Raw genomic sequence first — 57,671 nt, 5'->3', positions numbered from 1 at the left:
ATTGATGTGAACTGGCCTAAGATCCATACCTTTCAGCAGGGGATTGAGGTCGGGCTGATTGATGCTTCGACGGAGTCGCTGATTTATCGTCCTCTGGATATTCAATTGAGTGCGCTGGATAGCATAGTGGCCACTGAGCTGTTTGAGCATGAATTATGGTATGTGAAAAGTAGCAACGAGTTATACAGACGCAATCTACACAATGGCGAAACGCGCTCCTGGCGATTCGGGGACAAAGTTACTCTGACTGAACTGGCGATCGACAACGAAAATAATCGCGAAATTTGGAGTTATAATGGGCACGAGCACGAAATATATCGTTTCTCACCCGAGACAGAGCTGCTATTGCGCTATCCCCTGTCGGACAATATGACGATTCAGGGGCTTTCTTTTACTGAAGAGCAGCTCTGGCTGCTGGCGGCAGAGCAGGGGCAGGCCGTGGTATTCCAGTTTGAGGTCGCGCAAGAGCAGCTCAACCCCGCAAATGCCTGGAGGGTGAGCGGCTTTGGTCAAACCGAGTTTACCGATCTGACACTGATGCCGGATGGTCGGGTCGCAGTGGCAAGCAATGCACAGGAAAACAATCTGTTTTTGCTGGCCGACAGAGACAAGCTGTTAGGGGATGGCCCCATCGCAGACAGTGGTAATCTGGCGGTGCAGCGCCGTTTTACGCTCCCCGAGGGGATTAAACAGCCTTCGGGTTTATGGCAGTGGCAAAGCGGCGGCTGGGAAATTGTCACCGATCAGGCCGAAGTCTACTCATTAAATGAAAACCTGGAGATCCAGAGCCGCAGTAAATTGGTATTTTCCTCGATAAATTGTAGTCAGGGCTGTACAGAAGCCGTTACCGGCACGGCTGATGGGTTATTTGTCCTGGCAGACAACGGACTGGTTGGACACTTTATACAAACAGAGCAAGGTTATGAGCTGGCTGGGGAGTTTGGTCTCACATTACAGGGAGACGACGCGCAGCCCCTGGAGTTTGCGGGTATTGCGTATGATGAGCAAAGCCACCTTTTTTTCCTGGTGTCTGATAGTGATGATGAATCACAACAGGACTGGCTGTTTACGCTGGACCACCAGTTCAACCTGATGTCACGCCAGCCGCTCAGTTATGCGGGTGAAATTGATGGCAGTATTAACGAATATACCGCGCAGGGACTATATTTTGCTGATGGCGCACTATGGCTGCTCTCGGAGCAATTCACCAAAGTGGTCAAACTGAACTTGAGCGCAGAGGTGGTGGCAGTCTACGACTTGTTACCGGAGGACATGGCCATCCCCAGCGACCTGGTTGTCAAAGAAGACAAGGTTTACCTGATTGGAGATCACGAAAATGATGAGCCAGTGCCACCACTGACTGAGTTTACCATTGAATAGTGGATTGGGGGCAGGCACAAGCTGGCCCCCAAACCGATTGCCGGGATCAGAAGCGCCAGTTCACATTGGCCCATAGCGTGCGGCCAGCTTCATTGACTTTATCAATTTGCGCATAGCCACTGACCATAGCGCCGGCGCGGCTTAAGTGTTCGGCATAGGCTTTATCCAGCACATTATCGACCCCAAGGCTAAATAGCAGTTCATCTGAATGGCTATAGGACACGTTCAATGCCAGTGTACCAAAGCCGTGGCTGGGTCCAACGTCCTGACCGGCAATGTTACCCTGGCCAATGGCAACGCGATTCTGACTTTTTACGAGACGCCATAAACCGCCCACCTGCCACTTGTCCAACGTGTAATCCATGGCGAACCGGGCCTGCAACGGAGGTTGCTGAGCCAGCACTGTATGATCCGTTTTATTACTGCCGCGCACATAGTTGATACTGGTCGTGAAATTCAGCCGTTTACTGAGCGCCAATCGGGTTTCCATTTCGAGGCCCATGGTTTGAGCATCTATGTTGCGGGTAACCGCCAGTGTTTTGTCCATCACTTCATAACGATTGTCGGTCAGCAGATAGTCGTCAATACGGTTGTAGAACAAAGAGACGGACGTTGTCATGCCGGACTTTTGTAACATCCAGCCGATATCCAGTTGATTGGTTTTCTCCGTTTCTAACAAAAAGGCACTCATGCTATCTATACTCCGGCGTCCGCCACCCATTAACTCCCAGTAATCGGGGAAACGTTCACTGCGCCCGGCACCGATGTAATAGCTCATATCTTTATGCTGGACCTGATAGCGTGTAAATCCGCTCCAGAGGGTGTCATCACGCGTCTGGTCGGCCGTTGGGTTAGGCATTGGCATCATCATGGAGCCAAGTTGCTGACGCTTATCAGTTGCTGACCAGTCATCAATACGCAGCCCGCTGACCCACTGGCTGCGCTTTGGGCCCTCTGTGTTGAGTGCGTATTCAAACTCGCCAAATAGCCCGGTTTGTTTAAACTCGGCATTATCACGGCGAGGCAGCGTTTCCACCGGCATCATTGGCTGGTTCATGCTGACGCGAATGCGGTGGCGGTTTTGCTGATGATCGACCCCGTAACGCAATGTGTGCTCTGTATTGATGGCAGAAGTGAGCATGATCTTGCCTCCCCAGGTACGGCGGTCCGGGTTGGATGAAGTGGGGGTTTTCATCATCATATTGGGGGTAAATGGTCGCAGGCTGTGGTTGTCCATGATGTGATCTATGTTGTTGTAATACACATTGGCTTCCAACGCAGTAACAAACCCTGTTAGTTCGCTCAACTCAACGTTCAGCGCAACATGATTTCTATCGAACTTGCTGCCATCCATCATGCGGTCGGCATAGGCGACCTCGCCATCACTGCGGCCAAGGCTCAGGCTATACAGGCTGTCGTCATCCGGAGTGTAGGCAAACTCGGAGTCGAGGTTCCATTTATCATACGCGGAGTGAATGGAATTACCTTCGCCATCTTCATAATCATCGGCATCGCTTTTACTGGCGGCCATTCGGGCATAGAAGTCTTGTGTACCGCCTTTGATATCGGCATTCACCATACGCTTACCAAAACTGCCTAAGGTTGCGTTGGCAAAGCCTTGCCAGCCTGTCTCACTCAGGCGCTCCGATTCACGCTCAAAAATCACTGTGGCAGCACTATTTCCGGGCCCATAAAGCACCGTCTGCGGTCCTTTGATCACAGTCAGAGTATCGTAAGTTTGTGGCGTGATATAGGCCGTGGGTGGGTCCATACGGCCACCGCAGCCACCGAGTGTCAGGCCTCCATCGGTAATAATATTGAGGCGCGACCCGGCCATTCCGCGAAACACCGGGTCGCTGCTGGCGCCCCCTTTTTTAACCAAAGAGAAACCGGCGATGCTGGACAGCAGATCGGCACCGTCCTGTGCGGGTAAAGGCTGTCTGGGCGCCTTAGGGTCGGTTTTGATATCCAGCGGGCTATGCATAGGCGCGATAACCACGATGCGTTCAAGGCTATCTGTGTGTGTGTCGTGTTGTGCATCCTGGCTATGTGCAGAAAAGGCGGTCGTTACCGCAAGCCAAATAAGGTTTCTGGTCATGATTCATCCCAAAGTGTTTTCACGTTTTTGTTGAGAGGAATTTTACTTGTCAGACAAAAGCTTGGGATGTGACAAATTGTCGCACTTGAACCGAATTAAGCGGAGAAAACAAAAAACATTGACCTGAAACAAAAACAGCCACCGAAAAGGGGGCTGTTTGGTAAACCAGTAAACAACTGACAGTGCTATATTGACATCACTTCCATTTGTTGGTCGCACCACTGCAGCGCTTCATGGTAATAATCTGGCAGCAGGTCCGGGTCCAGGCTCAACTGCTGCGCCAGTTCATTCGCACCTTGCCAGTCTGCCTGTTCATACAACGTAATAAGCGTCAGGTAGCTGGCCAGTAAGCCTTCTTGTTTTAACAAGGCATCTTTGATCTCAATGGCCAGTGGCAGCTTATTCATGACGCTGTCCATGCTTTCATCCAAGATGGCGTCCATCAGCGACATCATGCCCGCCAGGAAGGCCATACCCGTGTCCTTGAGCTTTTTGTGCTTAACCGCCAATAGTTCAGCAAAGCGTGCGCGAGTGAGCGACAGACGCACCAGTTCCAGCGGCTTTTCTGAGGAAACCTGCGACGCAAATAGCAAAGACAAAAACTTTTTAAGCTCCTGATTACCCAACACGACCAGAGCCTGCTTAATGGTAGAAATCTCGGCGCGACGCTTAAACGCGGCTGAGTTAGAGTAACGCAGTAATTTATAGCTGAGGTTAACATCGCGCTCGAATACCTGAGTAATTCGCTTTAGGTCAACGTCGACACTTGATGTTTCGTATAACAGTTCCGCCAGTGCCATTTCAGACGGGGGTAAGGTCTTACTCTGAACCACTTCGGGTTTGGCAAAAAAGAATCCCTGGAAGTAACTGAAACCAAGCTCAAGTGCTTGCTGGTATTGCTCATGTGTTTCGACTTTTTCAGCAACTAGTTCAATATTCTTGAACGGCGCGATGGCGTCTTTAATCTCTTTAATGGTTTCAATATCTGTGGTCAGCACGTCGATTTTGATTTGATCGATAAACGGATAGAAGTGTCGCCACACTTTTTGGTGCTGATAATCGTCCAGCACTATGGTGTAGCCTTTACTCTTGAGATCTTGCACGGCGGCAAGCAAGCGCTTGCCCGGTTGCACTGTTTCAAGAATTTCGACAACCAGCTGCTCACGTCCCATCATAGTGGGATAGCCTTTGAGTAAGGTTTCCAGCGTGAAGTTAATATAGGCGGGTTTATTGTCGGTTAAATCTTCCAGGCCAAAGTTAAACTGACTGCCTTCAATCAACCTGGAGGTCGCCTCGGAACCATCAATTTCCGGGAAGACATTATCTAACCCGTCGCGAAATAACAGCTCGTAACCCACGAGTTCTTTGTTTTTATTTAGGATTGGCTGCCTGGCGGCATAAAAATACATGAAAGATACACCTGACTGAATACTTCTACTGCACACCAATATAAGGCAATCTCAGCCTTATTTCATTAATTAATTCAGCTTGTTTCAGCTTTTGGTATTAAGGTATGAGTGTGTTTGCGCGCAATTCATGTTCAGTTCACCCCGTGTAACTTGGGTGGTGATCTTTGCCATGTTATAGTGGGCCTTTCGCAATGGCTTTTGTCCCAATCTCAGCTAAGAAAATAACAGCATCTGATATTGTGGAGAGAAGCCCGGACTAAAGGAGGTAATTTTGGAAACTGGCACTATGATCTCACTTGCCATGTATTTCATCGCCATGCTGGGTATCGGACTGTATGCGTATCGTAAGTCAACCAGCGACGTATCGGGTTATATGTTAGGTGGCAGAAGTCTTTCACCTAGTGTCGCGGCCTTATCTGCGGGTGCCTCGGATATGAGTGGCTGGATCCTTATGGGTCTGCCAGGCGCCATGTTTGTCAGTGGTTTCAGTAGCACCTGGATAGCTATAGGCCTGGTGATAGGTGCGTTTTTAAACTATTTACTGGTGGCACCGCGACTGCGGGTATACACCGAACTGGCCAATGATGCGATCACCATTCCAGACTATTTTGCTAATCGCTTTGAAGACAAAGGCAATGCGCTGCGTATTGTTTCGGCGCTGGTGATCATTATTTTCTTTACCCTGTATACATCGGCAGGAGTGGTATCGGGCGGCAAACTGTTCGAAAACTCCTTTGGTATGAGCTACGAATCAGGCCTGTATATCACGACCGGTGTGGTGGTCTTGTACACCTTGTTCGGCGGGTTCCTGGCGGTCAGTCTGACCGACTTTGTGCAAGGGTGTATTATGTTCCTGGCGTTAATTCTGGTACCCGCTGTGACTTATTCACTGCTGGATAACCCGCTCAGCGTCACACTCAACGACATTAATCCTCAGCTGCTTACCTGGATTGGTGCCGGTGGCGCAATTGGCATCATCTCTGCGATGTCCTGGGGATTGGGATATTTTGGCCAGCCTCATATCATTGTACGCTTTATGTCGGTGCGCAGCGTGAAAGACATGCCTACGGCACGACGCATTGGCATGAGCTGGATGCTGGTGGCGACAATTGGCGCTATCACAACAGGTTTGTTTGGCGCGGCTTATGCTCACGAGAATGGGATTGTGGTTGAAGATCCGGAGACGATTTTCCTGATCTTATCAGAACTGCTGTTCCATCCGCTGATAGCAGGCTTTTTACTTGCGGCGATTCTGGCTGCCATTATGAGTACCATTTCTTCGCAGTTGCTGGTGAGCTCCAGCTCGTTGACGGAAGATTTCTATAAGATATTCCTGCGCAAAGATGCCTCAGACAAAGAGCTGGTGCTGGTTGGTCGGATTAGCGTTGCGCTGGTGTCACTGTGTGCCATTTACCTAGCCTACGACAGAGACAGCACGATTCTGAGTCTGGTTAGTAATGCCTGGGCTGGATTTGGTGCCGCATTTGGCCCGCTGGTACTACTGAGTTTGTTCTGGAAACGGATGAACTTTGCAGGCGCTCTGTCGGGCATGATAGTGGGGGCTGCAACGGTATTGTTCTGGATTTATGGCCCTGTGACTGTTAACGGTCAGCCACTTAGCGCGTTTATCTATGAAATTGTACCTGGATTTATCGCCTCATCAATTGCGATTTTAGCGGTAAGCCTGGCAACCTCTGAGCCGAGTACTGAAATCACAGACAAGTTCGAGGAAATGCAAACAGCACTATAAGTGTTGCACCCACATCAATAGCCGCGGTTTGTTGACCGCGGCTTTTTTGTCCTTTAAAAGCACGCTATGATGGCGTTTAGGGCCGAATTAAACCTGAGATTGGGTCAGTTATGAGTGCTGAAAATCGACGGGGAAATGGCCGGTTTGTCGTTTTGTTGTTCCAATTTTTCTAATTTTCCTTATCATGAACAGTATCGTGATCCGGTCAGTATTAAGCTTTTTGGCCAATGTCATGATGTACGAGATCATCCGCAATTCAGTGAATTTAAGGCAATTAGTGCTTGTTACTATATGGCAATAAGGTTAACATGTGCGTAACCTTAGTGGGTGGTCCTTTCAATTCATTAGAAGGACGGAAAATATGAAGTTTTTTATAAAGAGCTTAAAGAAAAAATCAAAAATGACCCAACCGAAAAGAACAACAGCCCTGAGTGCTGAAAGTGTTCAGTTGGTATTTGGAGGAACTGGTGGTGACGGTGCACAACCTCGCGCACAAAGTTTTTCTCCCGAAGCCACACAAACTTTTGGTGGGTAAACAGCAGGATTTTAAACGAGCATGAATGAGTTTTATCAAGTTACTGGGTGGATTATTAGAACATTAGAACTGTTTATTGTTCTGTTTCTGCTTTACAGCTTTAAGCAACATCGCTTTGAACTGTTTTTTGGTGGTAAAAGTACCTTGAAAAAGCAGAGCGACCATGAACTTCATTCATGCTTTCTATCATCTTTAGCTATCATAGTGTTCTATACAATCAGCGGAAGTCTAGCTAGCTATATTATAGATCTTCCCCTAGAAGTAATGCAGGGCAGGCAAGTTTTTTATTTTGCAATGGTCTGCAATGGTGTTTCTTTTATCCTCGTTTTGTATTTACTACATGCAATTAGGGGGTGCACGTTTTCTGCCACTGCTAGGGTTGTAACCTATTTGGCATTTTTGACAGTGCTTATGAATTTTGCTCAGCTAGTTCTGAGAGGTTACCTTAACAGTGAAATTCTGTTCTATGTTTATGGACCTGTAGTAATGCTATGTAATGTAAGTACATTTGTTGTTTTAGCCAAATACCCGCTATACAAGCTAATGGAATCAAGACTTGCCAAGGGAGAGATATAATAATGGAATTAATCTATATCGGCGGTTTATTAATTGTAGTGGCACTCATTTTTATGCTGGCCATGATCGTTAAGGGAGCAAGGCTTAGGCCATTTGAGCAGCGTTTTAAAACACTGATTATCGTTGCTAAAGACGATGATGATGAGGTGGAAGATAAATATGCTGAAGCCTATGAAATCGTTATGGAATTTGGTGACTTACTTGCCGCGGAAAAAAACCTGGAGCAATACTACGGCGTTAAAGATATATATGACCGTGTTGAAGAGTTCCGGGCAGAAAACCACCAGATGACCAAACAAGAAAAAGTCACACTTAAGCTTGTTAAGTGATTCTGTCCTTTGCCTCTGAGCGGTTGTTTGATGATAACCGCTTTGGGTAATTATCTACCAAACCCCTCCCTCAATGGCGATATCATGGCGCGGCGTCGGGTAAAATCAAGTTTTGTATCCACGCAATAAACTTTTTGGTCTTGTTGTCCTGAAATCGGTTTTTCCCGGGAATGTAATAGCATAATTCTGAGGCTATGCTTGTATTGCTTATGGGCCTTAGCTGACCCAGTGCGCACAGCCGACGAGTGAGCGTTTCTGAGCAAAATACCCATGCTTTCTCTGCAATCGCTTGTTGTACGCAGAATAGTTCCTGATCAAATTCCCTGATATCAAAGTCCGCTTTATTTAAGCCGTTTTCTGCCAGCCAAGCCTCGAGAGGAGGTTTACACAGTGCCAGATTTTTCCAGCGGGTGGTGTAGATAACAGGACGGGTGCCAGAGGCGCTGAGCGTCGCCAGGTGCTGATAACCAAACAGATTGTAATGCTCCACATTCAGCCTGTCCTGCGCCTGGACCGCTTTGATATTACCGAGCCTTATCGGGACTGTATGTGGCTGGCAGTCCATTAGCTCACCGCTGGCTATCTGCACCACAATGTCTGGATGGTGTTGATTAAATGCAAATTGCTCCGGGAGCAGCACCAGTGCCGCAAATGAGGAAGTGGTGGTAACCCGGACAACCTCATTAAGTTGCCTGATGCTCGCCAGTGCCGTTTCTATCTGCGTAAACCCCTCGGTTGTGGCTGTTGCTAGCAGTCGGCCCGCATCGGTCAGGACTATCTTCCTGGTCTGGCGAATAAATAAACTGACATTGAGGCGGTCTTCAAGCTTGCTAACATGATGAGAAATCGCGGTGGGTGTTAATGCCAGCTCTTCTGCCGCGTGTTTAAAGCTGCCATGACGTGCAGCAGCCTCGAATGCTCTGAGCGCCTGTAAGGAGACATGTAAAGCCAAAATCAGCATCCCGAATAGAAAGATATAGATGATTTTAACTCATTCATAGGTGCAATAGTATCATTTGTTCAATAGTGCGCTGTGTCGCACACTATATTGCGTTCAATAGTCAAAAAGGTCATTCTTATGAGCACAATATTACATGTAGATTCAAGTGTCAGAGCCATTAGTAATACAAATCCATCGCATAATTCATTGTCCAAGAGCATTGCACACAGGTTCATCGAAACCTGGCAAAGCAAAGGTGTGATAGATGAGTATATTTATCGCGATGTTGGTATTCATCCTCCACAGTTTATTACTCAGGACTGGATTGGTGCGGTGTTCACCCCTGAGCGTGAAAGAACAGAAAATCACAAGCAGCAGCTGGCGCTCTCCGATACGCTCATCGACGAATTAGCACGTGCAGACATCGTTGTGATTTCTACACCCATGTACAACTACGGTATGCCAGCACAGCTAAAAGCCTGGTTTGACCAAATTATCCGGATAAACAAAACATTTGACTTTGATCTGAAGCGGGGAGATTTTCCGTTACACCCTCTGATGTCTGGAAAAACGCTGGTTGTCATTGCCTCGTGTGGAGAGTTTGGCTTTGGCAAGTCAGAAATTCGGGAAAGCAGCAATCACCTGATGCCACATTTACGCACCCTGAGCCGTTATCTGGGGGCAGACGCTGTTTATGAGATAGTAAGTGAATATCAGGAATTTAACGATGAAAGGCATCAAAAGTCGCTGGCGAGTGCTTATGAACGTGCAGAAAGTTTGGCGTTGTCATTAGCGTGTGCCAAAAATTTGCTGTTAGTAGATTAAACACAGACTGTCAGTCTGCGCGGTCACTTGAATAAAAGTGGTCGCTTTGGGTTACTTTTGGTTTTTTCAATAACGACGATTTAAAACGGCTTGTCTAAACCGAATAACACTAGGCTCGTCTTTTTTCACTCTGCGCGGCATTGTCTTGTAAAAGTAAAGGTTTCAGGTCGCGCAGGATAATATGTCCATAGTCCTGATAACCCGCTTGTGTACCAGGTGTAAACCACTTCATATGCGCAATAAACTCAAGTGAACTGGCAATACTGTTGATCAGGCTCTGTTCCATGTCAGTCTGGAATACCAAAGGTGGCTGCGCCGTGGCTTGCGGTGCTGAGTGCTGGATCTGTTGCTCACCGGTTAATAACCACAGGGCACTGTCTTTAGTCGCAGGGTGTAAAAAGAACTTACTGACGACAGACAGGGTGGGTTCTCTAACATCTTTTTCATACTTTCGGTACGAAGCAGTAGGAATATCCAGTATTTCTGAAAAGCCAACCTGAGAATACCCCAAGTTGATACGTAACTGTTTTAATCTTGTAGCAAAAGTATTTGACATATGACCCAATCCGGTTAATTATTTATCCACCTGACCCGTTCAGACTACATGACTCTTAGTCAAATGTCTAACGGGGACGAAAAAATAAGCACTTGAACGACAACAAAAACAGCTAAGTGTGAAACTCAAGACCTGTGTTTAGGGGCTTACTCGCCAAAGGCTGGAACTCTATGTCTGGGTGTGTAATACACTGTGATTGATAATAAGCGGATATGTTATGACTACTGTTAGAAGAAACGAATCTGTGCGTAAAGCACACACAATAGCAGCCAGGAAGCAAATTCAAACTGCGATCCGTCGCCTGCGCAGAGAAATGAACTTAACTCAGGCAGAGTTAGGTAAGAAGCTTGTCACACCTGTTGATCAAGCAACCATCTCTAACTGGGAGTGCGGTAAGTCAGACTTATCAGCCTGTCAACTACTGGACATTATGATGATTTTTGGCCAGCCAAACTTTATGAGTTTGCTGGAGCAGGGGGCACAAAGCGATTTAGTCGATGAAAAGCAGTCGGCCTGACGTTTAAAACCTCTGATAGCATACCTATCAGCCTGGTCCCCCCAGCTAACATATCGTGTTGTCGGGGCACGCTCGTGCCCTGTTTTTATTTTTTATTCGTCTAATCTCCATTCCTGTACTAGCTTTGCTGTGGGAGCAAGAATCCTTTAGCCGTCGTTGGTTGTTTTCGATTGCCTGTTATTCCCTGTTGTTTTGGACAAACTGAAAGGCTTCCTGCTTGCAGTCCCATCCTGTTATGTGCCTGTCACTATTGGGTTGTTAGCGACTTGGGCGCAGCAATCAAGCAAGTACAAGGAGCTTTTTATGTCGTCACCTAAATCACAGTTGGGATTTGATCAGAACCAACGTAAAATTATTATCGGAGAGCAACAAGACTCAGAGCTGGGTCCGCTATGCCACCTACCCGGCAGTTGGCAAAATATCGGTAACCTGCAGGGGCACGGCTGGAATATGATCGCCTTGCCTTTTGCTGCGGGTGATCTGGATTATCGTTTGCTGATGAACCAATATGATGAAACACTGACTTTCAATCTGGTTGATAAAGGCGTGCCAAACAGGGGAATACCCGACGATCAATCCGTTGCCACACTCGATTACACTCAAATTATTAACCAGATTGCGGCGGATGATTTTCCGCACTCGGGCCTGGCTGGCAAGCCTGGGCTGGCTATCCATCATGAGCCCGGATTATGGCTACATATGCGCGATCAATTGACCGATGAGCTGGATATTGCTCGCTTGTCGAGTATTCCTCATGGCGATGCGGTGATCGCATTGGGTAAAAGTGCACAGTCTCATTCTGGGTTCGAAATTCCGGCACTGAATGGCTTACCTATCGGAGTCGCCGGGGATATTGATACAAGCCCTTATCTGGCACCTTATAAACATTTCAGGGACAATCCGTTTGAAGGGGTATTTGACCCAACTCAGGCAAATGCACTGTTACAAAAGGCGATTGCGCCTTTACTCAGAGATGGCAAGGTACGCAATACGACCAAGCTGGAAGTACGTACAACCGCGGCGTCGGGGTCTGTAAACAATATTCCATTCGTTACTCGTCAGGCGAACGCAGCAGAGATGCACTCTACATTCTGGATATACGAGCTGACAGAAACCGACTCAAATGGTAATCCCAGGCTCTGGCTGCAGTATTCCCAAACGGTGATCCTGGATTTCTTTAATCGCAAAGACAGGCCCGGTGAATTGATCCGCTGGCCTCATATCAGCATCAATACACTGGAAAAGGTACCCACTTAATCTAGTTTTTTAGCTTCATACTGGTAAAACACCTTTTTGCCCCAGTGCCATTTTCTCATCCAGTTTATGACAAAATGGCACTCTATATAGTGCCTTGCATTTTCGCCAATAAGGGAACACACTATGTGATAATAATTAACAATAAAGCCACACGCTAATGACCCACAACGGGGAATTGCTTTGATGTGGATAAATCAAGATGTTTACACTGGTTATATTATCTTTGGGTTGCCTGCACGGTTTGTATCTCAGTTATGAGCTCATCCGCAAAAATACAGCGAATGATGCTAACAGAATGCTCGCCTTGTGTATCCAGTGCTTTGTTGCGCTGCTGTTCTTTATTTTGCTCGATGAAAGTGGCGCGTTTTATTACGTTCCTCATTTGATTGGCTTTCAGGAGCCCGTTACTTTTTTATTGGCGCCTTGCTTCTACTACTATGTACGCAGATTAACTTCGCCAGCTTACCTTCCTTTTGTTCGCACGCACCTGTTGCCATTTTTCATCGCCGTGCTGTGTGCCACGCCTTTTTATTTACTCGATGCTCAGAGTAAATGGCAGTTTTTGTATGGTGATATGTATGCGCCGGATTTACCCGTTTGGTATCTGTCCTGGTACGAAAATGTGTTTATTTTTGGGGCCATGATCCAGGTCGCAATTTATCTGTTTTTATCGTGGCGTCGACTTAACACCTATCAGATAGTCTCAGAAAATAACTTTTCGTCACTTGAGCTGATAAATCTGAACTGGCTGAAGCGATTATTGCTTATGCTTGGCTCGCTGTATGGTTTGTGGTTTCTCGACGAGGCCATCGAGGTGAATGCCATGGCCTGTATTGATCATGGTACCGGTATAGGGTGTCACTACGACTGGCTAATCGGAGAGCGGGTATTCTTCTTCTCCGAGTTGGGCGTTGTGATTGTGTTCTATTTGATGAGTTATTATGGTTTGCGTCAACCAGAAATATTTATCCAAAGTAATCAATACCTTGTTCTAGATAAATCCGAAACAGACAAGTACGTTAATTCGGCCCTTTCTGAAACGCTGGCTGCTGAGCTTTGCAGGCTGATTGAACACCAGGTTCAGGATGAAAAGCTCTTTTTAAACCCGGATCTGACATTACATGATTTGGCCTGTGCAAGTGGACATTCACGGCACCATGTTTCTCAGGCAATCAACCAAAGTAAAAAGGTCAGTTTTTTCGATTTCATTAATCAGCTGAGAGTGACACATGCTCAGGCGCAGTTGCTTGCGCACCCGAACAGGAGTGTTCTTGATGTGTCGTTGGACAGCGGCTTTAATTCACGATCTGCGTTTTACGGGGCGTTTAAACGATATACCGGAGTAACGCCAGGGGAGTACCGAAAACAGCACAAACAGCTCTCAGAAAAGTTGTCCTGATCTGTCGAGCAGGACGACTGCAGTGAACTGACGCACCAGGATGTCATTGTTATTTCGATGGAGAAAACAACAATGACAAGACAAGTTCCCAGTCAGCAATGGCAGTTGTCCCATTTGCGATATCAGCACCTGACATTCGCTCAGTACGCACCCTCCTATGTTCACTACCGCCAGCACAGCTCTTTCATCAGATATGTTTATCATGCATCTCAGGTAGAGGTGCATGTCCAGTCAATGCGTCACGGGGGGTTAGTATGACTTTACACAACCTCCCTTTTGCAACTGCCGTCTATGTTTCGCTGAACACCGCAGTGGTCTGCGCCAGCTCACCGGAAACGGACCTGGAGCGTATTACGGTTAGCGGCAGTCAGTATACGCTTGCCGCTGAGCAAAAAACGCACTTCCTGTCCAAAGAACACATAGAAGCCATGCCCCACATTGCCGACGATATTTTTCGTCTCATGCCAAGTTTGCCGGGCGTAGCAGCAGGAGATTATTCTGCTAACTTCTTTGTCCGTGGTGGTCACTCGGATGAGGTACTTGTCTTACTGGATGGGCAACAGCTGTACCGGCCATTCCATATGAAGAGCTTCAACAGTGCCTTCAGCATAGTAGACACTGAGAACGTGGGATCATTGGAATTCTCAAGTGGTGGATTTACGGCACGCTACGGCAACAAAATGAGCGGCGTCATGGCCATCGACAGTATCTATGATATCTCTGAACAAAAAAGCAGCTTGGGGGTTAGCTTTATCAATGCAAGAGCAGGTTCACAAGGCACATTTGCAAATGAGCAGGGCACCTGGATGGTGTCGGCTCGACGCGGCTACCTGGACTTGGTGCTTGAGGCGGTTGAAGATGAGTCTAATAAGTTCGAGCCCATCTATGGCGATCTGTTTGTAAAAGTGCGCTATAACCTGTCGGATACGCATGCTTTGTCGGGCCATTTCCTGTATGCCTGGGACGATGAAATACTCGATGATACTTTTGTGGAATGGGATGGCGCCAGAGAGTATCAGGTCAAGGAAAAGGTGAACGGTAAGTACAGTAGCGCTTATGTCTGGGCGGTACTGAATTCTGATTGGCATACTGATCTGAGTAGTCAGACCTTGTTGTCGGTTGCCAAAGTAGAGGAAGACCGACGTGGTGGTCAGTATGACCCCGCGGAAATCTGGCTTACTCTGGATGATAATAAATTTTTTTACGCCTACTCTCTGAAGCAGGATTGGCAGTGGCATCTGAGCGAAGATCATTACATAGAGTCGGGCTTTGACGCTAAATACCTGGACGCGGAATATGACTACTGGATGGAAGCCTGGTATCGGTTAAATTATGATGGTGAAGACTACCGCTATCGTAAGACCCGGTTAACGGCATCCGGCAATGTACTTGGTGCCTATGTTAGCGACCGTTGGCGGCTCTCTGACGCCTGGGTGGCTGAGCTGGGCCTGCGTTGGGATCAACAAGATTACTATGGATTCACCCGGTCGCAATGGAGCCCCAGAGTTGCGCTTTTGCATCAACTTTCAGAAGGTCATCGTGTCTCTTTGAGTGCCGGTGATTACTATCAGCCTGAGGATATACTTGGCCTGCAGGTTGCTGATGGAGCCACACGGTTTCATGGTGTTGAAAAAGCCCGGCATATGATTTTGTCCTATCAGGGGGGACTCAGCCCGAGTTTCCAGTGGCGCGTCGAGGCGTATCTGAAAAAACTCTCTGACCTTCGCCCATGGTATGAAAATGCCTTTGATATTTATGAGTTTTTACCCGAAGGGCAGGCAGACAGGTATCAGGTTGCGCCTGAGTCTGCCAGAGTGAAAGGCGTTGAGCTGAGTTTTCAGCACAGTATTTCGCCGCAATGGCAGTGGCAGGCAAGTTATAGCTGGTCTAACGCACAGGACAGTATAAACGGGCACTGGTACCCGCGCAGCTGGGACCAGAGGCACTCTGTGAAGCTGGCAAGTAACTATGAGTTCGATAATGGCTGGCAGCTTAGTGGATTGATGTATTTTCACTCGGGGTGGCCGCTCACCGGAGAGTCAGGCTCTTTGCAGAAATCTGCAGGGGGGCAGGTTGAGATTAAGCGCAGTCTGAATGCGCGAAACCAGCTTAAACTGGGAAACTATAAACGAGTCGATTTCCGGATCCACAAAATCTATCCTTTATCAAACAGCGAGTTAACAGTATTTTTTGAAGTGTCCAATGTCCTGAACTTTGACAATGAATGTTGTATTGATCGAACCAGTTACTCAGTAGATGGACAAGGAAAGTTACTCAAAAAGGAAGAGCGGGGGCACTGGCTATCGATTATTCCGTCGTTCGGGGTTAAGTGGGCATTTTAACTTTGGGGGAGATAAAGCCCGGTTTATGCACCGGGCTGAAATCAGACAGTGGATCAGTCCTGAACTGAGCGAAGCAGGGCGTTGATTCCTACTTTTTCGCGAGTTTGCTGGTCCACTTTCTTAACGATTATCGCCGCATACAGGCTGTGAGTACCGTCTTTGCTTGGTAATGAACCTGGCACGACAACGGCACCGGCTGGTACCCGGCCATAATGGATCTCACCAGTTTCGCGGTCATAGATGCGGGTACTCTGTGAAATATACACACCCATAGAAATCACAGCCCCTTCTTCCACAATCACACCCTCAACAATCTCGGAGCGGGCGCCAATGAAACAGTTGTCTTCAATGATGGTTGGATTAGCCTGTAATGGCTCCAGTACACCGCCAATGCCCACACCACCTGACAGATGCACGTTTTTACCAATCTGTGCGCATGACCCCACGGTTGCCCAGGTATCAACCATGGTCCCTTCGTCTACATACGCGCCAATATTGACATAAGACGGCATCAGAACCACGTTTTTGCCGACAAAGCTGCCCTGACGTGCGACGGCGTTAGGTACGACACGCATACCACCTTGCTGAAATTGCTCTGGTGTATAGTCGCTGAACTTGAGCGGGACTTTATCATAAAACTGATTGACACCATCATGCAGAGGTTGATTGTCGCGGATACGAAATGACAGCAACACCGCCTTTTTTAGCCACTGGTGTACAACCCACTCACCGCTGATCTTTTCCGCAACCCGGGCTGCGCCTGAGTCCAGCATGGCCAGCGCATCAATAATGGCATTTTTAACCTCAGGAGACACATCACTTGGTGTGATGGTATCGCGTTTTTCCCAGGCTTGTTCAATAATGGTTTTTAAATCCGACATAGTGTCCTCATTTATTCAGATTCTGCATTGAGTTTTTTCATCAGTGAGCGATGTAGTGATGCTTTGGCATCTTCACTGAGACGTTGATAATCTTTGTCCGAGACCACAAAAAAGTCCTCTGCACGTTCGCCCACAGTGGTAATGCGTGCGGCGTGAATGTGCAGTGAATGAAGCTGAAATACCTCGGCTATTTTAGTTAACAGGCCGGGAATATCTACCGCCTGGATCTCTATCAGGTTGCGATCGCTGCGTGCGTGGGGGCGTACCACAACCTTAGGTTTAATGTTGAAGTCTTTAAAGCGTTGTGAGCGATTTTTCTTGAGCCGTATTTTCTTTTTCGGATCGGTCAGGATCACTTCCAGGCTGCGGCGCAGGGTTTTGGCCCGGCCACCGCTGATAGGTCGACCGTCCACTTCCAGAATGACAAAGCTAAAGACCACGTAGCCATCTTTGGTAGTCAGGACCTGCGCATGCTGGATCTGGGCTTTTTTGGAGCCAATCACGGCCACCAGTTTGGCAAACAGGCTGGCTTCGTAAGGTGCGTAGACAAATACCTGAGTACCGCCATGCATAGGCTGTTCAGAAACAACCACACAAGGCTGACTCAAATCATCACGACCGAGCAGGTATTCGGTATGCCAGGAAATTTGCTGCTCGCTAAATGCGGTAAAGTAATTGGCTTTAAAGCGCGCCCAGATCATATCAATCAGGTCTTCGCGATACTCTTTGTTAATAAGTCGCTGTTTGGCCTGTTGTTTCTTATCGCGGATCTGGTCTCGCATGTCCATGGGGTTTTCAAGCCCAAGCCTTAATGCACGCTGGGTGAGTAAGTAGAGCTCGCGCAATAGCGTATTTTTCCAGTCGTTCCACAGATTGTCATTGGTTGCGCGAATATCGGCAACGGTCAGGCAGTAGAGGTAATCAAGCTGGCGTTCGTTTTTGATGCGTGAGGCAAACTCGTTGATCACATCCGGATCATTGATGTCCTTACGCTGCGCGGTGACCGACATCAGCAGGTGGTTTTCGACCAGCCAGGCAACCAGTTTACTGTCGGACGAAGAAAAACCATGCATGCGTGCAAAGGCTGAAGCATCTACCGCTCCCAGTTCTGAATGATCTCCGCCGCGGCCTTTGGCAATGTCATGGAAAATCCCTGCCAAATACAGCAATTCAGGCTTATCCATACGGGTGACAATTTCAGAGCACAAAGGGAATTCGCCCTGATGTTCATGACTGAAATATCGGTAAATGTTGTTGATCAACTTATGGGTGTGTTCATCCACAGTGTAGGCGTGGAATAGGTCGAACTGCATCTGCCCAAAGATATTACGCCACTGTGGCAAATAGGCGGCAATGATCCCATGCTTGTGCATCAGGGTAAATGCGCGACCCATACCGTTGGGGTGTTTAAGCAGGCGCATCAGCGCGTCACGGCAGGCGGCATAATCCTGTAAATCGCCCAGCAGACGTCGCCTCACCTGACGTACGGTACGAATGGTGCTGGGGTCAATGTCGGTAATTTCCGGATGATCAGCAATATGCTCAAACAACAAAATGAGGTTTTCCCTGCGAAAGAACACGGAAGGGTTTTTCACCCGAATTTTGTTGCCAACACGCTCAAAGTGGTTATCGAGCGGGATCACAGTTTGTTCGCTTTGGTCTGGCAAAATGCTCTGCTCAAAATACGCCAGCAGCATCTGGTTCATTTCCCGTACCCTGCTCATGATCCGGAACAGACGTTTCATCATGCGTTCAACGGAGGGTTTGCCTTCAGAGCCAAACCCTAATAGTTCTGCGGCATGAGGTTGATAGTCAAAGAGCAGGCGGTTTTCGCTGCGCCCTGCAGCCAGATGCAAAGCAAAACGGATGTTCCAGAGGTTTTCCAGACATTCCAGCAGCTCCTGATATTCTTCATGTGTGAGGTAGCCGTGGCTTATCAGCTCCTCCAGTGTTTCGGCATGAAAGTGTTTTTTGGCCACCCAGAAGATGGTTTGCAGGTCGCGCAGGCCACCGGGGTTTTCTTTGATATTTGGTTCCAGGTTATAAGCGGTGCCGTGGCACTTTTTGCGTCGCAGGCGCTGCTCTTTGACTTTAGCAATGAAGAACTCATCTGATTGCCAGATGGGCGTTTCAACAATATGGCTCTTAAGCCGCTCAAACTCCACGTGATTACCACAAATTAAGCGGCTTTCCAGCAAGCTGGTGGTAAAATGCACGTCTTCGCGTTTTTGCTCCAGCACCTGCTCGTGAGTCCTCACGCTGTGACCAATGTCCAGGTTCAAATCCCACAGCAAAGTCATAAATGACTCTAATGATCCTGTTAATTCGGGGCCTGGCTCCACTTTACAGAGCAAGAGGAAATCGATGTCTGAATAAGGATGCAGCTCGCCGCGGCCATATCCACCTACGCCAATGAGAGCGAGGTCGGGAAATTGGGCCAATCCGGTGTCGGAGTAGAGCTTGATCAGCAGCCTGTCTATAAACTCAGCTCGGGCATTGATAAGCTGACGGACTGGTTGTTTAGAAAACTGATTGTTTAGCCATTTATAAAAATAGGCCTGGCAGTTTTTGTAGTCATTCAAGGTTTGCGCTTCGTCGAGAAGCGTTTTTACTTTGTTTGGTAGTGCCACCTGGGCTCCCTATGTTGCGCGCAAAACTCACAGCTCAGTTTTACACTAAGTGGCAAAAAAATGCGAGAAAGTGGCAAAGAGAAGGTGGTTAACTGGATGAAAAGCCAGCACACAGGCCAGCAAAGCAAAACGCCACCGGCTGGTGGCGTTTTTGAGTTCATACCAATTTGCTTGATTAAGTGTTCTATTTTGAGGCGAGAAAATATAGTCGATAACTAGGCAAAAATTTGCGAACTCATACCTTAGGTAAAGGTTCTAAATGAGAAATTTTTAACACCGTTAGCGTTATATTTGCTCCGTCAAATTGAACAGGTATTAAGTGAAATTGGTATCAGCTTAAGCTTTGTGCTCGATTACCCGCTCAATGGTGTCATCGCTGCGCAGTGTCAGGATTTCTACCCCATTTTCAGTTACCAGCAGTGTGTGTTCCCACTGGGCAGACAGGCTACGGTCCTTAGTGACCACGGTCCAGTCGTCCTTAAGCAGTTTGCAATGGCGTTTACCTGCATTGACCATAGGCTCAATGGTCAGACACATGCCAGCTTGCAGTGCTTCTCCGGTGCCAGGTTTGCCGTAGTGTACAATTTGCGGCTCTTCGTGGAACTCAGCACCAATACCGTGGCCGCAATATTCACGTACGATAGAGTAGTTAAAGCCCTCGGCATATTTTTGAATCGCAGCGCCGATGTCACCAATGCGTACGCCAGGCTTCACCATACGAATACCGATATACAGTGCTTCCTGAGTGACTTCGCTCAGACGTTTGCCCTGAATACTCGGCGTACCAACAAAGAACATCTTTGAGGTGTCGCCGTGATAACCATCTTTGATGACAGTCACATCTATATTAATGATGTCGCCCTCTTTAAGCGGTTTGTCGTTTGGAATACCGTGACAAATGACATGATTTACAGAGGTACAAATTGACTTCGGGAAACCGTGGTAGTTAAGTGGTGCCGGGACTGCCTGCTGCACATCCACGATATAATTATGACAAATGGTATTCAGCTCATCGGTCGTCACCCCTGGTTTGACATAAGGTTCAATCATTTCTAATACTTCAGCGGCTAACTTACCGGCAACACGCATTTTTTCGATTTCTTCAGGGGTTTTGATCACTGCACTCATTGAGACTCCAAGTCATAGTTTCGACGCAACAACACCAGGCTAGTTTATGAACGATTTTTAGCCCAAACGTTGAGTTAATTTCTTTTATATGGTATAAAGCGCGCCGTCTTTTTACAAATAAATCTTTCAGCCGGGTTCGGCTCACAGGTTGTTTGTAACGAAGACAACACGAAATTTAATTTTAACACACACACATATCGACACATACACTTGGGTGCAAGCGCGGAACAAATTATCGGGTAACCGAATTTTCGAACTTGTTGGTGTTATGGGATATGTGGAGGCCTAACCCTAACTAAATTAGAGGAAAATACAAATGGCAAACGTTTCAATGCGCGATATGCTTCAAGCTGGTGTTCACTTCGGTCACCAGGCTCGTTACTGGAACCCTAAGATGAAGCCTTTCATCTTCGGCGCTCGTAACCGTGTACATATCATCAACCTGGAAAAGACTGTTCCTATGTTCAACGATGCACTTAAGTTCCTTTCGAACGTTGCATCTAACAAAGGTAAAATCCTTTTCGTAGGTACTAAGCGCGCTGCAAGCGAAGCAGTTAAAGAAGCAGCTATTCAAAGCGAGCAGTTCTACGTAAATCACCGTTGGTTAGGTGGTATGCTGACTAACTGGAAAACAGTTCGTCAGTCAATCAAGCGTCTTAAAGACCTTGAGACTCAAAGCCAAGACGGTACTTTCGAGAAGCTGACTAAAAAAGAAGCTTTGATGAAAACTCGCGAAATGGAAAAGCTTGAGAAGAGCCTTGGTGGTATCAAAGATATGGGCGGTCTTCCAGACGCTATCTTCATCATCGATGCTGACCACGAGCACATCGCTATCCGTGAAGCAAACAACCTGGGCATTCCAGTAGTATCTGTTGTTGATACTAACTCTAACCCAGATGGCGTTGACTTCATCATCCCAGGTAACGATGACGCGATCCGCGCTATCCAGCTTTACACTGGTGCAGTTGCGACTGCTATCACTGAAGGTCGTGAAAGCAACATCGTTGCTCAAGCAGAAAGCGACGACTTCGTAGAAGCTGAGTAATAGATTACAAACCGTGCCACTGGCAACACAGGTGTGCGGGTGGCCGGTTGTAACGCACTAAGCTGTCATCAAGTCTTCATCTTATTTTTCCGAAGACTTGATATTCTTTACAAGCGGTAATTCGCTTATCAAAAAACCGAATTCAGAATTGAGGATATTCTAATGGCTGTAACTGCTGCCCTAGTTAAAGAACTTCGCGAGCGTACTGGCGCTGGCATGATGGATTGTAAAAAAGCACTGACTGAAACTAACGGTGACATCGATCTGGCGATCGAAAACATGCGTAAGAGCGGTGCTGCTAAAGCTGCTAAAAAAGCTGGTAACATTGCTGCTGAAGGTACAATCCTGATCAAGCAAGGTGAAGGTTTCGCTGCACTTCTTGAAGTTAACTGTCAAACTGACTTCGTTGCTAAAGACGAAAACTTCCTGGGTTTCGCTAACACTGTTCTTGACGCTGCTGCTGAAGCTAAGACAGACATCGAAACTTTGAAAGCTAAGTTCGAAGAAACACGTGTTGCACTAGTTGCTAAAATCGGTGAAAACATCAACGTTCGTCGCGTTGAGTACATCGACGGCGAAAACATCTCTGCATACCGTCACGGCGACCGTATCGGTGTTGTTGTAACTGGTGACGCTGACGAAGAGACTCTGAAGCACGTTGCAATGCACGTTGCTGCGTCTAAGCCTGACTACCTAAACCCAGAAGACGTACCTGCTGAGGTTGTAGAGAAAGAAAAAGCGGTTCAGGTTGAAATCGCTATGAACGAAGGCAAGCCTGCTGAAATCGCTGAGAAAATGGTTGTTGGCCGCATGAAGAAGTTCACTGGTGAGATCTCTCTTACTGGTCAGGCGTTCATCATGGAGCCTAAGAAGTCTGTTGGCGAGTACCTGAAAGAGAAAGGTGCTTCTGTTTCTTCATTCATTCGCCTTGAAGTAGGTGAAGGTATCGAGAAGAAAGAAGAAGACTTCGCTGCTGAAGTTGCTGCTCAAATCGCAGCTGCGAAAGGCGAATAATCACGCTTAGGTGATTAAGTGATGCAAAAGCTCCCTCGAGATGAGATTTGCTTTTGCTTCACTGCACAAAATTCTCTAAAATAACCGCGCATTTATGTGTAGCATAAGCGCGGTTATTTTGTATCTCACTTTTAATTTGGCCCGGAAATTATGACTATCAATCGAAAACCTGTTTTTAGACGCGTTCTTCTTAAACTTAGCGGCGAAGCTTTGATGGGAGATGAAGGCTTTGGAATCGATCCTAAAGTACTGGATCGTATGGCCCAAGAAATAAAAGAACTTGTAGAACTCGACGTAGAAGTGGGTTTGGTTATCGGCGGCGGTAACTTCTTACGTGGCGGCTCTCTGGCCGAGGCGGGTATGAACCGCGTAGTGGGTGACCACATGGGTATGCTGGCAACTGTCATGAATGGTCTGGCAATGCGTGATGCGCTGCACCGTGCGTTTGTGAATGCCCGACTGATGTCCGCCATTCCACTCAATGGTGTTTGTGATGCGTACAACTGGGCAGAAGCAATCAGCTTGCTGAAATCAGGTCGCGTCGTGATCTTCTCAGCGGGTACTGGTAATCCGTTCTTCACGACAGATTCAGCAGCCTGCCTGCGCGGTATCGAAATTGAAGCGGATACGGTGATCAAGGCCACTAAAGTAGATGGCGTATTTAGTGATGACCCGGTGAAAAACCCGGATGCAGAACTACATCGTCACCTGACTTACAATGAAGTGATTGAAAGAGAATTAAAGGTTATGGACCTGGCGGCATTTACCCTGGCTCGTGACCACAACATGCCTTTAAGCGTATTCAACATGAACAAACCAGGCGCGCTAAAGCGTGTTATCATGGGTGAAGAAGAAGGCACTTTAATCAGTACACAACCAGCTGCGGAGTAAGGGCTTAGGTTAAGAGCCTTAGCAAAACCGTAATAAAACTCGCCAGCTGAGTCCGATTAATACAGTAAAGAATAGGATAGCACTGTGATTGATGATATTAAAAAAGATGCGCAAGAGCGCATGACAAAAAGTGTAGCTGCGCTGGCAAGCCAGCTGTCTAAAATCCGTACTGGCCGTGCACACCCGGCATTACTTGACGGTATTTCAGTATCTTACTACGGCGCTGACACGCCACTGAACCAGGTTGCCAACGTCACGGTAGAAGACTCTCGTACTCTGGCTATCAGCGTATTTGACAAGTCTCTGGCACAAGCAGTAGAAAAAGCCATCATGGCATCTGATTTAGGTCTGAACCCTATGTCTGCGGGCACGGTTATCCGTGTTCCACTGCCTCCATTGACAGAAGAGCGTCGTAAGGACCTTATCAAGATCGTACGTGGCGAAGTAGAAGGCGGTCGTGTTGCGGTTCGTAATATCCGCCGTGATGCAAATGGTGACGTGAAGTCTCTACTTAAAGACAAAGAGATTTCTGAGGACGAAGCACGTCAGGCTGAAGACGAGATCCAGAAGCTAACTGATAAGTTTATCAAAGAGATGGACACCCAGCTGAGCGCGAAAGAAGCAGAGCTGATGGAAATCTAAGCAACCACAAATTTATTAGGTTTGCAGCGCCGTCTAAGGTATACTAGACGGCGTTTTTTTTACTTAAATAGGCATTATGATTTTAACCGCTGACGCAATTTCACAGCAATCTCTGCCCAAACATGTTGCCATCATTATGGATGGAAATGGTCGATGGGCTCAGTCGCGTAAACGTCCCCGTGCTTTTGGGCACAAAAAAGGGGTCGATTCAGTGCGCAGTGCCGTGCAGTTTTGCTCTAAGCTAGGGATAGAGTCATTGACGTTGTTCGCCTTTAGTAGCGAAAACTGGCGTCGTCCTGAAGACGAAGTCAGTACTTTGATGGAATTATTCCTGTTTGTTTTGAGTAAAGAAGTTAAAAAGCTCCACAAGAATAATGTGAAACTGTCGATCATAGGCGACATCTCGCGCTTCCCAGCCGGGTTACAACAAAAAGTCGCTGATGCAGAACAGTTAACCGAAAGCAACACAGGTTTGAAGCTAAATATCGCAGCAAACTATGGTGGCCGCTGGGATATAGTGCAGGCGACCCAGTCCCTAGCACAGCGAGTGGCCAGTGGTGAGATTCAGCCAACCGACATTACGGAAGAGGCGCTATCTTCACAGCTAACCATGGCGGACCAAAGTCCACTGGATCTGTTGATCAGAACGGGTGGAGACTATCGCATCAGTAATTTCTTACTGTGGCAGGCTGCGTATGCTGAACTCTATTTCACCGAAACGCTATGGCCAGATTTTAATGAGGAAGCATTTTCAGAGGCGCTTGCCTGCTACGTTTCCAGAGAGCGACGTTTCGGTTGTACCGGCGAACAAATAAAACAATTACTCGCCGAGCGCAAAACAACAAGTTGAAGGTATAAAGTTTGTTAAAACAACGTGTTATGACGTCGGTGGTGCTGGCGCCACTGGCCTTACTATTGGTGTTTTTCACACCACTTAATCTATTTAGCGTGATTGCCGGCGCCATTATTTTGATGGGCGCCTGGGAATGGGCGGCCTTTATAGGCCTGACTAATCGGCTCCACAAAGGCGTCTATGTCCTTATTATGGCAGCCGTGCTGGCGGCTCTTCATGTACATTGGCCGATCACTGAATTATGGCAACAAGGGCGTTTAGTTGCAGATGCGAACTATGTCTTTACGCTTGCCGCAGCCTGGTGGCTGGTTGCGACCGTTCTGGTTATGAATTATCCACGTATGGCCAGAGCCTGGAATGAAGGTATGATCATGCGTACCATCGCCGGCTTTTTGACCTTAATTCCACTATGGCTGGCACTGAATGTACTGCGCAGTGCAGAGTATCATCAGGCAGAGCAATATGGCTCGGTATTAATCATGGTGGTACTGGGCATTGTCTGGAGTGCAGACATAGGCGCTTACTTTGCCGGTAAGAATTTTGGCAAACACAAGTTAATGCCCAATGTTAGCCCCAATAAGACGATTGAAGGGTTGATCGGTGGTTTACTGACGTCTGTCGTGTTTGTGGTTATTTTCTGCTATTGCAGCGACGTTGAGCAACACCAGTGGCTATTGTATGCCGGCTTAACCGTTGTGATTGCGCTGTTTTCTGCTGTCGGTGATTTGCTGGAAAGCATGTTTAAACGTGAAGCCGGGTTAAAAGACTCGGGCAAATGTTTGCCGGGACATGGCGGTATTCTTGACCGTATCGATAGTTTAACTGCGGCCGCGCCGATTTTTGCCTTGTTGTATGCCTGGACGGTGACACTATGAGTGACAAGCAAAACCTGGTTATTTTAGGGTCTACTGGCTCTATTGGCACATCAACGCTGGATGTTGTCGAGCGAAATAGCACACAGTATCAGGTTTTTGCGCTGGTTGCCGGACGTAATGCGCAGCTGGTTATTGAGCAGGCGCTGAAGCATCAGCCTCGCTATGTCGTCATGGGAGCTGAAGAAGCAGCCAGAGAAGTGGGCGCAGCACTGAGTGGCCAGCAGACGGAGGTGCTCTGTGGCACTCAGGCCATGTGTGATATTGCCGCTCACACTGACGTCGACATAGTGATGTCAGCCATTGTCGGTGCGGCGGGATTATTGCCAACACTGGCGGCGGTAGAGCAGGGCAAGAAAGTCCTGCTGGCCAACAAAGAATCTCTGGTCATGTCTGGTCAGTTGTTTATGGATAAAGTAAAGCGCCATGGTGCAACTTTGCTGCCCATAGACAGCGAACACAATGCTATTTTCCAGTGTTTACCTGATGCGCTGCAAAAAGGTGACAGCACCGCCCTTGACGCTCAAGGGATCCGAAAAATCCTGCTAACCGGTTCCGGCGGCCCGTTTTTGACCCGGGCCATTGATACGCTGGCCGATGTAACCGTTGCAGAGGCTGTCGCACACCCCAATTGGTCAATGGGACAGAAGATCTCCGTAGACTCCGCGACCATGATGAACAAAGGGCTGGAGTTTGTCGAAGCAAAATGGTTGTTTCATTGCCAGGCTGATGACATTGAAGTGGTTATCCACCCGCAGAGTATGATCCATTCTATGGTGCAATACATAGATGGCTCTGTGATTGCGCAAATGGGGCAACCTGATATGCGCACGCCAATTGCTTATGGCCTGGCTTATCCTGAGCGAATCGAAGCCGGCGTAAAACCACTCGATTTTGCGGATATTGTTGATTTCACTTTTACTAAACCCGATTTCAATCGCTATCCCAATTTAAAGCTTGCAATTGATGCCTGCCGTAGTGGTCAGTCTGCAACGACCACGTTGAATGCGGCAAATGAAATAGCCGTTGCTGCCTTTTTGAACGAGCAAATTGGGTTTTGCGATATTTATCGCATTAACGCCGAAGTGCTTGAACGCTGCCATCAGGAACCATTACACTCTGTGGACGCGATTATGGCACAGGATGCGCAAGCACGCAGACTTGCCAGGGAACTGATCACTAAGTAGGAGTTGTTATGCTTGAATTTTTTTGGAACCTGGGTTCTTTCATCGTCGCACTGGGGATCTTGGTGGCTGTACATGAATATGGCCACTTTTGGGTTGCCAGAAAAGCAGGCGTTAAGGTACTTCGCTTTTCTATTGGATTCGGAAAGCCCCTGGTACGTTGGTACGACAAACTCGGTACTGAATATGTCATAGCTGCCATCCCCCTGGGTGGTTATGTTCGCATGTTAGATGAACGAGTTGATGAGGTTGAAGCGTCAGAGCAGCACTTGTCCTTTAACAACAAACCCGTCCTTTCCAGAATCGCAATTTCAGCTGCCGGACCACTTGCAAATTTCATTTTTGCTATTTTCGCACTGGCTCTGATGTACATGGTCGGGGTGCAAAATGCCAAACCCATTGTTGGAGGCGTGACTGAAAATAGCATTGCCGAACAGGCGCAGGTACAATCCGGAGACCGCATCATAAGTGTTGATGAACAGGTTGTTCAGTCCTGGCAGGAAGTAACGTTTGCGCTGATGAGTGGTTTAGGCGAATCAGAGGTGATACTCAAAGTCCAGGACAACAAAGGTCAACTTGCCTTACGTCAACTCGATACGCGGGAGTGGCGACTGGACGAGCAGGACGTACCGCCTCTGACATCTGTGGGGATCCAACCCTATCGCCCCAACCTGAAACTGGAAATAGCTCAGGTTGCTAAGGGCTCTGCGGCAGAGGAAGGTGGATTGGAAGTTGGCGACAAATTGCTGCGTTACAACAATGAACCTCTTAACTCTTGGACTCAGTTTGTTCAGCTCGTACAAACCTCAGCCCAAAAGCGCAGTCATTTGGTTGTGCAACGAGGGGCAGAGGAGGTAGACCTCTATCCAACTCCTGAGGGTCGAAAAGACAGCTCTGGAGTACTGACTGGCTATTTAGGGGTTGTTCCTGTACTTGAACCCTGGCCGGAAGGCTATATTGAAACTAGACAATACGGGGTATTCGATAGTATCGTGCTGGGCGTTAAAAAAACCTACGACTTGACGGCGCTCAGCTTTGAGATGATTGGTAATTTATTGACCGGGCAGGTATCGGTCAAGAATCTCAGTGGGCCAGTTGGCATTGCTGTTGGAGCCGGAAATAGTGTGAGTTATGGGTTTGTCGCATTTTTGGGCTTTTTGGCATTAATTAGCGTCAACCTTGGGGTTTTCAACCTTTTACCCCTGCCGGTCTTAGATGGCGGGCACTTAATGTATTACTTTATTGAACTTATTCGCAAAAAACCGGTCTCTGAAAAGACACAAGAGTTAGGCTACAAGGTGGGTGCGGTTGTGCTCCTGGCGCTAACTTGTTTTGCACTACTTAACGATGTATCGAGGCTTTAGGCCGCTAGGTGCGATAGCAATTGAGGCGCACTGTTCGCCGTAAGCTGTAAAGGATAAAGATAATAAAATGCCTATAAAAAAACATTTAGCTGTAACGAGTTTACTGGGCGCGAGCTTTGCTGCTCTGGGGCAAAACTCCTTTATCGTAGAAGATTTGAAAGTTGAAGGCCTGCAGCGCGTTGCGCTGGGCGCTGCGTTAACGCACATTCCAATCAACGTTGGTGATCAAATTGACGATTACACAGTGTCTAAGACGATTAAGGCGTTGTTTGCGTCAGGCCACTTTGATGATATTGCCGCATTTAGAGATGGCAACCAGGTTATCTTCAAGGTCAAAGAGCGTCCCACGATTGCCTCTATTGAGTTTGATGGCAACAAAGACATTAAAGATGAACAGCTACAAGAAAGTTTAGACCAGCAAAATATTCGTGCCGGTGAAACCCTCGACAGAACGGTTATCGATAGCGTAGAGAAAGGTCTGATTGAGTTTTTCCACAGTATTGGTAAATACAATGCCAAAATTGAAATGAGCATAGTTGAGTTACCAAGAAACCGGGTCAGGCTGAAGCTGGATTTCAATGAAGGCGACGCCGCATCCGTCAGGCAAATTAACCTGGTAGGCAACGAGCTCTTCTCTGATGAAGAACTGTTAAAGCTGGCTGAGTCGCAACAAGACTTACCCTGGTGGAAATTCATGTCAAGTGATCGCTACCAGAAGCAAACCATAGAAGGCGACCTGGAGAAGATCCGCAGTTACTATCTGGACCGTGGCTACCTGCGTTTCAATATCGATTCAACTCAGGTTTCTGTCAGCCCTGAACGCGAGTCGGTTTATGTCACAGCAAACCTCACAGAAGGTGAGCAGTACATGGTAAAAGACTTTGAGTTCATTGGTGACTTACTCGGTCGCGAAGAGCTGATCCGCAGCGTCATACCTCTAAAAAGTGGCGAGCTATACAACGGTTCGATCGTGACCGCCTCGGAAGAGTTTATTAAAAGCTATCTGGCACGTTTCGGGTATGCCAATGCAGAAGTACGTACCGTTCCAGATATTGACGATGAAAACAAAGAAGTTAAGCTGACGCTGGCCGTAGACCCGGGCAAACGTGTTTATGTGCGTCGCATTGCGGTCAACGGTAACCAAGTGACTGCGGACCATGTTGTTCGCCGTGAAATGACTCAGCTTGAAGGTGCGTGGTTATCTAACCAAAGCCTCGAGCGTTCAAAGCTACAGATCCAACGTCTGCCCTATATGGAAAGTGTTGACTTTGAAGTTAAGCCAATTCCGGGTATTGACGACCAGGTTGACGTTGATTTTAAAGTAAAAGAGCAGCCAGCAGGTAGCTTCCAGGCCGGTGTTGCCTATGGGTCGTATGGTGGTTTGCAGTTTAACGTTGGGGTGAGTGAGTCTAACTTCCTCGGCACCGGTAATCAGCTGGCGTTTAACATTAATACGGGTCGCGGCTCCAAGCGTTACACTGTGTCTTATACAAACCCTTATTTTACACCGGATGGCGTATCTCAGGGGACGAGTGTTTTCTACAGTGACTTTGACGGTAGTAAGCTGGGCCTGATTGATTATGACCAGACAAACTATGGTCTGGGTACAAACTTCGGTTTCCCAATCGATGCCGTTAACCGCATTAACTTTGGTGTGCGCTGGATAGAAGAGGAGCTGGATCGCATTCCAAACTACGAACAGTCTCGAGTCATGGTTCTGGCGTTTACCGATCAAGACAATCCGGATGCCGGATTTGATTTTACCAAGTATGAGCTAAGTGTAGGCTGGTCTCGCATCACGGTTAACCGTGGTATGTTCCCGACAGATGGTTCACGTCAAAATGCCACCTTCAGGGTTACCACACCTAACTCGGATCTGAACTTCTTTAAAATCAACTACGATTCACGTTTCTACTGGCCAGTCAGTAACGACCACCGCTGGGTGTTTTCTGCTCGCGCGGGACTTGCCTATGGTAATGGTTACGGAGAAGTCAACGGCTTTGAGCAAACACTGCCATTCCAGGAATTCTACCGTATTACCGAAATGGAATTACGCGGCTTTGACCGTAACACCATTTTACCGCGCGCGTTGCAGCGTGTACCTACCTCTATCGGCGGTTCACCATTGCCAGATGGTACAGTACCCGGCTCAATTGGTGGCGACCCGGAATTTGATAACCTGATCCAGGGTGGTCGTATCGGTGGTAACGCAAAAGCGTTAGCGGGCATCGAAATGATTGTTCCGACTCCGTTTATGGACGAGGAAAACACCAGTTCAGTGCGCACCAGCTTCTTTATTGATGCTGCCAACGTCTGGGATACGGAGTTTGACGTTGATCGTTACACCAACTTATCACCAAGTGTTTATAACACACTGTCGGACTACTCTGATCCAAGTCGATTCAGAGTGTCTACGGGCTTATCTGTACAGTGGATCTCACCAATGGGACCTATGCTGATCAGTTTCGCCTACCCACTGAAAAAAGAAGAAGATGATGAAACAGACTTCATCAGCTTCAATATAAGTAATACTTTCTAAGGAGCTAATTGTGAAAAACCTATTTAAAACTTCAGCCATGGCGCTGATGGCTACACTCATGATGGGTGCGTCTGCGTCTGCTTTTGCACACAAAGTTGGCTTGGTCGATATGCAAAACATTTATGGTAAGTTGCCGCAAATGGCCGAGATTGAAAAAACACTGCAAGCCGAATTCGCTGAACGTCGCCAAGAATTAGAAAAACTACAGGGTGATATCCGTTTCGAAGCTGAAAAGTTCAAGCGTGAAAGCGCGACAATGAGCGAAGACCAGCAAGCTGAATTGCGTAAAAAAATTCAGGGCATGCAGCAAGAGCTGGCCACAAAAGGTCGTCCTCTTGAGCAAGAAATTAAAGTGCGTCAAAACCAGGAACTGGCAAAAGTTCAGAAACTGATCGTTGATGCCATTGAAGAAGTTGCCAAAAAAGGAAAATATGACGAAGTTCGAGTAAAAGATACGACAATTTACTTCAACCCTGATAAAGTTTCTGACCTGTCTGATAAAATTGTTGAAGTAGTCAGTAAAAAGTAATGACCAAACACTACACTTTGTCGCAGTTGGCTGAGGCACTGGGCGCCGATTTACAAGGCGATCCAGCTCAGCCAATTGAGAAAATCGCCACCTTGCTCAATGCAGGTGATAAGGACATTGGGTTCCTTGCGAATAAAAAGTACCGCAGCCAACTTGCATCCACGCAAGCAGGTGCAGTGATCCTCTCGCCTGGTGAGGCTGAGCACTTCTCCGGGAATAAGCTCATCTGTGATAACCCATACGTTGCCTATGCCAAGTTGGCGCAATATATGGATACCACACCCAGTGCCGCACAGGGTATTCATGAGCGGGCATCAGTGGATGCATCCGTTAAACTTGGGCAGAACGTCAGCATTGGCGCAAACGCCGTAATAGAAGCGGGCGTTGAGCTGGGTGATGACGTGCAAATTGGCCCTGGCTGCTTTGTTGGTAAGCATACCCGCATAGGTGCAAAGACTAAACTGTGGGCCAATGTCACCATTTATCACGAAGTCGTTATTGGTGAGTCATGCTTATTTCAGTCAGGTGCTGTGATTGGCAGCGATGGCTTTGGTTACGCAAACGAAGGCGGAGAGTGGGTTAAAATTCCTCAGCTCGGTAGCGTCATTATCGGTAATTGCGTAGAAGTTGGCGCGAGTACGACCATTGACCGTGGTGCGCTGGATGACACTGTGATCCACGACAATGTGATCCTGGATAATCAAATTCAAATTGCACACAATGTTGAGATTGGCTACGGTACGGCCATTGCTGGCTGTAGTGTTATGGCCGGTAGTGTAAAAATCGGTAAGTACTGCCAGATAGGCGGTATGGTGGCTGTCAACGGACACAATGAAGTGTGTGACGGAGTCGTCATTACAGGTATGAGCATGGTAACCAAAGGGATCTCCGAGCCGGGGATTTACTCATCAGGTATGCCACACACCACCAATAAAGAGTGGCGTAAAAATATTGCTCACCTACGCAATCTTTCTGATTTTAAAGCGCGACTGAAAGCGCTGGAAAGCCTCACTGAACAGCTTAAACATACTGATAACTAAAGGATGTTATTTTGGCCAACGAATTAAATAGCTTCGATATTCAAGAAATCCTCAAGCTGCTACCACATCGTTACCCGATGTTGCTGGTAGACAAGGTTATTGACCACAAACCAGGTGAATACTTACACGCAGTTAAAAATGTGACTGCCAATGAGCCTATCTTTACTGGTCATTTCCCTGATCAGCCAATCTTCCCTGGCGTGATGATTTTAGAAGCACTGGCTCAGGCGACTGGCCTTCTGGGTTTTAAGACAGTCGAGAACCGCGGCGATAATGAACTATACTTGTTTGCAGCGATAGATAATGCGCGCTTCAAACAACCTGTTGTGCCTGGTGACACCATGCATTTACATGTTGAATTTGTTAAAGAGCGCCGCAATATTTGGAAGTTTTCTGGTGTTGCTAAGGTCGACGGTAAGGTCGTATGTAGCGCTGAAATAATGTGTGCAAGAAGAGAGTTTTAAGTGTGATCCATCCTACTGCAATTATTGAGTCAGGTGCTCAGCTGGGCGAAAACGTATCGGTTGGTCCGTATAGCTATATCGGCAACGATGTGGTTATCGGGGATAACTGTAAAATTGAATCTCACGTGGTGATTAAAGGACCCAGCGTGATTGGTTCAGGCAACCACATTTTTCAGTTCGCGTCAGTGGGCGAAGCCTGTCAAGATAAAAAGTACAAGGATGAACCAACGAAACTCGTGATTGGTGATAACAACATTATTCGCGAGTGTGCCACCATTCATCGGGGTACGATTCAGGACAAGGGTATTACCCAGATTGGCAGCAATAATTTGTTTATGGCGTACACTCATGTTGCGCATGATGCTGTCATTGGCAACAACGTGATTTTTGCTAATAACGCCAGTGTGGCTGGGCATGTTCATGTGGGCGACTTTGTCATTCTGGCCGGTAACTCCGGGGTACATCAGTTCTGTAAAATCGGCGCACATGCTTTTGTTGGCATGTACAGCGGCGTAAATCAGGATGTGCCGCCATTTGTTACAACCACGGGTACACCGGCCCGACCTGCCGCGATTAACTCAGAAGGGTTAAAGCGCCGAGGATATGAGTCGGATGAGATCATGGCTATTCGCCGGGCGTATAAAACGCTATTCCGTAAAGGGCTTAAGCTGGACGAAGCATTGGAAGCAATGCGTGAGGACGCAGCTAAGTTTGCTGGTGTACAGCAAATGATTGACTTTATTGCGACCTCAGAAAGAGGCCTGGTTCGTTAAATTTATATAACGGCCGATAACCTTTCTACATCGCATATCTGTATCTGATATACTAACGCCATACAGCCTGTATGGCGTTTTTTTATTCTAAAAGAATCACATGGCCAACGAAAAAGAAATTACGATAGGGATTGTTGCCGGCGAACTCTCTGGTGACATTCTAGGTGCCGGGCTAATCCATGCCCTGCGCGAACATTACCCAAATGCACGATTTATCGGTATTGCTGGTCCAAAAATGCTGGACGCGGGGTGTGAAACCTTATTCGATATGGAAGAGCTGGCCGTGATGGGCCTGGTAGAAGTACTGGGACGTTTGCCACGCTTGCTGAAAATACGCAAACAACTGGTAGAACATTTTATTGCACGTAAGCCAGATATTTACATTGGTATTGATGCGCCCGATTTTAACCTGCGTGTCGAAAAGCCTTTAAAAGCGGCCGGAATTAAAACCGTGCAATATGTGAGCCCATCAGTCTGGGCCTGGCGACAAAAGCGTATTTTTAAAATCGCAGAAGCGACCAACCTGGTGTTGTCTCTGTTGCCATTTGAAAAGGCGTTTTATGACAAGCACGACGTGCCCTGTACCTTCGTCGGCCATACACTGGCAGATGAAATTCCTCTGGATGTGGATGTGGCAGCTGCACGTGCGCAATTGGGTCTCAAAGACTCTGATACTGTGCTGGCTCTGTTGCCGGGCAGCCGCGGCTCAGAAGTGAGCCAGCTCAGTGAAACTTATCTGCTGACCGCCAAAGCGCTGGCTGACAAAATTCCAAACTTAAAAATTCTTGTCCCTTTGGTAAATGAAAAGCGCAAAGCTCAGTTTCAGGCTATTCAGGCCCAGGTAGCCCCCGAGCTGAGAACGATTTTGCTGGATGGCCAGTCCTCGCTGGCTATGACCGCGGCCACTGCCGTTTTGTTGGCGTCCGGGACCGCCACGCTCGAAGCCATGCTCTATAAAAAGCCTATGGTGGTAGGATACAAGCTTAAGCCCTTAAGCTATTGGATTTTTAATACCTTTTTTACCTTCAACATTAAGCATTTTTCATTGCCAAACCTGTTAGCAGACGAAGCCCTGGTAGAAGAGTTTTTACAACAGGATTGTAACCCTGATGCACTCACGGATGCATTGCTACCTTTGCTGAAAGGGGATAACTCAGCGCTGATCCAAAGATTTTATGATATTCACCAGAATATTCGCCGTGACGCCAGTAAACAGGCGGCACAGGCCGTAGTGGAGTTAATTGATGCAAATTGAACGTCCTGATGTGCAGTTTATTGCAGGCGTAGACGAAGTGGGTCGTGGCCCTCTGGTTGGTGACGTGGTGACAGCAGCCGTGATCCTGGATCCGGCCAACCCAATCGAAGGTCTGACGGATTCGAAAAAACTCACCGAGAAAAAGCGCCTGTTACTGGCGCAAGAGATTAAGCAAAAAGCACTTTGCTATCATGTGGCACGTGCCACGGTCAGTGAGATTGACGAGCTTAATATCCTGCATGCCACTATGTTAGCCATGACGCGTGCCGTGGAAGGCTTAGCGGTGAAAGCGCAGTTTGTGTTTGTTGATGGCAACCGTTTGCCTGAGCTGAGTGTGCCTGCGCAGGCTGTTGTTAAAGGAGACAGCCTGGTGGCTGAGATCAGTGCAGCATCTATACTTGCAAAAGTCACGCGGGATCAGGAAATGCTGGAGCTGGATAAGCAGTATCCACAATATGGCTTTGCGGCGCACAAAGGCTATCCAACGAAAGCGCACTTTGCTGCGCTGAGTGAGCATGGTGTCACACCGCACCACAGAACCAGTTTTAAACCCGTGCAGCGTATTCTGGCGGAGAAGCAGTAGTTATGGCAGTCCCTGAGTTTGTTCATTTAAGAGTACACAGTGATTTCTCGATGGTCGACGGGCTGGCGAAGACTAAGCCTATTGTGGCACGTGCCGCTGAGCTGGCCATGCCCGCATTTGCGATAACGGATCAGATGAACCTGTGTGGTCTGGTGCGGTTCTATGGCGCAGCGCATGGCGCGGGTATTAAACCGCTGGTTGGTGCCGATTTCTGGTTGAAGAGCGATCAGTTTCCGGATGAGCCCAGCCGCATCGTGGTACTGGCAAAAAACAACGAAGGCTACAAAAATCTGACGCTGCTGATCTCCGAGGCCTATTTACGGGGTCACGTATTCCACCGGCCTGTTATCGACAAAGCATGGCTTGCCAAGTACAAAGAAGGCCTGATCTTACTCTCTGGTGCCAAAGATGGTGATGTCGGTAAAGCACTACTCAAGGGCAACCCGCAATTGGTCGCCGAGACTGTAGAATTCTACGAGACCCATTTTAGCGATCATTATTTTCTGGAGCTACATCGCACCGGTCGCGAGCAGGAAGAAGAATACCTTCATGCAGCGGTTGCGCTTGCAGCTGAGCGAGGCTTGCCCGTTGTTGCAACCAACGAAGTGGTATTCCTGCACGAGCATGACTTTGAGCCGCACGAAATTCGCGTAGCGATCCATGATGGCTATACGCTGGAAGACAAAAACCGGCCCAGACGCTTCTCCAAAGAGCAGTATCTGAAAACCCCCGAGCAAATGCAGGAATTATTCAGTGATATTCCGGAAGCGTTGCAAAACACGGTCGAGATAGCCAAACGCTGTAACGTTACCGTTCAGCTGGGCACTTATTTCCTGCCAGATTATCCGACCGGCGACTTGAAAATCGAAGACTTCCTGGTAAAGGTATCCCGAGACGGTCTGGAAGAGCGTTTGCAGTTCTTATTCCCGGACGATACCGAGCGGGCAGAGAAACGTGGCCCTTATGATGAGCGCCTGCAAATTGAGCTCGACGTAATCAACCAGATGGGGTTCCCCGGTTACTTCCTGATCGTAATGGAGTTCATCCAGTGGAGTAAGGATAATGATATTCCGGTGGGGCCGGGGCGGGGTTCCGGTGCAGGCTCCCTGGTGGCCTATGCACTAAAAATTACCGATCTGGATCCTCTGGAATTCGACCTGCTATTCGAACGTTTCCTTAACCCTGAACGTGTCTCGATGCCCGATTTCGACGTCGACTTCTGTATGGACCGCCGGGATGAAGTAATCGACCACGTATCTAAGTTATACGGCCGTCAGGCGGTGTCTCAGATCATCACCTTTGGTACCATGGCGGCCAAAGCGGTAATTCGAGATGTTGGCCGGGTGCTTGGCCATCCTTATGGCTTTGTAGATCGTATTTCTAAGCTCGTCCCTGGCGACCCGGGTATGACACTGGCCAAAGCGTTTGAGGTGGAGCCGCGTTTGCCAGAAGTGTACGACGGCGATGATGAAGTGCGTGAGCTGATCGACAAGTGCCGGATCCTTGAAGGGTGTACACGTAACGCTGGTAAGCACGCCGGGGGCGTAGTTATCTCGCCCACCAGCATCACCGACTTTGCTGCCCTTTATTGTGACGAAGAAGGTAAGTTCCCGGTTACCCAGTTTGATAAAAACGACGTAGAAACCGCAGGTCTGGTTAAATTCGACTTCCTCGGTCTGCGTACTTTAACCATCCTGCAGTGGGCGTTGGACATGACCAACGAGCGGCTGGCGCGAGATGGTATTGATCCGGTGGATATAGCGGCGATTCCGTTGGATGACCCGGCCAGTTTCGAAGTGCTGCTCAGAGCCGAAACCACCGCGGTATTCCAGCTGGAATCGCGCGGGATGAAAGACTTGATCCGTCGTCTTAAGCCTGACTGCTTCGAAGATATGATAGCCTTGGTAGCCCTGTTCCGTCCGGGTCCGCTGCAATCGGGCATGGTAGATAACTTTATCGACCGTAAGCATGGTCGCGAAGACATCTCTTACCCTGATGCGCAATACCAGCACGAAAGTCTGCAACCGATCCTGGAGCCGACTTACGGGATCATCCTGTATCAGGAGCAGGTAATGCAGATAGCCCAGGTTCTGGCGGGATACAGCCTGGGTGGCGCGGACTTGCTGCGTCGAGCTATGGGTAAGAAAAAGCCCGAGGAAATGGCCAAGCAGCGAACCACATTCGAAGACGGTGCGAAAGACAACGGCGTTGATGGCGAACTGGCAATGAAGATCTTCGATCTTGTAGAGAAGTTCGCAGGTTACGGCTTTAACAAATCTCACTCCGCTGCTTATGCACTGGTATCGTATCAGACGCTGTGGATGAAAACCCATTATCCGGCCGAGTTTATGGCAGCAGTAATGTCGGCGGATATGGATAACACTGATAAAATCGTCACCCTGGTGGATGAATGCGAAAACATGAAGTTGACGCTGCTGCCACCAGATGTCAATGCAGGTGTGTATAAGTTTGCGGTAAACCGCCAAGGCGAGATCGTCTATGGAATCGGTGCCATCAAAGGTGTGGGTGAAGGTCCGGTTGAAGCCATTCTCGAAGCCCGTGAACAGGGCGGCCCGTTTAAAGACTTATTCGATTTTTGTGCCCGGGTTGACCTTAAACGCCTCAACCGCAGGGTGATTGAAAAACTGATTTACGCAGGCGCACTGGACCAGTTGGGTCCGGAGAAAACACAACCAGGCCGTGCTACATTGCTTGCGAGCCTCAAAGATGCCATGAAGTCTGCCGAGCAGCATCACAAAGCTGAGTCTTTGGGTCAGAGCGATTTGTTTGGCCTGCTGGCGGTTGAGCCGGATGAAGTAGAGCAGGCATTTGTTAAAGCCCTTCCTCTATCGGACGATGAATGGTTGCAGGGCGAAAAAGACACGTTAGGCTTGTATCTGACCGGTCACCCCATAAATCAGTACAGAAAAGAGTTAAAAAATTACACCTCGGGTCGTCTAGTAGAATTACAGCCGACGAATCGCGATGTGCAATCGACGGCTGCTGGTTTGGTTATCAATGCAAGGGTGCTGATCAACAAAAAGGGCAAACGCTGGGGTCTGATAACTTTAGATGACAAGAGCGCACGAATTGATGTACGCTTATTCCCTGAACAGTTTGAAATGTACCAAGATATGCTGCAAATGAACCAAATCTTGGTAATATCCGGACAGGTCAGCTTTGATAACTTCTCCGGCGGCATTACAATGACCGCCAGAGAAGTCTGCACCATAGCTCAGGCCCGCGAAAAGCGGATCAGTGCGATAAAAATGACATTGAATATGGTGCAAATTGACGCGAATTTCATCGATAATCTGAAAAAAGTACTGGAACCGTATAAATTCGGTACGTGTCCGGTAAAAATCCAATATCAGCGCCCGGACGCGATAGCGGAAGTGACATTAGGTATGCAATGGTGTGTGACGCCCAGTGATGATCTCCTCAGACGGTTATCCAAGATGGCGGCGCAGGAAATAGAACTAGAATTTAATTAAACAGGTAGTTTAGAGCATGAGCCTCAATTATCTTGAATTTGAGCTTCCAATCGCAGAATTAGAAGCAAAAATCAATGAATTACAAAACGTAAGCCGCTCTGGCAGTCTTGATCTCAGCCTTGAAGAAGAGATCAGCCGCCTCAAGGAAAAAAGCGTAGAACAGACGAAAAAGATCTTCGACAATTTGGGTGCCTGGCAGGTATCTCAGATTGCGCGTCATCCGCTTCGCCCTTATACACGCGATTATATCGAGCGTATTTTCACTGAATTTGACGAATTTGCGGGTGACCGTACATTTGCAAACGACCCGGCTATTTTGGGCGGTGTTGCACGATTAGACGACAAGCCAGTTATGGTTATCGGTCAGCAAAAAGGCCGTGACACGGCAGAAAAAATCAAACGTAACTTTGGTATGCCAAAGCCTGAAGGCTATCGTAAAGCCTTACGCCTGATGGAAATGGCCGAGCGCTTCAAGATGCCAATCATCACCTTCATCGACACACCGGGTGCGTATCCGGGCGTTGGCGCTGAAGAGCGTGGTCAGAGTGAAGCAATTGCACGTAACCTGAAAGTTATGGCTGCTCTGAAAGTGCCTACCATTTGTACTGTCATTGGTGAAGGTGGTTCTGGTGGTGCACTGGCGATTGGTGTGGGCGACCGTGTTAACATGCTTCAGTACAGCACCTACTCAGTGATTTCACCAGAAGGCTGTGCCTCTATCCTGTGGAAGAGTGCTGAGAAGGCACCTCTGGCCGCAGAAGCCATGGGTGTATCAGCGACACGCGTTAAAGAGCTGGATCTCATTAATACCATCATTGATGAGCCTATGGGTGGTGCACATCGTAACTATGATACGATGGCGAAGAACCTGAAGGCACAGCTGAAGCGTGACCTGGGCGAACTTGAAGCACTCAGCACAGAAGAAATGCTTGAGCAACGCTACCAGCGCCTGATGTCATTTGGCTATTGCTAAGCCACAATGACAGCACAAGATTGAAAAAAGCCGCATCGCGGCTTTTTTTGTGCGCGTGAAATCGGGATAATACACCTCAGGTACAGACAATTGCCATATATATGACTCAGACCCCGTTCTATAAACGTTTTGCAGCCAGCCTGGACAAATTACTGGCTGATGAGAGAGTGTACTCGGCAACAGGTGAGATAGCGCCTGCGGTAATGCGTGGTCTTACCGTTGCGCTCTCCGGTGGGGTCGATTCTGTGGTGTTGCTGCACCTATGCCGTCACTACGTACAAGCTCATACCCATCTGGCGTTACAGGCAATTTATGTCGACCATGGTTTATCGCCTAACTCAGCGCAGTGGCGGGCATTTTGCCAGGCGCAATGCGATGCGCTGGCGGTCGATTTTACTCCGGCCTCGGTCAAAGTGGTGGCACAAAGCCGACAAAGCCTCGAAGCGCAAGCCCGCACGGCACGCTATCAGGCACTGGATGCACAGGCATATCCACATCATGCATTAGTACTCGGGCAGCATGCGGATGATCAGGTTGAGACTTTCCTGCTGCGCCTGAAACGAGGTTCAGGTCTGAAAGGGCTGGGGGCGATGCATGCACGCACTGTGTTGCCATCCGGCCGGGTGTGTCTGAGACCTCTGTTAACCTCCCAGCGCGCTGACATAGAAGCGTTTGCGCACATGTTTGAGATCTCACATATCGAAGATGAATCTAACCTCAGCGACCGCTTTGACCGCAATTTCTTGCGTAATCAGGTATTGCCCTTGTTAAAATCCCGCTTTTCAGGGTTTGTGCCAAGCGTTATGCGTTCCGTTGAATTGTTACAGGGGCAACAGGCGCTGCTGGATGAAATCACCCAGACGGACCTGGCCTACTGTTCGAACGATAACAGCTTATGTATCGAGCGCCTTGGCGGATTTACGCTGTTGCGCCAGCAAAATCTGGTGCGAGCCTGGCTGGCGGAGCAGGGCGTTCAGATGCCTTCGCATAAGCAGCTTGAACAAATCCTCGGACAGGCACTTAACGCCAGAGCAGACGCACAAATGGCTGTTACTTTGCCTCAGGGGCAGGTTCGACGTTTCAGAGGCGCACTTTATTGGGTGATAGAACAACCAGCCTGGCGTGCAAGCCATGACATAGGTCAGACGCCGGTGGTGCTGGATGATGCCCATACTTTACAGGTGCAGCAGGGTAAAGGCGTGCGTGTACCTGCGCCAGATGAGCAAGTGTCAGTACGATTTAATTGTCTGAGCGAGAAAGTTAAACCACTCGGACGAAGTGGCCGTAATACCCTGAAACACTGGCTAAAAGATTATGGTGTCCCAACCTGGGAGCGCAGCCGTGTGCCCCTGATTTACTACAACGACGAGCTGGTGCAGGTGGTGGGCTTTTTCGTTAATGAGGCGTATGCGTCGTCTCAGGGACTCAACTGGAAATTAGAAGATGCAAGAAACACAAAAGATCGGTGAATCGCTGGCGAACAAAGCTATCTGGGCAGTACTTGGCTGCGGTGCATTGTTTATAATCCTGGCGGTAAATGGTGGACTGAACATTGCCAATGTCGCGCTTAGCTTAAGTGTGGGTGGACTCAGTGCAGTACTGTTGCTGGCTTACTGGCACGGTAAAGGTGGCAGCTTTTTTATCTTTGGCCTGGGTGCGCCCATGCTGGCCATCATATTCAGTGATCTGCCAGACTTTTTGTCACTGGCCTGGGTGATCAACAGCTTCTTTGGTGGCTTTGCCCTGCTGCTGTTGCTTTACAAACTGACAGTGTTGCGCAAGTAAGGACCATATTGCGTTAGGGGACGCAATATGGTTGAGCTGTTGCGGGTTAAATTGTACGTGCGCAGTCTCGGCCTGCGTCCTTGGCGCGATACAGCCCCTTATCTGCCCGCGAGAAAATCTCATTCGGACAATCCTGGCTGGTGGCCAGCGTAAAACCAATACTGGTTGTAACATCATGATTCTTCATGACAGTGCAGCACCTGACCGATGCCATAATACGTTCTGCAATTACTTTGTTGGTAGTAAAGGCTGGATCGTCAATCAGGATCGCAAACTCATCGCCGCCAAAACGGAACACAGTGTCTGTGGCCCGCACAGATGATTCCAGAATACGGGCAAACTCAATCAACACGTTGTCACCCATTTTATGGCCATAGAGGTCGTTCACTTGCTTAAAATTATCCAAATCCAGCAGCATCAGGCTAAAATTGCAGTGGTGACGACGACTGCGTTCAAGTTTCTTTGCCAAAAACTCATTGAACTGGCTACGGTTTGATAATCCGGTCAGTGAGTCCTTGGTTGCCAGCTTTAACACACGCTGATACATCAGTGCATTTCTCAGTGGATACAGCAAGCAAGTGTGCAGCTGGACCAACCTGGCCTGCAGTGCCTCACTCAGGCGATATTTACTGAAATACACAATCTGACCCAGATGCTGGTTATTCAATTCCAGATCAAAGGTATAAGGACTGAGCTGGTTGTTGCTCTGCTGCATTTGAAACACGCCTTCACTAGAATGAAACTGGAGTCCGGCCAAGTTTATTATACGCTTAATGTAACCAGCAAAGATGTCGAGTAGTCCATTTACATCCAGAGTTGTTTGCAATTTTTCAGTCAGGCTCATCGGGTTTTCGGGGACATGCGACATTTGCATTTGCGCGTTAAACGGCAAAAAATCCCCGCGCGTCGGCGCCCGTTGAGTCAAAATATGGACATTTTCCATCTAATATTCCCCTAAAGTACAACATTCAGTCTGTTCTAAGCGAGTTTCATGCCAAAAATTTAAACTGGCTGAAAAACAGCTGCTTGCTATATTTAGTAGTGAATAAAAAATGCTCAACACTATTTTATTGACGCTTGGGAGGCGGTTTGCAGCAAAATTTTGCCGGGTTTTTAGGTGAGGATGTCACCAGTACATTAGTTGCCGCCCTGGAGGGTCAGTTTGCCGGGTTGATAGCGTTATTACTCTGTGCCGTTGCGCTGGTGTGGTCGTTCAAGCGTGTTGGGCTGCCGCCGATCCTGGCGTATCTGCTGACCGGCTTACTGGCAGGCAGTTATGGGTTTGGCTGGATAGACAACAGCCATGAGATCCAACTGATCGCCGAACTGGGGATCGTCTTCTTACTTTTTAGTTTGGGTCTGGAATTTTCAATTCCTAAACTGATGGCAATGCGCAGTGTGGTATTTGGTCTGGGAAGCTTACAGGTTCTGGTCACCACTGTGGTACTGGCGGTGATCTTAAAATATCTCGGCTTTAACTGGATAGAGGCACTGATCATTGCCAGTCTGATAGCCTTGTCGTCTACTGCGGTTGTGGTCAAGGAGCTTAAAGAGCGGGGCATATTAAACATACGTCGTGGCCAGCTGGCCGTAGGCGTATTACTTTTTCAGGATATTGCCGTTGTTCCTTTGCTTATCACCATTCCTTTATTAAGCCAGTCTGACAACCAGGTGCTGGTTGGGGCTTTAATCCTCGCGCTCGCTAAAGGGGCGTTTGTCTGCATGTTGCTCTGGGCCATTGGAAAGTGGGTGCTGCCTAAAGTATTCAATGAAGTAGCGATGGCACGCACCGATGAATTATTCGTACTGACGACTTTGGTGGTAGCACTGTGTGCCGGGGCGCTGACCTATGCGTTTGGTCTGTCTATGGCTCTGGGCGCGTTTTTGGCCGGTATGATGCTCGGTGAGAGTCAGTACAGGCACCAGCTGGAAGCTGAAATTCGGCCGTTTCGCGATATTCTGATGGGGTTGTTCTTCGTCACTGTGGGCACGCAGTTAGATGTTTCTTATGTAATTCAGTCTTTTGTTTACATTATTCTGGTGCTTGCGTTACTCATATTGCTGAAGCTAAGCATTATTTTCCTGCTGGCGCAGTTAATGGGAGAGCGCCGCAAAGATGCGTTTGCAGCGGGTATCTTGCTCTGGCAAATGGGGGAGTTTGGCTTTGTGCTGGTTGCTCTGGCCGGAAAACATCAGCTACTCAGCGCTGAGGTCGCGTCGTTTCTGATAGCTCTGGGCGTGCTGTCTATGGCACTTACGCCATATTTGATCAGTGAAACAGACCGTCTAGTGAAGCTGCTTCGCATTGACAGCGAAGGCCGGCTTGATCCACACGAACAGGGGTTTATAACGTCGAGCAAAGTGAAAAACCATGTGGTGATTTTTGGGTATGCTCGTGTTGGTCAGACTATTGCCCGGTTTTTACGTCCGGAGGCCATTCCGTACATTGCGGTGGAGCGCAACCCGGCGATTGTGCAGGAGGCCCTGACCGCCGGTGAACCTGTGGTGTTTGGCGATCCAACCCAACAAGAGGTGCTCAAGTCTGCCAATGTCAGCGAAGCCCGCCTGGTGATCATCTCACTGAATGACTTTGATAAAGCTCAGGCGGTCATTGATGCAGTGAAACGTTTTGCGCCAGAGGTAAAAATTCTCGTCAGAATGAAAGATGACACCCACCTTGAAGCCCTAAAAGAGCTGGGGGCGACAGAAGTGGTGCCCGAATCGCTGGAGGCCAGTCTGATGATGGTGTCGCATGTATTGTATATGTCGGGCGTGCCGATGCGGCGGATCCTTAAACGAGTGAGTATAGAGCGACAAAATCGCTACGAATATTTGCACGGCTTTTTTACCGGCGACAGCCAGGAAATGAAAGAATACGCAGGCCCGGAAGGCGCAAGTTACAGCTCAGACAGGCTGGAATACCTGCATGCAATCGCATTGCCAGACGACGCCTACGCTGTAGATAAGTCAATCGCAGAGCTGGACCTGGCGCGTCATAAAGTGGTGGTAAAAGCACTGCGGCGCAACGGAGAGGAAATTTCCATCCCCGATGAGGAAACCACCTTGTGCGCCAGTGATGTATTGCTGCTAAAGGGCAAACCGCGCCGGGTAGAGCGGGCGGAACAATTCCTGTTAGACGGCCTGCCTTAGGCCCGTTAATCCAGCTCCAGAAAAGCGCGTATCTCGTCTAACCTGTCTAAGCCATCCTGATAGCCATACTCAATCAACTGTCGGGTGTAGGCTTTTTCGAATAGCAGGTAACTGGTTAAACTCGACGGAGAGTGCCGTTTTACCCCGATAGAACGCAGTAACAGCTTGATGGCCATTGGCAATGCATCGTAGTAGTGCAGCGCCAGTTCATTAAAGTTGTGAGTAGGGTTAACCACCAGAGTATTAATATGTTTGAGCTCTTTGTGTTTGTCTCTGGCAGGCAACAGGCCCACCGTGCGATTAACCCGCTCCAGCCGCTCAAGATCAGACTGCAGCGTGTCGCTGAATACACTATCAAGTAAATGACCTGCCACCACAGACATGCCCGGAAAATGCGGTTCGTAACCAATTGGCGTGGGTATTTTTGGCTGCTCCACACCAATAATAAAAATTTTTTCTGCCCCCAGATGAATCGAAGGGCTGAGCGGTGACAGTTGGTGGATTGAGCCATCGCCATAATAATGATGTCTGACCCGTACGCTGGGAAACACCATGGGAATGGCACTGGACGCCATCAGATGATCAAGCGTGATGTGATCGGGTACGCCAATACGTTTAGCGCGCTGCCAGGGCTGTGCATCTCTTGCCTGATAAAATGACACAGAGCGACCAGTCGAGTAACTGGATACAGTAACTGACAAGGCATCCAGATAACCACGCTGAATATGGCGGTCGATCCGAGAGAGATCGAGCACATCGCGCAATAAATGGCGAAGAGGGGTGTTGTCGAGCAAGCTCGCTGGTGGCTGGTTAATGTATTCCGCCTGAAAACTTCGCATCATATTACCCAGAATATGGCCAAATGCCCCGATAAAACCGCTTTCATAAACCATATCGGTATGGAAGTTTTTCCAGATAGACTCCACTTTTCGAATGGCCAGATGCATATTCGAGGCATAGCAGGCAAGGCCCGCTGAGTTGATAGCGCCCGCCGATGTACCATTAATAATACGAAATGGCAGCGGTGCGGTTCTGGGCAGGCTGTGTGCCAGTGCCTTAAGTACACCAATCTGATAGGCCGCACGAGCGCCGCCACCGGTTAATAGCAGGGCCGTTTGAGGTCGTGAACGCGAGGTGTGATGTTGACTCATATGCTTCCTTAACCACTCAAATTTATTTGGCTGATTTGAGATTGCCATATCAGCCATAAAAGGTCAGACACTACTACTATAACGGTATGTTTAACTTAGTAAAACAGTAATACATCGCTTAACCGAAGCAAATTCATTGACGATTCATATTGAGCCCATATGCTCACTAACCTGTAATTGGTATTGCACCTTATCAGGGATGCGATATCTTTTACTATACTGATCCACTCAATTGAGTAGCTAGCCTGAAGGCAAGCCGGGCTCAGCGATATTAAGGCAAAAATGGCACGGCCTGATCGCAATGCATGTGAGCGCCCTGATACCGTGAGCGGCTGAGTTTATCCTCCTCATGGCGACCTGCTCACCTGGATTAGTATTGAATACTCACCAATACAGGAAGCATAGGTGAGTAGACGCGTTTAAAGATACCAAAAAAGCCACAGGTTGCAGGCGCAAAGGTCGTCAAAACGGCCATCAATAAGCTATAATCTTTTGTATATTATAGATTATTTTTGTTGTCTGGTGAGTGGCAGGCCGCTATATCTGGTACTTTAATCACCCTAAGTGCAACAAATTCGTTTAGCAAATTTAATGGAGTTTCCATGTCAGAGCACAACTCAGCAGAATCAAGGAACAGCAAGCCTTCTAATAGCCACTTACTGCTTGCCGTAAGCGTGGTCGTGGTCCTCGTGATAGTGGCCATTTTTGTGCTTTCAAACCGGGACAATCAACAGGAAAACACAAAGTTTAAACAGGATGTTGTGGTGCCGGAGAAAACACCAATGGAAGTCGTTAATACCGCGCGCCCGGAGCCGCAGCCTCAGGTTGAAGAAGCTGTTGAGCCTGCACCGATTGTGGAGCCTGAGCCTATTCCTGAGCCAGAGCCGCTGCCACAGCGCGAACCAGAGCAACCGATTGCAACGCCGCTGCCCTCACTGGACGACAGCGACGTGGCTCTGAGCGAGCAAATTTCGAATTATCTAAGCGATACCGCGATGGATTTAGTGGTGACCGAGGACATGATCCGTCGTAGCGTGGTGTTTGTGGACAACCTGGCACAGGGTAAAGTGGCTAAAAAGCACTTCCCGGTCAGCAAGCCCAAAGACAGCTTTATGGTTATTGAAGATGATATCATCATCACAGATCCAAACAGCTTCGAGCGCTACACGCCTTATGTGAACATGCTGAATGCCATGAGTACTGCGCAACTGGTGCGTACGTACAACAAATTCAGACCCTTGATAGGGGAAGCCTATGAAGAAATTGGCTACGACGGGGGCGAGTTCGACCTGACTTTGCAAGAAGCCATAGGCGAGCTGCTGGAAACTCCAATCCCGGAAACCAGCCTGCCTTTACTACAAGAGTCAGTCACCTACAAATATGCCTATGCAGAATGGGAGCAACTGTCTGATGCACAAAAACTCTTCCTGCGTATGGGTCCGGAAAACATGAAAAAAATGAAAAAGCGCCTGCAAGACCTAAAAGCCGAGCTGGCCAAGTAACCCGAAAACAAAGTAAAAAACCCAACCAAACCAACAAAGCTCGTCTAATTGTATACTCACTATGCAGTTAGCCGGGCTTTTTAACATTTCCCCTTGCAACATGACGCGAAACTCGCGATAATCCCTCCCGCGCCAAACAAGGCCCTCAATGGTAGTCTTATTGGTCCTCTCGCAACGATAGTTCGTGAACCTGGTCAGGTCCGGAAGGAAGCAGCCACAGCGAATGACTCGTGTGCCGGGATGTGGCTGGTAAGACTGCCACCCAAACTCCAAAAGTTTGCGGTGTCAGATTTCACTTCAAAATCAAAAATCTTCTAAAGCTAAAAAAAAACTTTCCAGCTACGCTGTTACTTTGCCATATATGTTCTGTGTAATATTTGAATATTCAGAAAGCTCATGTTGCGTAAAGCAGGAGCCATATCCGTGAAAAAGCAGAGCTGTCGATTTTATGGTTGGTATTTGGCTGACAGGTCAAATGGCCGACTAGTCCAATGCCTATCTCATATTCCTACATCATTTCTTGTTGTACATGGCTGAACTAGCTTTGGTGCATACTTGCCTGTTGACTTAGTTTTAGTAATGCTTAAAAGTGTCTATTATTCTAGGGGCATGCAACAACTTGCTTCTATCAAATTCATAGAAGGATGTGAGTAAATTGGCAAGGAATAATAACCAGATCGCGTTGGCTGAAGTTTTAAGAGAGTTTGAAGATAACGGTACTACCTTTACCGCTGAGATGGTAGCTCAACGCACTACTTATAGTAAAAACTCCATCAACAAGTACATTAATGAGAAGTTGCTTGATAAGTTCATTTTTCATGCTGGTTCACGCACCAAATACCGTATTGAAGGGATAAGTGCATTGTCAAATGACGCATTCCTTTCGGTAATGAGCCAGTCAGCAAAAGTTAAGCAGAAATCACCAGAAGAGCAGTTTCACGACAAATTGGTTAGTCGGAGCCTCGATGCATTCACTTTGGCGCTGGAAGTATATAACCGACCAAGTATGAAAAATCGAGTTGAGGCATTTGCAATCATGATGGTCAATGCTTGGGAGTTGCTGCTTAAAGCAGAGATCCTCAAAGCAGAAGGATATGAAAAAATCTTTTACGATGGAGAAAAAAGTATATCCATTTCAGATGCGGTTAAACGAAGGCTGCAAGAGAAAGATCCCGTCCGAATCAATTTGGAGTCGATTATTGATTTACGTGACCATGCCATCCACTTGCTGATACCAGAGTTACAGCCACAATTATCCCGACTTTTTCAAGCCACTGTCTTGAACTTTCAAACACGTTATAGGAACGAAATGGGCAATGCACCTCTTGCTGGACAAAGTGTGGGTATGCTGAGCTTGGTAGTAGATGGCCCAGTTCCAGAGATAGCATTAATACAAAAGTTATACGGTAAACATGCTGCTCGATCTGTTGCAAAGTTCATTCAACGTTTTGACGAAACATCGAGAAAAGTTGATTCTACAGAGTTCTCAATACCTATTGATTACAGGCTTGCTCTTGTTAAACGGGAAGACGAAAGTGATCTTTCGCTTAGTGTTGGCGATACAGGCGAAGGCGCTATTATTATTACGAAGACTAAAGACCCTGATGCTACTCATCCCTATCATACTAAAGGGGCGATTGAAGAAATAAACAAACGGCAGTCAACTATTCCAATTAAGAGTGGGGCTTTTCAAGCTGTGTTAAGTAAACACAAAGTTAATAGTCAGACAAAGTCTGATATGCGTTGGGTGATTGATGGAAGGCCTCGCTATTCTGAAAAATTCATCAGGTGGTTTGTTGACAACTTAAAACAGCCCAAATGGCTGGAGTCAGCTAAGGAGTTTAGGCGCAGCCAACTTAGGAACAAACGCTGATATGTCAGATATAAAGTTTGATTGTGGGACTCTCGATAGATGTTTATTCATCGGCGTCGTGTACGATTTATACCAACCACTTTACTTTCGAGATTTTGAATTTGAAACTGCACCTCCCGAAGTGAGTTATTTACTGGGCGTCCATCACAGGGCGAGTGCCTTGAACGATACATTCAAGTCACTTGAAACTATCTACCAACTATTATCACTGACTAATCTTCCGATCGAGACTCCTCTTGGGAATATTTCACGGTATAACTGGGTTAGATCTATTCTAGATGTTCTGTTAAGCAGAGTAACGTCTATTAGGGATTGCGCATTTCTATTGATTGAATCGGTTTGTGAGGTTGGTCTACTTCCTCGCCAAGTATCCAAAAAAGCATTAGTTCGCAGTGAAAAAGTATTAGCTAACTGTAGACTAATAAAAGTAATAAATGCAATAGCTGAAGCGGGCAAACACGTACGCGAGGAAAGAGATAGACTTTTTCATCGGGGAGAGAGAAGGGCTTTGGGGAGCCTTCCAGAATATTATTATGCGGCAAGTGCTATGGAAGCTTTTGGAAGTTTAGGCAAGTGTACTGGACCTGGTGGAGAGGAATTGGATCTCGAAGCGGAACACAAACAGGTTATCACAGAGATAGAGGACGAACTCCATCAAGTTGTAACTGCACTGTCGACAACGCTCACTGAAACTTTTGCAAATCTCTACCCAGAGTTTAAAAAGACGTTTATTCAAAAGATGGAGGCCGGAGATGGTGTAAGTGAAGTCGCGTTGGGTTTGATAGAGCGAGCTGAACATTACAACATTAAATTTTCTCAAAACTAATCTATTGAAACAAAATTTTGTGAGCATTTATAACTAGCAGATAAAAAGAGTAAAGTCATTTGCTTCATCACTCCTGTAGAAGCAAAGTGCCTAGCATGACTTGCATTAGTTCATTAAATGAGGGTCAAGAACCCATACACCTTGTCGCGGATTATCGGTTGTAGTGGTATCTTGTGTTAGCGCGAAATATAGAGCAACAAGAGGAGAGCGAGACCAGTCTAATAGTCGCGTTGGAAGACCATGATCTTGCATCAAAGCATACACTTTCCATGGGTTTGATTCGTTAGATTCGTTAGATTCGACATATTTACCATAGTCCCGGAGAAATCGGTAAGCAATAGTGTCTTCTGTTTCTGCATCTAATTGCATCCACCGAGCTTGCGGAATTAATCGAAAATCAATACTTCCAACACCCCGAAACCAGAGATCTGCGCCCAGCTCAGAAATTACCTCTACATAATGCCCTAGACTTGAATCACTACATCTTCCTTATAAGAAACTGGCAGGTGCACCTAATTATCATATTAGACAGTTTTACAAACGTGCTGTTAGAGACTCGCTTTCCTAGCAAGGAAAGTAATACCCTGATTTTGCGTGTAAAATATATATAACTCAAGGTTAACTTTTCGGACTGGGCATCAAACTCAAAAAAACGCACTTGCCTTCTAAAAAACAAGTGCGCCTTTTTGCTCAATCAATAAAGCATATTAATCAAGTAGATCAATAACACTCGACCGCAACAGTATTCCAGGTATTCGGGCTACCATCAACGTATTTGTTGCAAATGCCTTTGGCAAACAGGTTTTCCAGGTGGTAACCAAAGCTGGTGAAGTGGACCAGGTTGCCGAAGAAGGGGAACTGGCCATAGAATTGTAGCTCGACGAGCATGTCGTCGAGATTGTAATTCGTTTGCTCAGCAATAAAGCTCTGATCAATGGCTTGCAGGTTGATGATGGTTGGATCCGGGAAGCCAGGAACGACGACATGCAGGTATTCTTCATCATATTTACCATCGTAAAACTTCACTGTTTTCATCATTTCAGTTGGTGACAGCTGAGTCATGGCCAGTCTGAAGTCAGTGACTTCAAACACTTCGCGCGTCAGGTTTCGGTTTACGTAAATTTTGCCGGGTAAGACATCATGTAGTGCACGCATCACAGCTTGCTCGTCGTCGGTAACGGCTTGTGCCAGCGCATAATCTGGGAATCTGGCATTGGTAAAGCGCTCATAAGATTCTTTAACCATACCCATAAAGAAGGCAACTGTTTGCTGGCGCGCGATGATGTGAGCCTGCTCTTCAGTAACCGTTCTGGACATCAACAATGCGGCTTTTTTACCTGCATAGAAGCTCACCAGATTCTGGGTGATTGAATACACCGCAGCATTCGATGAGTTTTTAGGGTTACCACCCTGATGAATGCGAGTGCCATCGGCATAGTCAAAAATAGTACTCAGGTCAAAGCGACCGTTTTCTTCATTTTCACGCGCTTGTGCATTCCATTGAAACAGATCATGAGAAGCAAGGCCCATTACACCGATATCGACAACCCGGATTGGCTTTTTAGCCAGGGCCGGCAGGGAGAACAGCAACAGCAGGAGTACAGAGAGTATTTTCATGGTTATATTTTCCTTAAATGCAAATGAGAATAATTATATTAATTGTTTTTGTTGTGTGGATCAACGCAAGTGTTTATGTAAAGTCTGGTTGAACTTTGGTTGTTGATTGATACAAGAGCGGGCTGTTAAGTGTGATTGGTTTTTTGAAGCGTTTGCAGTCAGAGATTATTCTTAACGCGTAAGTGTGTGCTCACTCCCTTTTTCATTCTCATTTATTGGGTTGTCGGTTTGCTGTTGACCTCACTTGCTTTTAAATACTCCATTTCAAAAAATACCTTTTGACGAAGTGCCGAATATTCACAGTGCCAATTGCAGCGTGTGAACGAGTGAAGGTGTCATTGGTAAGTCTTAAATCAGCAATGTATATCTCAAAAAACCTTCATCAGAATAGTGGGTTAGTGCAATGGAAGCGTCACTTTTTGTCACTAAGGTGTGCAGCGAAATTTTTTACTCATCCGGGTTACTTATGCTGTGGGCCTGTCTGGGTAATGCCTTAATAAAGACAAAATAACAACGAACTACCGGAGAATAAGATGAAAGTTAAGCACCTGATGCTTTGTGCACTGATGTTGTTGAGTACACACAGTATGGCCGATTCACTCAAAGTCATGGCCTACAATATTATGCAACTCAATGTACAAGACTGGGACCAGCAAAACCGGGCAGAGCGTTTACCCAGTGTGCTGGCATCGTTGAGTGACAGCCCGGATGTGATCCTGATAAGCGAGGCCTTTAACAATGATGCAGAGCAGGCGCTGGCTGCATTGTCTGCGATTTACCCCTACCAGACACCTAACGTCGGGCAGGATTGTAGCGGCAGTGGCTGGGATGGTTTAACAGGGAACTGTTCAAACAGCCCGTTTGTGATCCGTGGCGGCGTGGTGATCTTGTCTAAGTATCCAATCCTCAAGCAAAAAGCACACGTGTTTAAAAACAGCCTGAACGGCAGCTGGGATTATCTGGCAAACAAAGGGTTCGCCTATGTAGAAATAGAAAAAGGCAATCAACGTTATCACCTGATAGGCACGCACTTACAAGCCACACATGACGGCGATACGGCACAAGAGCACCGCGTACGTATGGGCCAGCTAAGTGAAATTCAGTCATTTATTGAGGCAGAAAATATTCCTGCCAGCGAGCCTGTTATCATTGGTGGTGATATGAACGTGGAGTGGAGCAAGCAGCAGGAAGTCGCGGATATGCTTGCAACAGCGCATGCGCAATTAAACTTTCAGACGCCAGAGGTAGGGTCATTCCCGGCGAAACACAACTGGTTCACCAAGGCCAACGCTTATTACTTTGACTACAGCCTGGATTACAACGACACACTGGATTACGTTTTCTGGCATAGTGGCCACAAACAACCCAGCAATGCGCCAAGCATGACGGTACGTTATCCAAAAGCACAACAAAACTGGTACTGGAGCTATCTGCGCGGCAACTGGAACCTAAGCAGCGGTCGCTACTATCATAACGGTTACTATAACGAGCTATCTGATCACTACCCGGTACAAGTTAACTTCGAGTTCTAATGCATGTTAGAAACTGCCTTACTCAACGTATTGTTGAGTAAGGCAGGCCAAGCAAAGCAGACTACGCTGTAGTGCCTCGTTGTAAGCGAACCAGATAAATAACTCCTTCATCCCAGACGGCTCGTGAGTCGCGTTCTACCTATACACCGCGTGTTTTTTCTTTATCATAGACGAGCCGTATGTCATCCCGGACGCTTGCGAGCCGGGATCTGCCTACAATCACGCAGCTGTAACTTGTTTTAGACGAACTTTACAAACCACTCCGTCACTCTGGGCGTGTGCGAGCCCACCAAGCTGGCCGTGCAAGTGTTGCCAAACCAGGCGAGTGTACGTGATATCGATGTTGCTACTTGAGAGATGCAAGGCGCATTCAGATAGTTGGCGAAAAGGAGAAATAGAGCGAACGAGATAGCTATCCGATGTGGTTGCCTGATATATGAATATCGCGGTGAGGCGACTCTGCCAATACAATATGCAAGGGGGAGTAAGTCATGCTATGTCGAAATCACAACACCTTGCCAAATAGGTAAATAGTGGGTCTAATAATACGCATAATTAACGTTGTTCGGGCAGGGAATGAGTCACGTTGTAACGGTTTAAGTCACAAATGGTTGAAAACAAAAGTTACTCCTCAAAAGCAAATTCCCATAGCGTAAACCGCACCAGCCGGATACGCCTGCAGGTAGCAGCCCAGTTCAACAAGCGATTATGCGTACAGCGTACGCATGAATACTAAAGCGTCAGGCGGCAAATAACCTCGGAGATATAGCTAATGACCTCAGTCAGCCCTGAATCTCATACCGGAGAGTTGGGAGTTTCGTTCATGCAACTTCTGTGTGGGGCTAGTAAAGTTATTTTTCGTCCTATTCAGCTATTCGATGTTGGTATTGACGGGTTGATAGAACCTCAAGTTGAAAACGTCGCCACTGGAGCTTTTATTGGTGTTCAAATTAAAGCTGGACCAAGTTTTAGGCGCTCAGGTGATAGTAAGTATGTGTTTCGAAGTGATAGGGCTCATTTTGAGTACTGGTCACGCTGTACATTGCCAGTAGTTGGTGTTGTCTACGATCCTGAAACCCAAAAAGCGGTTTGGACTAACTTAAGTGATTTCGCTAGTCGAGCCCTTTCAACCAATGGCCCATGGTCTGTTAATCTGTCATTGGAGTGTGACGAGTTAAGAGCCGAGACTCTTTCAAATCTGATATCTAGCGCTGAATTTACGCGAATCAACAGACGCTTTGAAGATTCAATGTCCGCAACGATGATTCAGCATGAAGGTAATAAGCAGATAAAGAATGTCAGCGTAAACAAAAAGTTAGCGTGGGAAGAGCTATTCGAAACGTTTTTGTCCTTACTCCATGATGAGTGGACTGTCGCAGATGCTGGTTACAGGCTTTCCTGGTATTTTCCGATGGAAGAAAACGATCCTCGACGTGTCTTTGCGTTGGCTCGTCTGGCACAAGTTAGTGATGTGCAGCTATTCAAGATTATTAGTGCGATGGAGCGAGTTCAGGAAGACAATGCAGACCCTGTCGCAGAACACCTTTGCTATATAATTGGATATGTCCAAAATGTAATTGAACGATTAGAAGAAGCCGTCGTTCAGGGGCGACTGCGTGAAGGGAGTGAGTGGGTAGCTATTCAAGCTATTGAGCTAATTGGAGAAGATCAGAGAGAAGATTTATGGGCCAAGTGCAGCGCCTAACAAAACCATCAAGCCGACGCCCTTCCGTCGCCTTTATTGGGCTTGGCGCGAGCGCCAGTATAGCCCAAAAAACACTCTGGTCGGTTGCGGCTTATAGCAGCGTTAGTTATGAAATTTAGAATCTTAACGTTAATTTTTGTCTTATTAGCATCTACTAAATTGATTGGTTGTTCTGGAGAAACACGTATTGCTTCGCCAGATGAAAATCGTGAGGCCTCCGTTCGGAGTGACTCAGGAATATTAGTTCTTTCAATACTGGATGCAGGTGGCGAAAATTTATATACGGTTAATACTGGGGCTAGTGATTTCCAACGTTGGTCTATCGAGTGGTTAAATAATTCAGAATTACTATTAAGAAGTAGCGATATAGGGCCAGTAATTTTCGTAAATCAACCCGATGGTTCATGGGGAAAAGTAAACCCATTGAAAAAATTATCCCCTGATGGGCTAGAAGTTATTTACGCATATTGGAACAATTACAAAGAAAAAACACTGAGTCTCAGTATCTTGCAAGCTCATGGCGATGCAAAGGCGGCTTTTATTGTTAAGCAAAAAATTGAAACTCAGATCGTAGTCTTGGATTTAGTAAATTGCGCACAGTGGCAAGGAAATAATAATTTTGTCATTAAGACAGGTAGAGGTGAACGTATATTTACAAAAGATCAGGATGGCACTTGGGTCGAGAAAATGGCTGGCAACAAGTTGCTCAAAAAGACGCCTTTAGTTTAGCATTTTCTGATAACATGTGGTTTTAAAAGTACGTTGCTGGTATGCATTTAATCTAGCGCAGTTGCCTTCCTGTCATAACATAATCGTTTGAACCTAACTTTTTTGCTAAGCCTGATAGTCGACCTGCAAGGTCGGTTTGGGATTAGCACCACATATCACGTGTATGGAAGCGGTAAATAGCAAGTTGGTCGTTATACATGGCGATGCTGCCAAGCTGCTAATTCAAACGCCTGAAATTGTGCTTTACTGCGATAGGGCCCTTTATATTTCGACCCAGCTCATAAGAGAAAGCTGGTTGCTATCGAGCAAAGTCTCAGTTGCTAGCACTAATGAATCAAGGCACCGGGCATGAATTTGGGGGCAGTTTTTTCTGAGCATATCGTGTAGGATACTGATATCACTCATGGTGTTGTTATCTGGTTAGTTTTTGGCGAAATAAATTTGATCAAACAATACCGTGCGTGTCCATCATATTGATTTAAAATAAAATTATCTGGGGATTCCTCAGACAATGGCGTTATAACGCAGTCTGGTTTATTTTTAAGTTCTTAACATCCTTACAATTGCCTAAAGAAAGTTCAGTGATAGGCTATATACTTAAGGGTATTGAAATCATTATAGGTTAAATGTTTGTTTTTATTGTGTATTATTGTCACTAGTTCCCTATGACAAGTACATAAACTGGGGTAAAAGCTTGGGGCGATTCGCTTCGGTCAAATTTTTATCCATTAATCGGACGCAGACTACCCAAACTATGAAAGCATTTGTATTACCTTTGAGTATTTTTAGCGTACTTGTTTTGACTGTTTCGTACTTTTTTGAGATACCATTCTTGAGTTCTATGCTCATAATTATCTCACTACTTTTTTGCGGCGGTGTTATTACAGAGGGTGAGTACATGCCAGGTCAAACTGATAACCCAGATGGATCGGAAATACATCCATTTGCTGTGCTGGGAAGTTTAGCGTTTAGTTTCATTCTTCTAGTCGTTATCGGGTATTTTTATCCCAGCCTTTTCAACTACGGCTTTTAGGTAGCTGACAAGTGCATAAAGAAACGGGACCATAACAATTGGCTTGAACCTCGGAAGATGAGCCGAGGTGAGTGATGAATACCTTAATTGAGCAAATTCGATTGGAAATTGCCTATCGAGGTTACTCCAGTAAGACTGAAAAGTTCTACTTTGATGCGCTTCAAAATTCAGGCGTTTCTTTAACAAGCCGCTGGATAAAGTATCTACCGATTAGGTGAAGTAAGCCGTGTGTTTTCCTATCGGAAAGTAAAATTTACTTGGTTATATCTCGTCACAGCTTTTTCTTAAATCGGGGTTATTAGCAAACATTTGAAACCCTGATAGCAAGGTGTTCTTGTAGTTGTATACACCGCGTGGTTATTCCTTATGTAGACGAGCCGCAGAATCAGTCCGTCATCCCGGACGCTTGCGAGCCGGGATCTACCTTATTACCACTCCGTTGTGTTTTGTATAGTCACTACTAATTTAGCCGTGTAAGTGTTGCCTGGGAAATGAATATCGCGGTGAGGCGACTCTGCCAATGCAGTATGTAAGGGGGAATAAGTCACATTGTAACGGTTTAAGTCACAAACGGGGCCTTGTTGATCAAATCCAAATAGCTTAGGAAACGCTGCGATTTCAGCTGTTTCCCTGATATTCAGGCATACCTAGCCCGGCCATTCTATTGAGCACTTTCACTTTTATCATCGCTTCAGTGTGCT

General features: G+C 47.3%; 48 protein-coding genes and 1 other RNA gene (1 of these 49 running past the window's edge). 38 read left to right on the top strand and 11 right to left on the bottom strand.

From position 1 onward, the window contains the following. On the top strand, positions 1-1,380 hold the 3' portion of the coding sequence (locus NH568_RS16415) for a hypothetical protein (RefSeq protein WP_253048882.1). Its footprint begins 237 nt before the window's first position; only the last 1,380 of its 1,617 coding nucleotides appear in the window; the start codon falls outside the window, past its left edge; the stop codon is at positions 1,378-1,380. A 46-nt stretch (positions 1,381-1,426) separates the two neighbouring features. On the opposite strand, the gene NH568_RS16410 is transcribed toward NH568_RS16415, so the two are convergent. Continuing rightward, a complete protein-coding gene (locus tag NH568_RS16410) occupies positions 1,427-3,478 on the bottom strand; it encodes a TonB-dependent copper receptor (protein ID WP_253048870.1) in 2,052 nt (683 codons plus the stop codon). 185 nt (positions 3,479-3,663) lie between these two features. Continuing rightward, a complete protein-coding gene (locus NH568_RS16405) occupies positions 3,664-4,887 on the bottom strand; it encodes an HDOD domain-containing protein (protein WP_253048868.1) in 1,224 nt (407 codons plus the stop codon). A 271-nt stretch (positions 4,888-5,158) separates the two neighbouring features. Here NH568_RS16405 and putP point away from each other — a divergent pair, with 271 nt between their 5' ends. From putP to NH568_RS16385, 4 genes are all read left to right on the top strand, one after another. Then, positions 5,159-6,637: a sodium/proline symporter PutP gene (putP, locus tag NH568_RS16400; protein WP_290444297.1), complete on the top strand. Its 1,479-nt coding sequence runs from the start codon at positions 5,159-5,161 to the stop codon at positions 6,635-6,637. Positions 6,638-6,998: 361 nt separating this feature from the next. Beyond that, positions 6,999-7,172, top strand: coding sequence for a hypothetical protein (locus NH568_RS16395; protein ID WP_253048866.1), 174 nt, complete (start codon positions 6,999-7,001; stop codon positions 7,170-7,172). A gap of 21 nt (positions 7,173-7,193) precedes the next feature. Further along, on the top strand, positions 7,194-7,748 hold the full coding sequence (locus tag NH568_RS16390) for a hypothetical protein (RefSeq protein WP_253048864.1): 555 nt from the start codon (positions 7,194-7,196) through the stop codon (positions 7,746-7,748). A 2-nt stretch (positions 7,749-7,750) separates the two neighbouring features. After that, entirely contained in the window at positions 7,751-8,077 is a 327-nt protein-coding gene (locus NH568_RS16385) for a hypothetical protein (protein ID WP_253048854.1), read from the top strand. Between the two features lie 82 nt (positions 8,078-8,159). On the opposite strand, the gene NH568_RS16380 is transcribed toward NH568_RS16385, so the two are convergent. Further along, the gene (locus tag NH568_RS16380; protein WP_253048852.1) at positions 8,160-9,029 is read right to left on the bottom strand and encodes a LysR family transcriptional regulator; all 870 of its coding nucleotides are present in this window, start codon (positions 9,027-9,029) and stop codon (positions 8,160-8,162) included. Between the two features lie 126 nt (positions 9,030-9,155). On the opposite strand from NH568_RS16380, the gene NH568_RS16375 reads away from it, so the two are divergent. Continuing rightward, a complete protein-coding gene (locus NH568_RS16375; protein ID WP_253048850.1) occupies positions 9,156-9,842 on the top strand; it encodes an NAD(P)H-dependent oxidoreductase in 687 nt (228 codons plus the stop codon). A 109-nt stretch (positions 9,843-9,951) separates the two neighbouring features. Here NH568_RS16375 and NH568_RS16370 read toward each other — a convergent pair whose 3' ends face one another. Further along, positions 9,952-10,398, bottom strand: a complete 447-nt coding sequence (locus NH568_RS16370; protein WP_253048848.1) for a helix-turn-helix transcriptional regulator — start codon at positions 10,396-10,398, stop codon at positions 9,952-9,954. Between the two features lie 217 nt (positions 10,399-10,615). On the opposite strand from NH568_RS16370, the gene NH568_RS16365 reads away from it, so the two are divergent. The 5 genes from NH568_RS16365 to NH568_RS16345 all read left to right on the top strand — a co-directional run bounded on the left by NH568_RS16365 (position 10,616) and on the right by NH568_RS16345 (position 15,913). After that, entirely contained in the window at positions 10,616-10,915 is a 300-nt protein-coding gene (locus NH568_RS16365; protein ID WP_082353206.1) for a helix-turn-helix transcriptional regulator, read from the top strand. 303 nt (positions 10,916-11,218) lie between these two features. Further along, a complete protein-coding gene (locus NH568_RS16360) occupies positions 11,219-12,172 on the top strand; it encodes a heme-binding protein (protein WP_253048846.1) in 954 nt (317 codons plus the stop codon). Positions 12,173-12,371: 199 nt separating this feature from the next. Beyond that, on the top strand, positions 12,372-13,571 hold the full coding sequence (locus tag NH568_RS16355) for a helix-turn-helix transcriptional regulator (RefSeq protein WP_253048844.1): 1,200 nt from the start codon (positions 12,372-12,374) through the stop codon (positions 13,569-13,571). Positions 13,572-13,643: 72 nt separating this feature from the next. Then, on the top strand, positions 13,644-13,829 hold the full coding sequence (locus NH568_RS16350; protein ID WP_253048842.1) for a hypothetical protein: 186 nt from the start codon (positions 13,644-13,646) through the stop codon (positions 13,827-13,829). Next, positions 13,826-15,913, top strand: coding sequence for a TonB-dependent receptor (locus tag NH568_RS16345; RefSeq protein ID WP_253048840.1), 2,088 nt, complete (start codon positions 13,826-13,828; stop codon positions 15,911-15,913). The genes NH568_RS16350 and NH568_RS16345 overlap by 4 nt, the downstream gene beginning before the upstream one ends. 53 nt (positions 15,914-15,966) lie before the next feature. Here the strand turns inward: NH568_RS16345 and dapD are convergent, their stop codons facing one another. The 3 genes from dapD to map form a co-directional block, all read right to left on the bottom strand. Beyond that, positions 15,967-16,794: a 2,3,4,5-tetrahydropyridine-2,6-dicarboxylate N-succinyltransferase gene (dapD, locus tag NH568_RS16340; RefSeq protein ID WP_253048838.1), complete on the bottom strand. Its 828-nt coding sequence runs from the start codon at positions 16,792-16,794 to the stop codon at positions 15,967-15,969. Positions 16,795-16,805: 11 nt separating this feature from the next. Next, a complete protein-coding gene (gene glnD, locus NH568_RS16335) occupies positions 16,806-19,424 on the bottom strand; it encodes a [protein-PII] uridylyltransferase (RefSeq protein WP_253048836.1) in 2,619 nt (872 codons plus the stop codon). Positions 19,425-19,760: 336 nt separating this feature from the next. Next, positions 19,761-20,552, bottom strand: a complete 792-nt coding sequence (map, locus tag NH568_RS16330; protein ID WP_253048834.1) for a type I methionyl aminopeptidase — start codon at positions 20,550-20,552, stop codon at positions 19,761-19,763. A 316-nt stretch (positions 20,553-20,868) separates the two neighbouring features. On the opposite strand from map, the gene rpsB reads away from it, so the two are divergent. From rpsB to NH568_RS16235, 19 genes are all read left to right on the top strand, one after another. Further along, a complete protein-coding gene (gene rpsB, locus NH568_RS16325; RefSeq protein WP_049866374.1) occupies positions 20,869-21,597 on the top strand; it encodes a 30S ribosomal protein S2 in 729 nt (242 codons plus the stop codon). Positions 21,598-21,759: 162 nt separating this feature from the next. Further along, positions 21,760-22,611 (top strand): translation elongation factor Ts, encoded by an 852-nt coding sequence (gene tsf / locus NH568_RS16320; RefSeq protein WP_054015665.1) that lies wholly within the window; start codon positions 21,760-21,762, stop codon positions 22,609-22,611. Between the two features lie 150 nt (positions 22,612-22,761). Next, positions 22,762-23,502 carry a UMP kinase gene (gene pyrH, locus NH568_RS16315; protein WP_010385750.1) on the top strand — a complete coding sequence of 247 codons (741 nt, stop codon included), beginning with the start codon at positions 22,762-22,764 and terminating at the stop codon, positions 23,500-23,502. Between the two features lie 84 nt (positions 23,503-23,586). Further along, a complete protein-coding gene (gene frr, locus NH568_RS16310) occupies positions 23,587-24,144 on the top strand; it encodes a ribosome recycling factor (RefSeq protein ID WP_010385751.1) in 558 nt (185 codons plus the stop codon). 76 nt (positions 24,145-24,220) lie between these two features. Next, positions 24,221-24,994, top strand: a complete 774-nt coding sequence (locus tag NH568_RS16305) for an isoprenyl transferase (RefSeq protein WP_138550054.1) — start codon at positions 24,221-24,223, stop codon at positions 24,992-24,994. An 11-nt stretch (positions 24,995-25,005) separates the two neighbouring features. Beyond that, positions 25,006-25,872 carry a phosphatidate cytidylyltransferase gene (locus NH568_RS16300; protein WP_253048832.1) on the top strand — a complete coding sequence of 289 codons (867 nt, stop codon included), beginning with the start codon at positions 25,006-25,008 and terminating at the stop codon, positions 25,870-25,872. Next, entirely contained in the window at positions 25,869-27,056 is a 1,188-nt protein-coding gene (ispC, locus tag NH568_RS16295; protein WP_253048830.1) for a 1-deoxy-D-xylulose-5-phosphate reductoisomerase, read from the top strand. The genes NH568_RS16300 and ispC overlap by 4 nt, the downstream gene beginning before the upstream one ends. Before the next feature lie 8 nt (positions 27,057-27,064). Next, the gene (gene rseP, locus NH568_RS16290) at positions 27,065-28,417 is read left to right on the top strand and encodes a sigma E protease regulator RseP (protein WP_253048828.1); all 1,353 of its coding nucleotides are present in this window, start codon (positions 27,065-27,067) and stop codon (positions 28,415-28,417) included. Positions 28,418-28,484: 67 nt separating this feature from the next. Continuing rightward, positions 28,485-30,956: an outer membrane protein assembly factor BamA gene (gene bamA / locus NH568_RS16285; protein WP_253048826.1), complete on the top strand. Its 2,472-nt coding sequence runs from the start codon at positions 28,485-28,487 to the stop codon at positions 30,954-30,956. Between the two features lie 10 nt (positions 30,957-30,966). Further along, positions 30,967-31,485 carry an OmpH family outer membrane protein gene (locus NH568_RS16280; RefSeq protein ID WP_253048824.1) on the top strand — a complete coding sequence of 173 codons (519 nt, stop codon included), beginning with the start codon at positions 30,967-30,969 and terminating at the stop codon, positions 31,483-31,485. Further along, positions 31,485-32,525: a UDP-3-O-(3-hydroxymyristoyl)glucosamine N-acyltransferase gene (lpxD, locus tag NH568_RS16275; protein WP_253048822.1), complete on the top strand. Its 1,041-nt coding sequence runs from the start codon at positions 31,485-31,487 to the stop codon at positions 32,523-32,525. The genes NH568_RS16280 and lpxD overlap by 1 nt, the downstream gene beginning before the upstream one ends. Positions 32,526-32,536: 11 nt before the next feature. After that, positions 32,537-32,989: a 3-hydroxyacyl-ACP dehydratase FabZ gene (gene fabZ / locus NH568_RS16270; protein WP_054015673.1), complete on the top strand. Its 453-nt coding sequence runs from the start codon at positions 32,537-32,539 to the stop codon at positions 32,987-32,989. A 2-nt stretch (positions 32,990-32,991) separates the two neighbouring features. Beyond that, positions 32,992-33,762 (top strand): acyl-ACP--UDP-N-acetylglucosamine O-acyltransferase, encoded by a 771-nt coding sequence (gene lpxA / locus NH568_RS16265; RefSeq protein WP_253048820.1) that lies wholly within the window; start codon positions 32,992-32,994, stop codon positions 33,760-33,762. A 100-nt stretch (positions 33,763-33,862) separates the two neighbouring features. Then, positions 33,863-35,017: a lipid-A-disaccharide synthase gene (gene lpxB, locus NH568_RS16260; RefSeq protein ID WP_253048818.1), complete on the top strand. Its 1,155-nt coding sequence runs from the start codon at positions 33,863-33,865 to the stop codon at positions 35,015-35,017. Then, complete coding sequence (rnhB, locus tag NH568_RS16255) at positions 35,007-35,600, top strand: ribonuclease HII (protein WP_253048816.1); 594 nt, start codon at positions 35,007-35,009, stop codon at positions 35,598-35,600. The genes lpxB and rnhB overlap by 11 nt, the downstream gene beginning before the upstream one ends. Before the next feature lie 2 nt (positions 35,601-35,602). Beyond that, positions 35,603-39,094 (top strand): DNA polymerase III subunit alpha, encoded by a 3,492-nt coding sequence (dnaE, locus tag NH568_RS16250; protein WP_253048814.1) that lies wholly within the window; start codon positions 35,603-35,605, stop codon positions 39,092-39,094. Between the two features lie 16 nt (positions 39,095-39,110). Next, positions 39,111-40,067: an acetyl-CoA carboxylase carboxyl transferase subunit alpha gene (gene accA, locus NH568_RS16245; RefSeq protein WP_253048812.1), complete on the top strand. Its 957-nt coding sequence runs from the start codon at positions 39,111-39,113 to the stop codon at positions 40,065-40,067. A 101-nt stretch (positions 40,068-40,168) separates the two neighbouring features. Continuing rightward, on the top strand, positions 40,169-41,536 hold the full coding sequence (tilS, locus tag NH568_RS16240; RefSeq protein WP_253048810.1) for a tRNA lysidine(34) synthetase TilS: 1,368 nt from the start codon (positions 40,169-40,171) through the stop codon (positions 41,534-41,536). Next, entirely contained in the window at positions 41,511-41,852 is a 342-nt protein-coding gene (locus tag NH568_RS16235; RefSeq protein ID WP_253048808.1) for a hypothetical protein, read from the top strand. The genes tilS and NH568_RS16235 overlap by 26 nt, the downstream gene beginning before the upstream one ends. Positions 41,853-41,898: 46 nt before the next feature. Here NH568_RS16235 and NH568_RS16230 read toward each other — a convergent pair whose 3' ends face one another. After that, positions 41,899-42,795 (bottom strand): GGDEF domain-containing protein, encoded by an 897-nt coding sequence (locus NH568_RS16230; protein WP_138546299.1) that lies wholly within the window; start codon positions 42,793-42,795, stop codon positions 41,899-41,901. Positions 42,796-43,001: 206 nt separating this feature from the next. Between NH568_RS16230 and NH568_RS16225 the strand changes: the two genes are divergently transcribed. Next, on the top strand, positions 43,002-45,002 hold the full coding sequence (locus tag NH568_RS16225; RefSeq protein ID WP_253049063.1) for a monovalent cation:proton antiporter family protein: 2,001 nt from the start codon (positions 43,002-43,004) through the stop codon (positions 45,000-45,002). A 5-nt stretch (positions 45,003-45,007) separates the two neighbouring features. On the opposite strand, the gene NH568_RS16220 is transcribed toward NH568_RS16225, so the two are convergent. Then, positions 45,008-46,153: a patatin-like phospholipase family protein gene (locus NH568_RS16220; protein ID WP_253048806.1), complete on the bottom strand. Its 1,146-nt coding sequence runs from the start codon at positions 46,151-46,153 to the stop codon at positions 45,008-45,010. Between the two features lie 602 nt (positions 46,154-46,755). Between NH568_RS16220 and NH568_RS16215 the strand changes: the two genes are divergently transcribed. From NH568_RS16215 to NH568_RS16200, 4 genes are all read left to right on the top strand, one after another. Next, on the top strand, positions 46,756-47,655 hold the full coding sequence (locus tag NH568_RS16215) for a DUF3014 domain-containing protein (protein WP_253048804.1): 900 nt from the start codon (positions 46,756-46,758) through the stop codon (positions 47,653-47,655). A gap of 158 nt (positions 47,656-47,813) precedes the next feature. Beyond that, positions 47,814-47,910: signal recognition particle sRNA small type (ffs, locus tag NH568_RS16210), an RNA gene on the top strand. Positions 47,911-48,301: 391 nt separating this feature from the next. After that, complete coding sequence (locus tag NH568_RS16205) at positions 48,302-49,528, top strand: DUF3644 domain-containing protein (RefSeq protein ID WP_253048802.1); 1,227 nt, start codon at positions 48,302-48,304, stop codon at positions 49,526-49,528. Between the two features lies 1 nt (position 49,529). Further along, positions 49,530-50,354 (top strand): hypothetical protein, encoded by an 825-nt coding sequence (locus NH568_RS16200; RefSeq protein WP_253048800.1) that lies wholly within the window; start codon positions 49,530-49,532, stop codon positions 50,352-50,354. Positions 50,355-50,459: 105 nt separating this feature from the next. Here the strand turns inward: NH568_RS16200 and NH568_RS24225 are convergent, their stop codons facing one another. Both NH568_RS24225 and NH568_RS16195 read right to left on the bottom strand, forming a co-directional pair. After that, a complete protein-coding gene (locus tag NH568_RS24225; RefSeq protein WP_366041564.1) occupies positions 50,460-50,792 on the bottom strand; it encodes an FRG domain-containing protein in 333 nt (110 codons plus the stop codon). A 282-nt stretch (positions 50,793-51,074) separates the two neighbouring features. After that, entirely contained in the window at positions 51,075-51,971 is an 897-nt protein-coding gene (locus NH568_RS16195) for a hypothetical protein (RefSeq protein ID WP_253048798.1), read from the bottom strand. Between the two features lie 533 nt (positions 51,972-52,504). On the opposite strand from NH568_RS16195, the gene NH568_RS16190 reads away from it, so the two are divergent. The 3 genes from NH568_RS16190 (at position 52,505) to NH568_RS16180 (ending at position 55,937) form a co-directional block, all read left to right on the top strand. After that, on the top strand, positions 52,505-53,503 hold the full coding sequence (locus NH568_RS16190) for a sphingomyelin phosphodiesterase (protein WP_253048796.1): 999 nt from the start codon (positions 52,505-52,507) through the stop codon (positions 53,501-53,503). Positions 53,504-54,275: 772 nt separating this feature from the next. Further along, positions 54,276-55,208, top strand: a complete 933-nt coding sequence (locus tag NH568_RS16185; protein WP_253048794.1) for a DUF4365 domain-containing protein — start codon at positions 54,276-54,278, stop codon at positions 55,206-55,208. Positions 55,209-55,316: 108 nt separating this feature from the next. Next, positions 55,317-55,937 carry a hypothetical protein gene (locus NH568_RS16180; protein WP_253048792.1) on the top strand — a complete coding sequence of 207 codons (621 nt, stop codon included), beginning with the start codon at positions 55,317-55,319 and terminating at the stop codon, positions 55,935-55,937. Positions 55,938-57,671: the final 1,734 nt, after the last annotated feature.

It is taken from the genome of Pseudoalteromonas sp. XMcav2-N, assembly GCF_024124545.1.
In the GTDB taxonomy this organism is placed as follows: Bacteria; Pseudomonadota; Gammaproteobacteria; order Enterobacterales; family Alteromonadaceae; genus Pseudoalteromonas.
Note: the sequence above shows the minus strand (reverse complement) of the source record. Positions and strands in the feature narration are given on the sequence as shown.

Coding starts and splice junctions, on each gene's coding strand:
- NH568_RS16345 (WP_253048840.1), top strand. CDS start 13,826: ATGACTTTACACAACCTCCCTTTTGCAACTGCCGTCTATGTTTCGCTG.
- dnaE (WP_253048814.1), top strand. CDS start 35,603: ATGGCAGTCCCTGAGTTTGTTCATTTAAGAGTACACAGTGATTTCTCG.
- NH568_RS16375 (WP_253048850.1), top strand. CDS start 9,156: ATGAGCACAATATTACATGTAGATTCAAGTGTCAGAGCCATTAGTAAT.
- NH568_RS16185 (WP_253048794.1), top strand. CDS start 54,276: ATGACCTCAGTCAGCCCTGAATCTCATACCGGAGAGTTGGGAGTTTCG.
- ispC (WP_253048830.1), top strand. CDS start 25,869: ATGAGTGACAAGCAAAACCTGGTTATTTTAGGGTCTACTGGCTCTATT.
- NH568_RS16200 (WP_253048800.1), top strand. CDS start 49,530: ATGTCAGATATAAAGTTTGATTGTGGGACTCTCGATAGATGTTTATTC.
- tilS (WP_253048810.1), top strand. CDS start 40,169: ATGACTCAGACCCCGTTCTATAAACGTTTTGCAGCCAGCCTGGACAAA.
- NH568_RS16215 (WP_253048804.1), top strand. CDS start 46,756: ATGTCAGAGCACAACTCAGCAGAATCAAGGAACAGCAAGCCTTCTAAT.
- tsf (WP_054015665.1), top strand. CDS start 21,760: ATGGCTGTAACTGCTGCCCTAGTTAAAGAACTTCGCGAGCGTACTGGC.
- NH568_RS16370 (WP_253048848.1), bottom strand. CDS start 10,398: ATGTCAAATACTTTTGCTACAAGATTAAAACAGTTACGTATCAACTTG.
- lpxB (WP_253048818.1), top strand. CDS start 33,863: ATGGCCAACGAAAAAGAAATTACGATAGGGATTGTTGCCGGCGAACTC.
- pyrH (WP_010385750.1), top strand. CDS start 22,762: ATGACTATCAATCGAAAACCTGTTTTTAGACGCGTTCTTCTTAAACTT.
- NH568_RS16410 (WP_253048870.1), bottom strand. CDS start 3,478: ATGACCAGAAACCTTATTTGGCTTGCGGTAACGACCGCCTTTTCTGCA.
- NH568_RS16195 (WP_253048798.1), bottom strand. CDS start 51,971: ATGAAAATACTCTCTGTACTCCTGCTGTTGCTGTTCTCCCTGCCGGCC.
- NH568_RS16350 (WP_253048842.1), top strand. CDS start 13,644: ATGACAAGACAAGTTCCCAGTCAGCAATGGCAGTTGTCCCATTTGCGA.
- NH568_RS16355 (WP_253048844.1), top strand. CDS start 12,372: ATGTTTACACTGGTTATATTATCTTTGGGTTGCCTGCACGGTTTGTAT.
- NH568_RS16385 (WP_253048854.1), top strand. CDS start 7,751: ATGGAATTAATCTATATCGGCGGTTTATTAATTGTAGTGGCACTCATT.
- NH568_RS16365 (WP_082353206.1), top strand. CDS start 10,616: ATGACTACTGTTAGAAGAAACGAATCTGTGCGTAAAGCACACACAATA.
- NH568_RS16230 (WP_138546299.1), bottom strand. CDS start 42,795: ATGGAAAATGTCCATATTTTGACTCAACGGGCGCCGACGCGCGGGGAT.
- NH568_RS16360 (WP_253048846.1), top strand. CDS start 11,219: ATGTCGTCACCTAAATCACAGTTGGGATTTGATCAGAACCAACGTAAA.
- NH568_RS16190 (WP_253048796.1), top strand. CDS start 52,505: ATGAAAGTTAAGCACCTGATGCTTTGTGCACTGATGTTGTTGAGTACA.
- NH568_RS16395 (WP_253048866.1), top strand. CDS start 6,999: ATGAAGTTTTTTATAAAGAGCTTAAAGAAAAAATCAAAAATGACCCAA.
- rseP (WP_253048828.1), top strand. CDS start 27,065: ATGCTTGAATTTTTTTGGAACCTGGGTTCTTTCATCGTCGCACTGGGG.
- dapD (WP_253048838.1), bottom strand. CDS start 16,794: ATGTCGGATTTAAAAACCATTATTGAACAAGCCTGGGAAAAACGCGAT.
- NH568_RS16390 (WP_253048864.1), top strand. CDS start 7,194: ATGAATGAGTTTTATCAAGTTACTGGGTGGATTATTAGAACATTAGAA.
- NH568_RS16305 (WP_138550054.1), top strand. CDS start 24,221: ATGATTTTAACCGCTGACGCAATTTCACAGCAATCTCTGCCCAAACAT.
- bamA (WP_253048826.1), top strand. CDS start 28,485: ATGCCTATAAAAAAACATTTAGCTGTAACGAGTTTACTGGGCGCGAGC.
- rnhB (WP_253048816.1), top strand. CDS start 35,007: ATGCAAATTGAACGTCCTGATGTGCAGTTTATTGCAGGCGTAGACGAA.
- rpsB (WP_049866374.1), top strand. CDS start 20,869: ATGGCAAACGTTTCAATGCGCGATATGCTTCAAGCTGGTGTTCACTTC.
- NH568_RS16405 (WP_253048868.1), bottom strand. CDS start 4,887: ATGTATTTTTATGCCGCCAGGCAGCCAATCCTAAATAAAAACAAAGAA.
- NH568_RS16180 (WP_253048792.1), top strand. CDS start 55,317: ATGAAATTTAGAATCTTAACGTTAATTTTTGTCTTATTAGCATCTACT.
- lpxD (WP_253048822.1), top strand. CDS start 31,485: ATGACCAAACACTACACTTTGTCGCAGTTGGCTGAGGCACTGGGCGCC.
- NH568_RS16235 (WP_253048808.1), top strand. CDS start 41,511: ATGCAAGAAACACAAAAGATCGGTGAATCGCTGGCGAACAAAGCTATC.
- accA (WP_253048812.1), top strand. CDS start 39,111: ATGAGCCTCAATTATCTTGAATTTGAGCTTCCAATCGCAGAATTAGAA.
- map (WP_253048834.1), bottom strand. CDS start 20,552: ATGAGTGCAGTGATCAAAACCCCTGAAGAAATCGAAAAAATGCGTGTT.
- NH568_RS16220 (WP_253048806.1), bottom strand. CDS start 46,153: ATGAGTCAACATCACACCTCGCGTTCACGACCTCAAACGGCCCTGCTA.